Here is a 46,082-nt window from a genome sequence, read left to right on the forward strand (position 1 = left end):
GCCGGGTCGAAACGAGCGCCGGCGATCTCCATTGCAGTCCAGCCGCCGAGTGAATGGCCCACTACAGCAATTTGACGCTTTGTGACCACGCCAAATTTTTCAGGTTGAGTGGTGACCGCCTCAATGGCCCGATGCAGGTCAATGGGCCGCTGCCATAACTGCGCCGCCGCTTGCGGGCTTCGATCATGGGTCGTGGTGCCGGGGTGGTTGACCGCTGCGACAATGTAACCCTTATGGGCCAATGCACTCGCCAACCAGTTTTGATTATTCCAATTGCCTCTGAATCCATGGGAGAGCACCACCAATGGGTGCTCGCCAGCAGAGGGTGGCGCGTTGCGAACCGCAGAAGCACCGACAAACACCACATCGTCACCGATCAACTGTGGGGTGACGGTCGTTGTACTGGGATACCAGACGACCATCTCCAGCGGACGCTCATTGTATGGGTCCGGCAGGGTGTAGGATTGGAAGCCGACAGAGTTGACGTCAGCGAGAGCGCTGGTCGTCAGACAGGTTAAAAGCAGGGCGCCGAGAGCTGTTTTCAATGGGTTGTCTTCCTTGATTTAGATAGGGTTCAGAACCTGGAACCCACCGATAGCGTGCATCACATCTCGCAAATTATAGAAATCCTGCGCCGTGAGCAGGTGAATCTGCACCGACATTAAAGCCGATACTCCGACTGACATGCATAGTTTTCGTTATCTGCATTGACCGGTCAGCAGCCGGGCTTTCGGGGCAAGTCCGAAGGGCCGCTATCGGCTGTTTTCTGCCTGTCGCGAAGGGCCACAACCGACCACTAGCTGCCAGTCATTTGTGTCTAAAGAATCAGAGACAATTCATAATGCCGTCCACCTCCACTAACTCCTCCAAGATCGACATCCATGCCTGAAGAGTTCGAAGTCCCCAGCCCACACGAGCAACATATTGAGCACACCACCCATCATGCGCATGCACAAGGCGACAGCTTTGCCAGCAAGATTGCGGTGATGACAGCCATCATGGCGACCGTCGGCGCCCTGATGAGCTATCAGGCCGGCTCAACGGAGAATGAGGCGGCCATGGACAAAAACAACGCCGCCATCCAGAAAACCGAAGCCGCCAACGAGTGGAATTACTACCAGGCCAAGTCCAGCCGGCAGAACCTGTCGGATCTGGCAAGCCATCTCCCAGGGCTGGATTCCGCCCATTATGTTGCTGAGGCGCGGCGGTACGGGGAACAGAAGGAGGAGGCGCGCAAGAAGGCTGAAGCATTCGAACAAGGGGCAAGAGAGTGGGACGAGAAGTCAGAGCAGGTGCTGCATCAGCATCACCGCTGGGCCCAGGCAATGACAGCGATTCAAATAGCAATTTCACTGGCGGCCATTACCTTGCTGACGCGTAAGGAATGGCTCAAGCGGATCTCGTTTGGGGCAGCGGGTGTTGGCGTCATGTTGGGTTCGCTGGCTTGGCTGCATATCTAAGCGAGGCGCTCAGAAGTTCACCTGTTGAATACGACCACTAATGGCCGATTGTGTTGAAAAAGTCGGCCATGGTTTGCGCATCAGGAAAGTACGCGTCCGAGATTGAAATCTTTACTTTTAGCAGAGGCATCCGGACTCGTATTTCACGTAGCAGCGTGCAAAAAAGGCATTTACACCAGTCAATGATCAGGCAGTTTTGGTAGACCGACTTTTCCAACAGCATCGGCCGATTACTGCCCTTGACGAGGGGCAAAAACGGCCAATACCGGCCAGTTGGTGACCGGCAGAGTCGACAGAAGGACGAGCCACCAAGACCTGCGGTGACTACGCCCGATCTATTCGCCCGGAGTAGCACCCCTGCTTGGCATTGTGAACGTGAATGTAACTAACCTCTGGATTGGCAAACATCCGAGTGACTACAGGTTCTATTGCTATTCCATCAGCTACGTCGGCGTCGAGCATCATCCCATCATCAGTGAAGGCGCGAAGTGATAGTAGGCGGATTCGCATAGACTCAGGTACCTGATCGACTGCGTCGTAAGCTTGCGTGGCCCACTCCCGTATGAAGATCGCGTGTGAGGCACGGTATGGCGTCTTGGCTGGCTGACAGACATGGTTGAGTAAAAGCACGCTCTGACCTAGCTCCGCATCTTTCATTTCGATACGGTCAGGAAAGCCTGGGCTGCTGTCGACGATGTAACGCTTCATCCCAAGAGATGCCAGCTCTTGGTCGGGCAATCCAAACAGTGACTGGAATGGCTCGGGGGAAAGGCCAGTTATACGGAACGCCATGGTCGAACTCCTATTGGTTTGGAGTCCTATCAGACTGGAACTCGTACAGTACTTACTATCCGATTCTTGCTGCTTTATTCAAGCTGCCGCGACCGGCTGCTTTGGGTCCAGGCTGTGTGAAAACGTCCAGGATAGGGCAATGAGTTGATCCAGACTAAGCCAAAGGTTGGTGACTGGTCACACAGTGGATGCCGCCACCACCTGCGGAGATTCACTGTCCCGAAAACGGCCGTGTCGATTTTTGGAAAAGGTCGAGTGGTTGGGGACTTCATCTTCAAGGCTCAACCGGCAGAACCAGCGATACGCCAGGTTCAAATGGGCCTCTTCGCACAACCGCCGTTCGGAGCGGATGCCATAGCAGTAGCCGACGATCAGCATGCGGATCGTCAGTTCAGGATCAATCGACGGACGCCCAATCGGGCAATAGAAATCGGCGAGGTAATGGCGCAGGTCGCTCAGATCAAGACACCGATCAATGCTGCGCAGAAGGTGATTGGCTGGAATGTGATCTTCAAGGTTGAACGAGTAAAACAGTCGTTCCTGCCCACTCGATAACTGTCCCATCATGCTGCGTGCTTCCCTGCTGGCCAATGCAGAGATATTGCCGCAGGCCAGACAGGGGAGCTACTTTTTCAACAGAATCGACCCATAGCTGTTTGTCAGGCTCTCACATGCATTTACGACTAGAGTTTCACTGCCAACTATTCTGAAGCAACGTCAGAACTCAACCGTGTAACGTCAGGTCTCGAGGTTATTTCGGCCTCAGGGAAACCGGTATGAAAAATCCGCAAGATAAAAACGAATCCGACGCGGATTTAGCTCAGATGGTGATAGGGCTAGGGCCCTGCACCTATCTGTTGGTGCTCTTACTGGGATTGATCCTCCTGTTTCCCTTTCTTGAGGAGGGTTTAATTGCTCGCATGTTGCTCGGCATTTTTTTTTCAACCGTGCTGCTCGTGGGCGCTTTCGCCACCAGGCAGACTCGGCGAGGGGGCATCCTCAAACTGTGCCTGGCGTTGCTAGGGATTGGCCTTCAATGGGCGGCGTTGTGGGCTGAAAGTATCGCGATTCTTGAGCTTGCCGGGATATCTTATGCGGCGTCTCTGGCAGTCTCGTTTAGCGGAGTGCTTCGCTATATTCTCAAGCGCGGGCCAATTACAGCGGACAAGCTGCATGGTGCGCTTGCGGGTTACATCATGCTGGGCTTCGTTTGGTCGTTCGTATATGCCCTGGTCGAGATATCCAGCGCTGGCTCATTCGGCCCTGGCCACTTCGACTTCATACAGCCCGGCAATTTCTTCAAGTTGATCTATTTTAGCCTCACGACGCTCACAACCACCGGTTACGGTGATGTTATCCCGTTGACCAACCACGCCCGCTCGCTGGTGATGGTTGAAGAATTTTCAGGCGTCTTTTACGTGGGTGTTGTGATAGCGCGGCTTGCCGGTCTTTATCCATCGAATCAGATTAAGTGACTCTCGATTCTCCTAAGCCACCTCCGGGCATTAGTGAGCACCAGCATCAGAAAAATGTCTCGCTAATGCATGAATGGAATGTAGCGTAAGCCCCACGTTTCAAAGCCCTCCGCCGAAGCGATATTGCCAGGCGATGCCAATGACATCGTATTCACTGCCCGTGCGAGTATGTCCGCCATAACTCGCATTCAGCTTCACCGAATGGTTCCGGTTCAACGGCAGCGTGAGGGTGCATCCATAACGTGTGTTTTCCTGAAAATCGTGGTTACCGACGCCATCGATTGAAGTACTCCCGCCAGCGAAGTAGGTCGTATCCAGCGCAACCCAAACGCCGTTGCTAAAGGCATAGATAAGATGCCCCTGTACCTGGTAAATCGGGTTCTGGGAAAATGTCTGGTCGCCGAGGAATTCGTCATTGTCGGTGTAAAAGGTTCCCGCGCCGGATAATTCCAAGGTCACTGGCCCCAGACGCTTGGAAATTCCAAGTTCGGGCTTGAATGACCAGCGGTTGTTGCCGAGATTTATCAGCTTGCTCGCGTCGTATTGGCCGAGTGGCGCTGTGATCGCCAGGCTGGCGCCGATAATCACATCCTGTTGATAGCTGGGGAATTCAGCCAAGGACATCGCCGGGGCGCCATATAAGTTGACCGAGAAGCGGAATCTTGGATCGATCAACCCCGTAACATTGCGCTCCTTGGGTTCACCGGCGAACAGGGCAGAGCCAGTCAATCTTGCCTCAGGCACGATGACATCGAACTTCCCGGAGCGACCCCAGACGTCCAGGGATCTGGCAAAGGCAAACACGACAGTCTTGATGTTGAGCTTGGCATCCTGGAGCGGGACTGAAGGGTTGGCCGTCACGTTGCCATGGAGATCGCTGTAGCCCATGAGCAGGAAATTCATGCCGACCGGCGTATTGGCGTAGGTCCTGGGTTCGAGATCCTCTGCGCCTGCACCGGGAGTTACGATGATGAGCGAAGCGGATGCGAACCGAACCAGCCTGACGATGCAGAGTTTGTGTTTCATCCACATTCGCTCGCTTCCTGTCAGGCCCCTGAAGTTCTATGTATTGTTGTAGCGCATCTGCATCCGTTTGGCACAAATAGCGGCAAACAGCACTGTGTGGCCGCACTGGCTGTTTGATCATTCAACCCATTGCAGGCATTGGGTGTTTAAGATTCATGGATCAGCTCTCGGGGGGAATGATCGGGTCCAGACCGGGTTCAGCGGCCAGTTTCAATCGGTCAGCTTTACTAACGTATTTAGACTTGCTTGGCGGTGCCAGTTTGGCACTGGCCTTTTTGGCGTGAGCCTTTAATAACTGCTTTATTTTTTTACGACGATTCATATTTCCTCACCATCAACCTGCACAAATCTTCTAAACGTTCTTTTCCATTGCACGGTAATTTAGTCGTCTGCACAGATCAATGCCGAACCATGACCTATGGAGCCTTCCGTGGATAGACGCAACTGGATTGAGCTGTCCCAGGACGCCGATACCGGGATTGAATCGATTCGTGCCCATTTTCAGGGGCATGCCTACGATCCGCACTGGCATGACAGTTTTCTGGTGGGGGTCACCGAGCAGGGGGTGCAGCAATTCAATTGCCGGCGCGTTCGCCACCTCAGTACGCCGGGCAAGGTATTCATGCTGGAGCCGGGGGAAATCCACGATGGGCATGCGCCGACGGAGGAGGGGTTTACCTATTCCATGCTCTACCTCGATCCGCACTGGCTGGAGCGGGAGTTGCACGCGTTGTTCGAACACGCGCCGACCAACAGTCAGCCGGGTTTTGCCGATACGCTGAGCCAGGATCCGGGCCTGGCCACTGCCATTTTTCAAGCTTTCCACGCGCTCCATGACGGCGACTTGCGCATTGTGCGCCAGAGCGCCATCGACACCTTGTTGGGTTCGCTGACTGGTCACCTTGATTGGCGCAAGCGTCAGGCCTTTGATCCGCGCCTGCCGTTGGTGGCCCAGGTTGCGCGTGATTACTTGCATGCCCATGTCTACGAAGACATCGGGCTGGATGATCTGGCTCAAGCCTGTGGTGTTGATCGCTTTCGTCTGACGCGGGCCTTCAAGGCAGCCTTTGGGTTGGCGCCTCATGCTTATTTGATCCAACTGCGCCTGGCCAAAGCGCGACAGTTGCTGGCGCGGGGGGAGTCGCCGGCGCAGGTGGCCAGTGCTCTCGGGTTCGCCGATCAAAGCCATATGGGGCGCTGGTTCCGCCGTGCCTACCAGCTCACACCCGCGGATTACCGCAAGCGCTGCTCAAACCTTCCAGACTGAATTCCGCTGACTCGCGACCATGGTTTCCTATTTGATCAAGGAGTCCATGCCATGTCTTTTTCGCTGTTGTTTTATATCCCTTCGATGCGACTTCAGGGAGTCTGAGCGATGGAATCGTTGCTGCCTTTCCTGTTGTTTGCATTCGTTGCCTCGATTACTCCGGGACCGACCAATATTCTGGTGTTGAGCCACAGTTCGCGGCGGGGGCTGGGGGCCACGCTGCCTATCATCTTTGGCGCATGCGTGACGGCGGCGCTGATTGTGTTTGCTGTCGGGCTCGGCGTGGGTGAAACACTGCTGCGGTTTCCGCGTGTGCAGCAGGCGATGGCCTGGGCCGGGGTGCTCTGGTTGAGTTGGCTGGCCTGGCAGATCTTTCAAAGCACGCCGCCGTCCCTGGACCCGACCACCGCGCGCGACGAGGGTCTCAGCGTGTTCGGCGCCGCCACCCTGCAATTGGTCAACCCCAAGGTCTGGATGATGGCGGTAGCGGTGGTGAGCGTATTTGTCGGTGGCGGCGACAAGACCCTGCGGCTGGTGGTGTTGTCGCTGATGTTTTTGTTGGTCTCCTTGCCGTGCATGACCCTGTGGGCGTTGCTTGGCGTAGGGAGTGCCCGGGCTTTTGGTTCGCCACAGGCATTCAAACGCATGAACACTGCGCTGGCTTTTTTGCTGCTGGTGTCAGCCTGGTTGACGGTGCTGATGTAGGTCGAACATTGCCTGGGCGGAGGCGACGTAAGTCACAGCTTGCTGTCACTCATCTAAATCAAAAGGCCAAACCGATACTCGTGCTCTGTCCCTTCTTGCCGGGATACAGGTTCGATCAAGAAGCCACACCGTTCGAGTACTTTTGCCGAGCCGACATTTTCTGCGTATACGTTGGCGACCAGTTGTTTGAGGTTCCACTGCAACTGCGCCTCCTGGATCAGATGCCTCACCGCCAGCGTTGCCAGTCCCCGTCCGCAAGCGCGTTGAGCAATTCGATAGCCAACTTCTGCCGACCGCTCGGACGTGTCGATGCCTTTCAGGTTCGCTCGACCCACTATTTTTCCGCCAGCCTCTTCGATGACAAATGGGTGCCAGGTTCCGGCGGCAAAGCCGGATAAATAAGCCGCAATGTGGTCGGCGACGCCCTGTGCGGAGTAAAAAGCGGCATCGCGCGCGTCAATGAAACGCTCGAACCACTCGCGATTGTCCAATTCAAATCTCAGCAACGCCTCAGCATCGGTACTTTGCAGGGTACGAATTCTGACGGGTTTCATAAGGTCGCTTCCCTGGTAGAACTACTTGGTCATTGTGCGGTGGAACAACTGTCCGCTCCTGGGCCAAAATCAGTCTATTTTATTGAACCAGCTGCCGGATCCCCAGAGACAAAATCAAACCGCCGCACAGTCGATCAATAGCTTTTTTCCTCCTTCGATACGCTGAAGCGATCTTAGGTTGCGAAAGAGCGATTGCGACCACTCCATACCAAGTCATCGAAACCACCACTACGACTGCCAGCATCGACAAAAACGTGCCTGGTGAAACGTGGGTAGGCGCTGCCGCTGAAAAAATAGCGGCATAGAACGCCATGGATTTTGGATTGCCAATGTTCGTAACGACCCCCTGAATGAATGACTGCCGAAAGTTTCCGACGACAGCATTGTTACAGGGAGCAAGCACGCTCTTCCCGGCCTTGAGCAGCAGTCGGCATCCAAACCACATCAGATAGGCTGCCCCCAGAACTTTTACGATCAGCGCCGCCCAAGGGAACGCAGCAAATACAACACCGATACCTGCGATTGCACAGGTGGCCCAGAACAAATTGACCAATACGATGCCTGCTACCAAGGCCAAAGCCTCTGACCGCGTAGCTGCCACCGCTTTGTGGACTACTGCAACGAAATTTGGCCCTGGAATAAGGACGCCGGCCAGGTAAACCAAAAAAACTGTCAAAACGGCGGGACCGTCGATCATGTGCATTCCTTGCGAGTATTGTGGCCAGGGACGGTCGTCAGTGAAGTCTTTCCACAACCCAAAGCCCGGACACCAGAGTCAGGTTTCGGATTGATGAGCCGCCCAGTGTTTCATCTCTTCGGCAATGAAGTGGTTCACCAGGTCGCTGTACATCTTCTCGATTGCATCCGGGCTCAGGCCCTCGGCCTCGGCCCACTCGCGACGTGTCGCCAGCATCGCCTTGAAACGTTCCGGCGCACGCACCGAAGTCGCCGAGGTCTTGAACTTCGAGGCCGCCAGCACGTAGTGAAAACGCTTGCCCAACAGCTTGATAACGGCCTGATCAAGGGCATCGATTTCGCGTCGGATATCCTCCATGCCTTCACATTCTGCGGGCTGCAACTGATTGATAACTTCCATGTAGGTGACTCCGTTTGCTGAAAAAAATCGTGGGCTTTCGAAAGAGGTATTGGTGGGTTAATCACTTTTTCGCTGATTTACCGCTGGTAGGGATGTGCAGGTACGACATCACGCTTTCAGTCAGTTCGGTTGCCAGTTTGACCGCTTCTTTATTGCGCGCCATCACGCCGGCGACCAAGCCTTCGATCAAGGCTAGCACGGCGATGTTGGAGCTGGTCAGCACCGGGTGATCGCAAGGCGCAAACAGCGTGTGCTCGGCAATGCCGGTGAGCGGCGAGGCGGGTGAGTCGGTAATGGCCAGCACCGATGCGCCACGTTCATTGGCGAAGCGTGCCAGTTGCAGGGTGTCGAGGGAGTAGCGCGGCAGGGAGATCGCCAGCAACACGTCCTGATCAGTGATCGCGGCCAGTCGGTACGCGGCATTTTCATTGCCACCCTCCATGCTGATGGCCGTGGCTTCGGCACAAAAAGGTATCAGGGTCGAGGCGGCGAGGCCGGCGAAGTAAACACTGTTGCCGAACCCCAGAATGTAGATTTTGCGTGCCGTGGTCAGGCGAGTGACGAACGCTTCAAAGGTGTCGGCGTAGTTGTTGGTCGCCGCCGTGGCCAGGTTGCTGCTGGCGCTCTGGAGTTGCTCATGCAGGCCAAACGCGCCGCCCGGGCGATGGGCAAGTTCGTTGCGCAGTTTGTCGACCGGCGACACCATCTGCTGCAACGTTGCGACCAGCTCGGCCTTCATGCCGCTGTAGCCACCGAGGTTCAGCGCTTTGGCCAAACGGTTGACGGCGGCGGGTGAAGTCAATGTTTCGTGAGCCATCTCCTCGATGGTCAGCGTCGCGGCTTTGAGCGGGTGACGCAGGATAAAGTCCGCCACCTTGCGCAGTGACGGCGGCAGTTCGGAAACGATTTCCGTCAGTTTGCGCATGACCGGCGCGGCATAGACAGTGGTGTCTTTCGATGGGGTTGGCATATCCAGCTCAACATTTCCTGAAGGTGAAAGAAGGGCTGTGCCTGATGCCCTGACAAGGTTGGCTGGAGTGTATCCGAAGCCAGCCTTCTCAGGGCAGCGCCGAGCAGTGGATGGGTGGGCGGCGCTCTTACTTCAAACTCCCGGACAGAAACTGCTGGAGGCGTTCGGACTGCGGGTTGACCAGCACCTCACGCGGGTCGCCGCGCTCTTCGACAACGCCCTTGTGCAGGAACACCAGTTGGTTCGAAACCTCGCGGGCAAAGCCCATTTCGTGAGTCACCACCACCATGGTGCGGCCTTCCTGCGCCAGATCCTGCATGACTTTAAGCACTTCGCCAACCAGTTCGGGGTCGAGCGCCGACGTCGGCTCATCAAACAGCATCACTTGCGGTTCCATCGCCAATGCGCGGGCAATTGCCACGCGCTGCTGCTCGCCGCCGGACATATGCGCCGGCCAGGCGTTCATGCGGTGGGCTACACCGACTTTTTCAAGGTAGTGCTCGGCCTTTTCCCGTGCCTCTTTCTTGCCCAGGCCCAGCACATGCACCGGGGCTTCCATGACATTGTCCAGAGCGCTCATGTGTGACCAGAGGTTGAAGTGTTGAAACACCATCGATAGCTGCGAACGCATGCGTTGCAACTGCTTGGGTTCGGCCGCCTTCAGCCCGCCAAGTTTGTTGGCCACCAGCTTGAGCGGCTCGCCATTGAGTACGATGTTGCCCGCATTGGGTTGCTCCAGCAGGTTGATGCAGCGCAGGAACGTACTTTTGCCAGAGCCGCTGGAACCGATGATGCTGGTCACGTCACCGGCTTGTGCTTGCAGGGACACGCCCTTGAGCACCTGATGCGCGCCGTAGCTCTTATGCAGGTCTTGAACTTCAAGTTTGTACATGGTTTGAACTCTCTGGAATCAGTCGCTGAGCAAGCGACCCTGGCGAATGGGGGTAGAACCGGCCACTTTGGCCAGCCACAATCCAGGCTGGGCATAGCGCAGCCGTTCGCGGGCATAGAGAATGCCGTCGGTGCTGGCGCTCACCACGCTATGGCGGTCGGTCAGCGGGTCGATGACCTCGAATAGCGGATCGCCGACCTTGACCTGCGCGCCCAGCGGTTGCAGAAAACTCACCACACCCGGATGGGGCGCACAGGCGTACTGCGCGCCAGCGAATGGCATGGCCTGGCAATGGCTCGGCGGCGCCGCTGGCCAGTCACCGCTGATCAGGCCTTGTTCGGCGAGATACCCGAGAATGGCTTGCGCACTGTCGACGCATTGCCCGCGCTCGGTGTCTGCCATGCCACGCAATTCGATGGTGGTGGCCGTGCACGCCAGGGGAATATTGGCTTCAGGAAACAGCTCGGCCAGGTGTAACCATGCAATGGCGCAGGCTTCGTCGAAGGCACTGCCGCCCGCATCTTCGGCCAATAACGTGACCCCTGCGCCGAGGCGAGCGGCCAGTGACTGCAAGCGCGGCCAATGTTGCGGCATCGCATACAACAACATGATCGATTCGAAATCGCAGTGCAGGTCCAGCACCACATCGGCGTCACAGGCATGTTGCAGCAACAAGCGACGCAGGCCGTCGAGTTCCGAGGTCGGTGCTGGCATGGCGGCGAGTGCATCGCCCATGGCGCGGCGGATGAGCGCGACGTTGGCGTCGGCATCGTCTCCCAATCGGCCTTCCAACAGTGGGGCAACGGCATCGACCAACTCCGGGAAGTCGCGATTGAAGTTCTTGCCGCTGGAGAACTCAAAGCGCCCCTGATGGGTGGCCTGGAACATCTGGGCGATACCGATCGGATTGGCCATTGGCACCAACTCGATCACCCCGGTCAGACGGCCTTGTGTTTCCAGTTCCAGAAGACGGCGCTTGAGCTCGACGGCGACGCGCATCCCCGGCAACTCGTCGGCATGCAATGACGCCTGGATGTACGCTTTGCGTGCTCCACTGCCAAAACGAAACAGTGTCAGCGTTCGTTCGGTGCCCGATGCACTCCACGGCAAGATGTATTGAATGTGCTCCATTGCAGCTCCTTAGTACTTGCGTGGTGCCAGATACGCCAGCCAACGGCGCTCGGCCAACTTGAACAGGCGCACCAGAATGAAGGTCAGGACGAGGTAGATGAGACCGGCGGTGATAAACGCCTCGAATGGTAGATAGAACCGTGAGCTGACAGTCCGCGCGGCCCCGGTGATGTCGACGAGGGTGACGATGGAGGCCAGGCTGGTGGTTTGCAGCATCATCAGCACTTCGTTGCTGTACTGCGGCAATGCCCGGCGCAAGGCCGACGGCATGAGAATGCGGCGATACAGGGTCAGGCGTGACATGCCCATGGCCTTGGCGGCTTCGATCTCGCCATGGGGGGTGGATTTCAAACTGCCGGCCAGCAACTCCGCGCTATAGGCACTGGTGTTGATCGCGAAGGCCAGGCAGGCGCAAAAGGTGGCGCTGGAGAGGTAAGGCCAGAGCACGCTTTGGCGCACGGCTTCGAACTGCGCCAGGCCGTAATAGATCAGGAACAGTTGCACCAGCATCGGCGTGCCGCGAATCACGTAGGTATAGAGCCAGGCCGGGAAGTTGATCAGCGCCGATCGCGACACGCGCATCAGCGCCAGTGGAATCGCCAATACCAGACCCAGGGCCAGGGAAATGAGCAGGACTTTTAGGGTCAACAAGGCGCCATTGAAGTACAGCGGCAGGTTTTCCCAAATCAGGTTGTAGTCGAGAATCATGGGCGGTTCCCCTCACAATTCGGCGGCTTTGATGCCGACTGAGTAGTGTTTTTCCAGAGCGCGCAGCACCAGCAAGGACAGGCTGGTGAGCATCAGATACAGCGCCGCTACGGCGAGGAAAAACGTGAATGGCTCGTGTGTGGCATCCGCTGCGTTCTTGGCTTTGAACATCATGTCCTGCAAGCCGATCACCGAGATCAGTGCGGTGGATTTGGTCAGTACCAACCAGTTGTTGGTGAACCCGGGAATGGCGAAACGAATCATCTGCGGTACCAGAATTCGCCAGAACACCTGCGCACCGCCCATGCCATAGGCCACGCCGGCCTCGGCCTGACCTTTGGGGATCGCCATGAAGGCGCCGCGAAAGGTTTCCGAGAGGTAGGCGCCAAAAATGAAGCCCATGGTGCAGACGCCGGCGATAAAGGGGTTGATGTCGATATAGCGGGTGTAACCGAGTGCCAGGGCAATGCGGTTCACCAGATCCTGGCCACCGTAGAAGATCAGCAGGATCAGCACCAGGTCTGGAATACCGCGAATCAGGGTGGTGTAACTTTCCCCGAGCATGGCCAGCCATTTGAGTGGTGACAATCGCAATGCCGCGCCGATCAGACCCAGGGCAATCGCCAGGGACATGGAAGTCAGGGCCAGATTTATGGTCAGCCAGGCGCCATCGAGAATGCTCGATCCGTAGCCGTGGAGCATGATGAAGTTCCTCAAGCGAGCGCCGCGAGGCGCGCAAGACAAGCCCCAGGGACGCCTGCAATGGGCCGTCGCCGGGTCTTGGGTCAGGGGGCAGGGGTAAGGCTTACTCGCCGTAGATATCGAACGCGAAGTACTTGGCCATCACTTGCTGGTACTTGCCATTGGCGCGAATGGCGTCAATCGCGGCACTCAGGCGCGCAACGTTGGCACTGTCGCCTTTGCGCACGGCGATCCCGGCGCCCCGGCCAAAATACTTCGGGTCGTTGATGTCGGGTCCTGTCAGTGCGAAGCCCTGGCCAGCCGGTGTTTTGATGAAGCTCTCATCGGTGTTGACGATGTCGGCGAGGGTGGCGTCCAGACGACCCGAGGCGAGATCGAGGAAGGCTTCATTTTGTGAGGAGTAGCGCACCACGACGACGCCGGCTTTTTCCAGTTGCTCGGTGGCAAAACGATCGTAAGTCGAGGAGCGCTGCACGCCGACTTTCTTACCCTTGAGGTCCACCAAAGGGTCATTGATCAGGTTGCCGGCCTTCATCGCGAACTTGCCCGGTGTGTGATAGTACTTTTTGCTGAAGTCCACGGACTTCATCCGGTCTTCTGTGATTGACATCGACGACAGCACGGCATCGATCTTGCGCACTTTGAGCGACGGGATCATGCCGTCGAACTCCTGAATGACCCACTCGCATTTGATCTTCATTTCTTCGCACAAGGCGTTGCCGATGTCGTAATCGAACCCGCTGACGTTGCCCTCTGGTGTCTTGAAGGAGAAGGGAGGGTAGGCGGCTTCGATACCGATACGCAGGCTGTCTTCGTTGGCATGTGCCAGGAAGCTGAAAGCGCATAGCGCCAGAGCACCTAGAAGTTCTGTCTTGTTCATATTGTTGACTCCTTGGAGGGCATTTGGGGGATACGGGTGCCCGCCATCCGGGTTGGCGCGGTGGATCAGTCCTGTGATCGGCGAAGCTATAAATGACACAATAAAAATCAATATGCAATGCATATGAAAAAAAACATATCAGTTCATGGCGTGGCAAAGCGCGACAGTTCCCGGTTGGTGCCGACTCTGTTGACCGGTTCTGCGGGGGACTATTGAACCGGGAATTCATCTCGTCCAAATATCCCGCTACCTTCAAAGCATTTTTTCGTTCCGTCGACTCGAGCGACCACAGCGGTCTCGCCTTGGGTGTGGCGGATTGCCGTCAAGCTCGATCAAATGGAAGAGGGCGGTCCGTGAGTTAAAGGACCAAAACCTTGGTTGTGGCTATGCGCTGGGTTGTTACTCGATCTGATCGGCTGCTTCTGGCCGATGGCTGCTGGTGGCGACCGATCGGAATTGATTGTTGCCTATCGTCAAGGATGAACCGTTTGTCAGACATACAAGCCGTACCCTGCCGCGATGATCAGCGGAGAAACCAGCAGCGTTGCCCAGAACCCCGATTTTGGAACAGCAATGACGCAAATGATCGAGATCATAAGCACATAGATGCCAACAATTTTAAGTAGCGCGAGATCGCCAACAGCTACGGCGTGAATCGATGTCTGCCCTGCGAGCATAAAAAGCGGCCCCAGCATGGTAAACCAGAGGGCAGTCCGCCGATCTTCATGCGCTTTGAATTGGTCAACGAAGCCAGAGTCTACAGCGGCGGCGAATGCTGTTTTGAACTTGATAATACCGAATGGAATATGGAAAACCCCTAGGGCGAACAGGGTCCATGCGACGATGTTTGACATGTCTTATATGCTCCGTAACGGTAAGGTTGTCTGAGAAGTGTGGTCACGGCAAATGCGACATTGCTCAGGGAGAAACGCAGCATGGGTGACGGCAAGGACTGCTGCCGGCTAATGAAGCTACCCATTTGCCATCAGCGTGTCCACCGCCCACTTTTGGCCGATTGACGCCCTGTCGCGAAGGGCAGAAGTCGGCCGATTTCTGCCCTTGGTGACCGGCAGCAATGGGTCGACTGCTGCCCCTGGGCAAAGGCAGACACCGACCCAAAACGGTCGGTCGCGGAATTGCGACCATAAGTAGATATCGTGGTACAAACAGTGCCGAGCAGAGATGGACAGCCATCCCACTGCTTAAGGGATGTTACCAACGACAAGGAGTCCGTTTATGAAGATGAACACATTAGTCCCAGAGATGATTGTCTCTGACTTAAAACGAAGCTTAGATTTTTACTGCCTGATTCTGGGCTTCCAAATTGAATACGAAAGGCCTGAAGACAAATTCACTTTCCTGTCCTTTCAAGGGAGCCAATTGATGCTGGAGCAGGATGACTTGGAAGAGTCTCCATGGCGTGTTGGCCCTCTATTATCACCCTATGGCCGAGGGATGAATCTTTCGATTCAGTGCTCTAATACCAAAGCTTTGGCTAGGGCCATCGAAGACGCTGGTATTGAATTGCGCAGACCCATTGAAGAGTGCTGGTACCGAGATAAAGAGCGCCTGCACGGAGAGCTTAATTTTTTGGTGCTTGATCCAGATGGCTATCTGTTGCGGTTCACTCAGAGCTTAGGTTTCAGAGCAGTCGAGCATCAAGCAATAGCCTGAACAAGTGATGTTGCATAGCGCGATTCTGAGCATTTCAACGACCGCTTCTGGCCGATTGCTGCCTGTCGCGAAGGGCTGTAATCGATCCAAAGAAACCATTTTCACACGCTAACCAGCGATTAACTGTGTTCAGGTTTTCCTGCACTTTTAATCCAGGTATCAAGCTCTGTAACCATTTTATTGACTTCACTGTCTTCCCGTTCCGAGGGGCGAATGATTGCGTTCCAGGCGATATCCAAACCGTCATTCAGGGCCGCCCACGCAAGTTCTCCGCGCTCAAGGCTGGGGGTCACCAAATCCCGTTGCAAGATGCTGATTCCGTAGCCTGAGCGCACCAACTCGACGATGGCTTCGATCAACTCCACCGTGATCATACGGCGCGGCAAGATGCTGGCCGGGGCGAAGAAACGGTCATATTCCCAGCCGCTGGCGCGATCGGTCGAATACGTCACCAGGTTGTAGGTCTTGAAGTCTTGCGCGTAGATATTTTTCCTTCCCGCAAGGGGATGATCGGTTGCCATGATCGCAATCAAGTCGTCCCGAAAAAGCGGCAACCTGGCGACACCGCTAGGCACCATGCCGTCATCGATGATGGACACATCGAGTCTTCCTTGCATCAGGCTCGCGTAAACGTCATTACGGGGCACGGTCACCAGTGTGATTTCGATGTCTGGCCGCAGACTTGAGTAGTGCTTGATGAATTTTGGAATCCAGCGAAACGGGCCGTAGGAGGTGACACCCATGCGTACAAACGCTGTGACGCCACCGGCCATGGACCTGGCTTCAGATTCGGCTTCATTGAGTATTGCGATGATGTCTTTGGCTGCTCGTTCCAGGCGCGCGCCAGCAGGGCTGAGCCTGAGCTTTCCTCCAGATCTTTCCGTCAGGCTTACACCCAGCCGCCGCTCGGCTTCGCGTAGGCGGTGACTGACTGCCGAGGGCGTCAACCATAAACGCTCGGCAACGGCCGTTACCGAGTCGACCTCCGACAGGGTTTGCAACATCACAAGGTGATCCAGCGTGAGTCTCATGGCGAGCGACCTGAAAATAATTCACAAAATTGCGTAAAATTATGAGCGTGACTTGTTTTTTGTGCCGATGCAATCTGAATCCAGCAGAGCCACTGGAGACCAACAAAAATGACTACCCTGCCTTTCAAACCTGCACTAACTCTGGGCGATATCATCGATCTTGAGCGTTACCCCATTACTGACCGCACCAACCCCGCTTATCTGGAACTGGTGGCTCAAAGCCAGTTACTGCTGGGAGAGGAGGGTGTCGCGATCTTCCCGGGTTTTGTTCGTGATCCATCGGTTATCAAGATGGCAGATCAGACGCTCGCCCTGCATTCGCGCATGTTTCATTTTCGGGAAAACCACACGGTTTACTTCAAACCTCAAGATGAAAGTGTTGACCCGGCACACCCGCTACGACGGTTGATGAATACGGCAAAGGACACCGTTGCCTATGCCGATATTCCGGCCGAGCACTTGATCAGGCAGATCTATCAGTCGGACGACGTTCTTGCTTTCATCAAAGATGTATTGGCTCTGGACGCGCTCTATCGCCATGCCGATCCATTAGCCGCCCTTAACTTGCAGGGCTTCACCGCAGGGCAGGAATTGGGCTGGCATTTTGATCGTTCCGACTTCAGCGTCACGCTGTCCCTCCAGGCGGCGAGCGCCGGTGGGGATTTTGAGTACGTGCGCATGCTGCGCAATGAAAACGACGATTGTTATGACGCGGTCAGGCAATTCCTCGATGACCCGAAAACACAGCAGATTGAGGTTTTGCCTCAAGTGCCCGGCACCCTGACATTGTTCCGCGGCCGCTATTCATTGCACCGGGTGACGCCGGTGGAAGGGGACCGGCTGAGGCTCAATGCGGTGTTCGCGTACGTGGACCAGCCCAATGTTGAATTCAGTGCCTATGCCCGCCAGTTGTTCTACGGGCGCACCTCCGTAGATCCAGTTTAAGTTTCGCCAATAACAATAAAAGCAATTGATTCACGTCTTCGCTTCACGTGTATGCGCACATACTTGTCCATGCTGAATCTGATGGACTCGTTTGTTCCTGTGTCGCACACAACAGTTCGCTGCCCCCAATAATAATCATTCGGAGCGTCTGATCATGAAAAACAGGAAGAGTTTGCTGGCCTCGTTGCTCACCCTTGGCTTGCTCGTTGGTAGTGCTTCAAGCCAGGCTTCAGGATGGTGTGAGTCGGGCAAGCCGGTGAAATTTGCCGGCCTGAATTGGGAGAGCGGGATGCTCCTTACCGACATTATGATGATCGTACTCAAGGAAGGTTATGGCTGTGCCACGGATCAGTTGGTGGGCAATACCATCATTCTTGAGACCGCTCTGGCCGGCAACGACATTCAGGTGTTTGGCGAAGAATGGATGGAACGCAGCGAGGTCTGGAAAAAGGCCGCGGCAGCGGGAAAGGTCGTCGGGGTTGGCGCGCCTATTGTTGGTGCGACACAGGGCTGGTATGTACCGCGGTATGTCGTTGAAGGGGATGTTAAACGTAACCGGCCGGCGCAAGCACCAGGCCTCAAGACAGTCGCTGACTTGAGCAAGTACGCGAGCGTCTTTCACGATGCGGAGGAACCTTCCAAAGGCCGCTTCTACAACTGTCCCGCTGGTTGGATTTGTGAGCAGGACAATACCGAGATGTTGAAAGAGTACGGTCTTGAAAACACCTTCACGAATTTCCGTCCAGGCACTGGTGCGGCATTGGATGCGGCTGTCCTGTCCAGCTATAAGCGTGGTGAACCGGTACTGTTCTACTACTGGTCACCGACGCCGCTGATGGGCCAGATTGACGCGATTAGACTGGAAGAAAAGACTGGAGCCAACAAAGACGTTATCACCATGGTCGGACTCTCCAAGGCTTTTCATGAACAGGCTCCTGAACTGGTCGCGGTTCTGGAGAAGGTCAACATTCCCATCGATCTGTTGAATCAAAACCTGGCGAGGATGACCCGGGAACGCATCGAATCTCCGAAGCTGGCCAGAATGTTCCTCAAGGAACACCCGGAAGTCTGGCACGCCTGGGTAGATGAAGCCGTGGCAAAAAAGATCGAAGCTTCGCTCTAACCGGTCTTGAGGGCAAGGATGCCCGCCCTTTGTAACGGCCCTCTGAACACAATCTCACTACTGATTTTTACTGCTTCTACACAGAGGCGGCTCTTCTTCGCGTCCGGGAATTACGAACATGATCAAATCACGAGCGGCCGTCGCCTTCGCGGCGAACCAGCCACTGCAAATTGTGGAAATCGATGTGGCACCGCCGCAAACCGGTGAGGTGCTGGTACGCATTGTTGCGACAGGTGTCTGTCACACCGATGCGTTTACCTTGTCTGGTGCCGATCCCGAAGGGATCTTCCCCGTCATTCTTGGCCACGAAGGCGGTGGTATTGTCGAAGCGGTAGGTGAGGGGGTGACTTCCCTGGCGGTAGGCGACCATGTGATCCCGCTCTACACCCCGGAATGTGGCGAGTGCAAATTCTGCAAATCCGGGAAGACCAACCTCTGCCAGAAAATTCGTGCGACTCAGGGCAAGGGCCTGATGCCAGATGGCACCAGTCGCTTTTCCTACAAGGGTCAGCCCATATTCCACTACATGGGCACCTCGACCTTCTCCGAGTACACCGTGCTGCCGGAAATCTCGCTGGCCAAAATTCCGAAGGACGCTCCACTCGAAAAGGTCTGTCTACTCGGCTGCGGTGTAACGACCGGCATCGGCGCGGTGCTCAACACGGCCAAGGTGGAGGAGGGTGCCAGTGTGGCGATCTTCGGTCTTGGGGGCATCGGCCTGGCGGCCATCATCGGCGCGACGATGGCCAAGGCCGGACGGATCATCGCAATCGACATCAACCCGGCCAAGTTCGACATCGCCAGGCAACTGGGCGCTACCGATTTCATCAATCCGAAGGATCATGACACGCCCATCCAGGACGTGGTTGTCGAGATGACTGAGGGGGGCGTGGATTACTCCTTCGAATGCATCGGCAACGTCAATCTCATGCGCGCAGCCCTGGAGTGCTGCCATAAAGGGTGGGGCGAGTCGGTGATTATCGGCGTCGCCGGCGCCGGTCAGGTAATCAGTACTCGACCGTTCCAGCTCGTGACCGGTCGCGTCTGGCGCGGCTCCGCTTTCGGCGGTGTAAAAGGCCGCAGCGAATTGCCCACTTATGTCGAGAAGGCCCAGACCGGCGAAATCCCGCTCAACACCTTCATCACCCACACCATGGGGCTCGAAGACATTAACAAGGCCATCGAGTTGATGCATGAAGGCAAGAGCATTCGCACCGTTATCCATTTCGATCGCTGATTGAATCGTCCTGGCGTTGAGCGTTAGACGTTTCGCGCACGGGCAAACTGCAATGTCCATCCATCTTGTTTTTAAAAAGAGAGCATCAAAATGAGCATCTTCACTCACGTCACCGTCGGTACCAACGATCTGCAAAAGGCCCGCAGTTTTTACGACAATGTGCTCGGCGCACTAGGCCAGAAACGCATCGCTGATCTGGAAGACAATGGCTCGATCTGGGGTGAGAATGCCCCGTCCTTCTTCGTGCTGAAACCGGCAAACGGCGCTCCTGCCAGCGTCGGCAACGGTGTCACGGTCAGCTTTGAAGCACCGAATCGCGCCGCAATCGACGCCTTCCACGCGGCAGCTCTGGCCTGTGGCGGCACCGACGAGGGCGCCCCCGGGCCACGGGGCTGGGCACCTGATGCTTATGCCGCCTATGCCCGGGATCTGGATGGTAACAAACTGGCTGCGTACTGTTTCAAGCCTGCCTGAGCTTTATTGGAGCTACGCATTCACTCCCACGAGCCGGTCAATCCCACATTAGGTTGTGGTCATTTCTAGAAGTTGCCAGTGACTATGTTTTAGGACTCGTGTGACAGCGGCCGGTCGTTAGCTTTTCGCCACGATCGGCCGATATTGGCCGATTTCTGGAGAGGGGCATGACCACCACGCAAAACTGACTCAAGCAACGCTATGTGCAATGTCAGATCAAAGGTTATGGGTTGTCATGAAATGAAAAATCGCTGTCGCCAAATGAAAGGCTGGCGCACGCCACGTCTATAAACTCCTCCTCAAGCTTGCGCAGCAAGCCCAGCTATTCGAACGAGACTGCGCAGAACGGAAGTTATAGTAAATCCGCGTGATCAAGCATATCTACGCATGCCTCGTCAGCTAATTGAGGGGGGCGAATAGAGAAAACGGAAATTTTCGTACGCTAAGCGCTCTGTCTGTCAGGTGAGGTCGAAGAGGTGGACGCCCGTAGCGTCAGAAAATGCAGAAATAGACCCTACTCTGACGGGAGGCGTGTAATCGACCTGACGCCTGATTGAGGTGTACTTCAACCGGACGCAGGCTAAGCCCCTTGCAGCTAACAGCCGTCTCGCTGGGCTTAACGTACAAAAATCTCCGTTTCTGCGTCCTCCCCTACTGGTGTGCTGTCGGTTGGACGGCACATTGTTACGAAAATAGCAGTAGACTGTTACATGTCATAAGCTAGCTATCTATTAGTCTGCTAGGTATATTTGAAAATTATTCATCAACTTTTAATCTGGATAATTAAGAGTTCTAACAAGCTAACAATGCTATAAGCGTTTAATATCTAACTTGCAAATATATTGCTATAAATCAATAGCGCTGACTGCGCAGTCGTCCTAATAAAGCTTGCGTTTAAAAATGCGTTCCTAAACCACATTGCTGAAGATAAAAATAAGTAATAGTTTTTGCGATTTGTTTTTTGTTATATCCATGAATCTTACAATCAAAAACCATGACTAACTTTGCAAAGATATCGCTTCAATGCCCTCAATGCTGGAAGCTCGATATAAATAATCGAATCCTGTTTGACGGCCCCAATCAAATACACTTAACAAATATTGAGAGCATAATTGTAAGGAGCATGCTCCTCAAGGAGGAGCGCGTAATCAGTAGAGCAGAGCTAATTAGTAGTATTGGGAGAGAGCCTGGCCTCTATCGTGGCCTGGAGATGAGTTTGAGTAGACTGCAAGTAAAGTTCAAGAAAAGCGCTGGAGGTAGATGTCTCTTTCGCGCAGTCAGAAATCGTGGCTACTGCCTCACTCAAACCATACATATTAATGGGGGGGCGTCGCATAGCTTCTGAGTTATGCGACGACTAATTCGGCCGTGAAACTGTCGCGCGTACTCAATTATCTGCGACATGAGATGCACAGATGTGGCATTGAGAAAGAAGGGAGGTAAATCCGATACGCTCGGTTCCCGCTCAGGACAAAAATCTGGAGTCGCAGCGAAGCACGCTGACGAGTTTAGCCTGTCACAACTGACCGAACATGGCCGCTTCTGGCCGTTATCTACCCGATGCAAAAGCGAGTTATCCCTTGGCAACGCAGCCAGCCCGATGCGCTCGGTTATCGGTCCAGCAGGGGGGCCAGCAGTGCACACATGCTGCGCCAGTGCGAACCCTCCCAGTAAACCCGTTGGCAGGCGTCGCAGCGCAGGAAGTGCGAATAGAGGGCGCCAATGCGTGGCGGCACCTGCAGCCGGGCCAGTTCCGGGCTGATCTCGTGCAGTGGCAGGTTGCAATGAAGGCACAGGCTGAATGGCCGCGCGCTACGCGCCAGGTCGAGGCGCTCATACAATTCGCGCAGCTGCAGCGAGGGTTTCAGGGCATGCACGTAACAGCCGTGGCTGATGATCCGTCGCTTGAGCAGTTCGCGGTCGCGAGTTAGTACGATGCGTCCTTGCTGCGCAGCGATCTCGGCGATTTCGCCATCCTCGAAGCCATTGTCATAGAGGGTATCGAAGCCGCTCATGCGCAGCAGGTTGGCCAGCCCGCCAAGGTGCGCATCAGCGACGAAGCGCAGCACCCGTAAAGGTTGCGCACGAACCTTTAGCAGCGGGCTGATGTCCAGCGCTTCGAACTTGGGATACACCGCCAGCCGGTCACCGTCGAAGATCACGCGCTCGAAGCCCACCGACTCGCCGTTGAGCAGCACCAGCTCGACCTCCGTGTGCGGTATCCCGAGCGCCTCGATCATGTGCTTGACCGTCGCCCCTCGCGCGCACTCGCAGGTAAAGGACTGCCGCCGACGTTCGGCCGGCAGGAAATCGTTGAGCTCCTCGTAGAAGCGGAAGGTTGCACGGGTCATGCTGAACAGTATGGCAGGGCTGCAGGATGAGCGAGTCCAGTCCGGTCATCTTCTCCGGCAGGCCCCAAACTGCGATCGTCAGAAGGGTACCTGCGTTTTTACACAATCTGGACCCAAAGCGGCCAATACCGCGTCGTCGACAGGCGACAAGGCTACGGCGGTTCGTTGTTGTCGATAGACACTCCCCCATCCGCCAGATAGCGCGTCAGCGCTACCCAGCGTTTAAGGCTGTAATTCAAGGCTTTGGCGGTTGCCGATCCGTTGGGCACAAGATCACGCTTGGCCGATATCCGGTCATGCCGAGTTTCAATGACGCAGTATCAAGGCTCGATCTGGCCATGATTGGCGCACAAAGAGCCCAGCCCGAGCAGCAGGGCCGAATGCTTGGGTTTCAGGTACGACTCGATCCGCGTCAGGGTGCAAGGCGCCAAGGCTTGCAATGCTGCAGGAAGCGGTTCCCGGACAAACAGCAGGCCCGGCGAATCGGCTACGCTGCTGACCTTCGACGCGGTGATCGAGCTGACGGGCCGACCCATGTAATAGACCAGGCGAATGTCCGCAGTTCCCAAGCTATAGGCCGGGACGTCCGGGTACGCGTCGGTGGCGGCTTTTATCTGCGCAAATCCGTCGATCCGATGGGCGAACACCCGCCCTTCAAAACCCAAGTAGAACAGCGTGTAGCCCGCCAGTACCACGGCCGGAACAACGCGCAGACTCCAGCGTAGCCAAGGGTGCCGGGCCTGGGTCAGCAGTTGGTTCCAGCGCCAGGCCAACAGCAGGGCGATGGCCGGGTAGATAGGCAACAGGTACTTGGCGTGCTTTTCGGTGAACAGCGAGAACAGCAGCAGCGGCACCAGAATGCAGCACAGCAACAGGGTCAGCTGTGGGCTCAGGCGGATGGCGTGCCAGAGTTGCCGCGGCCGCACCAGTAATATCAGCCAGAAGGGAAAGAAATCCCCACTCAGATACAACAGATAGGCGTACCAGGCTTCTGCCCCCTGGCCATGGATTTTCTTGACGATGTCTTCGTTGAAGATGGCCGACCAGACGCCCCAACCCTCCTGCATGGACACCGCCAGATACCAGGAAATCCCGATCAGCACCGCAAGCATCCAGCCCCAGCCGTCACACAGAAAAGCTCGGGCCAGACGATCGCGGCTGATCAACGCATAGACCAGTATCGGCGCGGTCACCCACAACAGGCAGACCGGCCCCTTGGTCAGCAAGGCACAGCCAAGCAGCCCGTAACTGAGCCAGACCCAGCTGCGACCGCCTTGCGCGAACAGAAAGCGCCATGCGCAAAACAGCGCCAGCAGACACAGGCCGGTCAAAGGCATTTCTATTTCTGCCCGGCGGGCAAACAGGCTGAACCCGGCATTCGCCGTCAGGAACACCACAGCCAGCAGCGCCACTTGTCGCCCGGCGAATGCACAAGCCTGGCGATACAAGGTCAGGCAACACGCTGTCGCAAACAGCGCCGAAGGCAGGCGCACGCTCCATTCGGAGAGGCTGCCCACCAGTGACGTGCTGACCAGGGCCAGCCAATAGAACAGCGGCGGTTTGGACAAGTACAGCTCGCCGTTCATGTACGGCAACAGCCATTGGCCAGCCTCATGCATTTCCCGTGTCGTAACGGCGCGCCGGGCTTCATTGACGCTCATGAACGGCAAATCTCCCAGTCCCCAGTAAAACAGCAGCAGGAGCAACACCGCCACGCCCAGGGTTGGCCAGTCCAGCTCGCGCCGCGTGACTTGCATCGGTCGGAAAACCTCTCCTTGTGTTCCCATACACTCCTGACTCCTTTCTCAATATTCACCAAACGATTTTTGTCCAGGCAGTAGCGTCGGCGAAGCCCAAGGTCGCAAGGTGTGATTAGCGTACGCTGGTGTACGGATCCTGCCCGCTGAGCCGTGCCGACTGGATCAAACTCATGATCGCCGCCGTCCATTTACCACTGCGCAACGAGCCTGCCAAGAGCCCGTTCTTGACCGGTGACTGGATCAACGTTTCGCAGCCATCACAGACCCACTCGCCACGGACATGACGTTCAACGGTAAAGACACCGGGCGTGTGGGGATCAGCGTGCGTGGAAACTCTGCCAGCAAGGTGATGCGCTTGGGCTTTTGCAGCCTGCGTTGCTAGCGTGAGGTTTTGACCGTCATGACTTCGGTGTAAATGGCGTTGATCGTCTGACCAACCTGGAGCTTCTTCATTCGGGTCTGGAGTTGGGGGTCCTCGACCTTCAGGACAGTCACTTTTCCTTCTGGAGGAAGCAGGGTCACTTCATGCTTTTTCAAGTCAATGTGAGTGATCTTCGAAGTGACCTTGACCCGGCGAACCGCCTCACCGCCCGGATTAGGATTGTCCTTGGTGGCGCGGATGGTCATTGATTCGTTGCTGACGCCTGGCGCGCCGTCGACATTGGTGTCAAGCACGTAGGCGATTGAGCGAATAACGTGGATATCGACCTTGTCGCCGACTTTCAGGTTGTGCAGGGCCTTGGCTTTGTCCGTGAGTTGGATGGGCACCGGGTTTTTGTTGGCGTCTTCTACGGTGACCTGATAGTTCGCCGGATCGACGGCCAGCACCCGCGTAATGATGTGACCTTCCATGGCATCGCTACCCAACGGCACATCGGCGGCATGGGCCGTAAAGGCGGCACTGGACATGATTGAGGCAAGGGCAACAACGTAGGCAAGGGAGCGGATCGGTTTCATAAGCCTGCTTTCCATATGATGGCTGAGAGAACAGTGCGATGGCTCTCGGGTCAGAGCGCTTTTGCGCATACGGCAAAGCATAGCCATTGATTGCCGATATGCCCGATCACAGTGTCAGTTGACGTGGCTCGGGTCTTGCCTCAGGTCTGTTTCGATCCGCAGGGAGCTGTAAATGCTGGCCCCATCGCTGTTCGGCGTGGGGCCAAGCCATTGCGGTTCAACCACTGGGGGATCGATGCCCATGAATCGCGTAGAATTTCCAAAATGCCAGTCCCCACCCGAGACGGAAACTCAATGCAAACCCCCACCCGATCCCGCCGCCTCTGGCAAACCTACCTCCTGTTTCTTGCCCCCATGGTCCTCTCCAACTTCCTCCAATCCATGTCGGGCACGATCAACAGCATCTACATCGGCCAAATGCTCGGCACTCAAGCCTTGGCCGCCGTATCAGGCATGTTCCCCGTGGTGTTTTTCTTCATCGCCCTGGTCATCGGCCTCGGCGCGGGCGCCGGGGTGTTGATCGGTCAAGCCTGGGGCGCTCGCGAGCCGCATTTGGTGAAGGCCATTGCCGGTTCGACGTTGCTGTTGGGGGCGATGATCGGGTTGGTGGCGGCGGTGTTGGGCAGTGTGTTTGCCCGGTCGGCGTTGCAGGGTTTGGGCACACCCGTGGATGTGCTGGACGATGCGGTGGCGTATGCGCATGTGATGATGTGGATCTTGCCGTCGCTGTTGGTGTTTGTGTTGTTCACGCAGTTACTGCGTGGGGTGAGCGATACGGTGTCGCCGTTGTTGGCGCTGGTGGTGTCGATGTGTGTCGGGCTGACGCTGACACCGGCGTTGATTCTCGGGTGGTTGGGGTTGCCGCCGATGGGGATTCAGAGTGCGGCGTGGGCGGGGTTGGCGGGTAACTTGTCGGCGATGGGGTGGCTGGCGTGGCGATTGATTCGCAAGGGGCATCCGTTGGCGCCGGATCGGGAGATGTTTGCGGCGATGCGGCTGGATCTGGAGATCCTCGGCAAGGTGTTGCGCATCGGGCTGCCGACCGGGTTGCAGATGGTGGTGCTGTCGTTGTCGGAGCTGGTCATTCTGGCGCTGGTGAACCAGCACGGTTCCCAGGCGACGGCGGCATACGGGGCGGTGACGCAGATCGTCAATTACGTGCAGTTCCCGGCGCTGTCGATTGCGATCACGGCGTCGATCCTCGGCGCGCAGGCGATCGGGGCCGGGCGCATCGAGCGCATGGGGCCGATTCTGCGCACGGGGTTGTTGATCAACGTGTGCCTGACCGGTGGCCTGGTGGTGTTGGGTTACCTGCTGTCGCACTGGTTGCTGGGGTTGTTCCTCACGGATGATTCCACACGGGCGATGGCTGAACACCTGTTGCACATCATGCTCTGGAGCCTGTTGGTGTTTGGCTTTCAGGCGATTGTCGGCGGCATCATGCGCGCCAGCGGCACGGTGTTGGTGCCGGTGGCGGTTTCGATCGTTTGCGTGGTCGGGGTGCAGTTGCCGGTGGCGTATCTGCTGGATGCGCGCTTCGGGCTGCAAGGGGTGTGGATGGCGTTCCCGGTGGCATACCTGGGCATGCTGATGCTGCAGACGCTGTATTACAAAATGGTCTGGCAGCATCAGAAGATTGAGCGGTTGGTGTAGGGCCTCGTTTGAGTATCAAGCGCTGCTCTTGAGCCAGATTTCGAAGCGCGTCGGCCCGATGATGGGGTGCTCTCCCGGCGTGAGCGAATGATCATCGATCGGTGCCCCAAAGTAGGGGACGGTGTCGTCCGGTTGGGCCTGACGCGGGTCGTTGGTGTGTTGCAAAAACAAGCGCACGAACTCCACCAGCGGCCAGCGCTCAGGCCCGGCCACTTCCAGGGTCTGATTGCTCGGCGCTTGCACGGCGACTTTCGCCAGTGCCGTCGCGACATCGGCTGCGGCAATCGGTTGCAGCTCGGCGGAAGTCAAACGCACGGTGTCGCCTTCCTGCACGCCCGAGTGCGAAATCGCCCCGATGAATTCGAAGAACTGCGTGGCCCGCAGGATGGTGTAGGGGATGTCCGAGCTCTTGATGAGGGTTTCCTGCGCCATTTTTGCCCGGAAGTAACCGCTGTCGAGCATGCGCTCGGTGCCCACCACTGACAGGGCGACATGGTGTTTGATGCCGGCGGTTTTCTCGGCGGCGAGCAGGTTGCGCCCACTGGTTTCGAAGAAGTCGAGCACGGCAGCGTCTTCGAAGGAGGGCGAGTTGGTCACGTCGACCACCACGTCGGCGCCTTGCAAGGCGGTTTGCAATCCTTCGCCGGTGAGGGCGTTGACGCCGGTGCTCGGTGATGCGGCCAGGGTTTCATGCCCCAGGTCTTGCAGGTTTTTGCAGAGCTGCCTGCCGATCAGCCCGGTACCGCCAATAACGACGATTTTCATGACCCGTCTCCCGATGCGTGCGCAGTGGCGTTGCGAGGTGTCAGCCCTGCTGGAGTGTCGTGTTTCTGGATGGGGTCAGGGGCTGGCGTGGAATCCTGGAACTATTAAAGACCTGGAATGTGCTCAATGGCGGGAGGAGGGGGAGCTTGTCCGATAGGTGGTCGCAACCGCCGTTTACACGACGGTTCATTGGGGGGCAGCTCAATCATCACCCGTCAAAATCCCCGTCGCACCTGTCAACGGCAGGTCTGATTCGGTGTGATTTAACCGCAAATGTGAGGGTGTTCTTGCGGGCCTCTTCGCGAGCAAGCCCGCTCCCACATTTGATCTGCGGCTATCGCAAAAAATGGATGCACAACAGATCCCCTGTGGGAGCGAGCCTGCTCGCGATGAGGCCGGCCCATCTAATGCTTCGGTTGACTCACCGCCACAGCGGCCCCCGATTTAGTGAACCGGTAGAACAGATTGGGCTCGCTCACGATGTAAAGCTCGCCGGCGGTGTCCATGGTCATGCCTTCGGCTTGCGGTATGGATTTTTCGAGGTCATCCGTCAGGCTGAGCAGCGAGCGGATGCTGACGAAATTGCCGTCCTGGTCAAGTTCGGTCAGGTTGTCGGACTGCTCGCTCAGCACCAGCAAGTGACCGGTCCGTGGATCGTAGTAACCCTCGGAAAGGTCCATGCCGAAGACGCTGCGGTCGATCCAGTTCGTCAAGTCCTTGATGCGGACCTGCAACGAGCCGTCGATGGAAGCCAGCATGCCCGTGACCGAATACAGTTGCCGCGGATCGCGTTCCTTGATCGCGAAGACACGATCATTGACCGGATCATATGTCACGCCTTCAAACCCCTTGTTGTGTTCGCTCAGGTTGATCTCGATGGCGAGAAACGGCGCATTTTCCACATTGATAGGGCCAGGGGTACTCGGCAATGTGACGACGTACAGTCGCTGCAACGTTTCATCGGCGATCACCACGCGCCCGTTGCCCATGTAAGCGATGCCTTCGGTGTCCTGGAAGCCGATCAGCGGGTAACGTTCAAGCAGATCGCCGTCACGGCTCATTGTCACAATCTGCATGGGAGCCGCATTGGTGATCCCCAGCAGACGATCGTGGTCCGGGTCATAGGCGATGCCGGACAAATTAGTGAGGTCCGCGACGGGCTTGGCCTGGATCACGGCTTTATAGTCCGGCAGCCAGATATTTTTGTCCGGTGCCTGATTGCCATACCAGCGGTTATGCCAGTGCGCATACAGCTGCGAGTGAACGAAAAAATGTGCAGAGAGCGCGTAGGCGACGCCCAGTAGTGCAACAACAACCGGTATCCCCAGTTTCCATTTCTTGCTCATGACTTGTCCTTGTCCCAGCTGAAGCGATAGACCTTGGAGGGTGGTCCGGCATGGCATTGGCCGTTATCGGCATCGGCGCCCACGATCGACCACTGCGCGCGCGACGTTTCTCCCAGTTCATGAGCAGCTTGGGGATTGAAACACTGGCTCAGCACTTCATCGGGGACCAGAGCATAGGCGTCACGGTGTTCGCGCAGCCACTGTGCCGCTTGTTCGACCGAAGAGTTGCTCATGCCGAAATGCACGATCGGCTGCCGGGCGAATAGCCAGTGGCCTTCGCGCCAGTTGACCAACACCAGATCAGCACCGTGGGTCATGGTCGCTGCCTGCGCCATGATCGCTTCATGGGGGTTGGGACCTTCCTTGATCGGCTCGATGAACCCGCGGGCGAACCACAGAACAAACCAGCTCACGACCAACGCCTGGAATACTCGCCGACCGCGCGGGCGTTTACCGAACCAGCGCTTGAGCAGCCAGGGAATCAGCGGTGCTGCCACCAAAACCAGACCTGGCAGCGCCGGATAAATGTACAACTTGCGCTTGCCAGTGCTCAGGCAGAAAAACAGCACCACCAGCACGACCCAGCCCAACAGCACCAACACTCGACCATCGTGTTTGCGCAGTTGCCGATACCAGGCCGGCACCAGCCATGGCAGGGCCAGCACCAACGGCAGCCAGTATTGCGGGATGACGTTGACGAAGAAATACCAGAACGGCTCGCGATGGTCCCATGCGGCGGCATAGCGTGCCGCTGTCTGGCGCAGCAGGATTTCTCGGACGTAGGCGATATCCTCCGCGGTGCCATTGAGCACAATGGACAGTGCCAGGGGCAGCAACCAGATGGCGATGGCGCCGAGTGCGACCAAAAAGCCCAGGAACCACTTGCGCTTCTCGCCGGGCATGGCTACCACACCGGACCAGCCTTTGCGTACCGCGTAGGCGTAGGGAATCAGCATCAAGACCGGGACGAAGCCGACCCCTTTGGTGATCACGCCAATGCCCATGGCGGCGCAGCCCACATAGAACCAGCGCCAGGCCGGCCCGAGCAGCAGGTGCCGCGCCAGCCCGTACAGACCCAGGGACGTGAACAGAATCAACAGGCTGTCGATCTGACCGGTTCGCAGGATGCTGTAGGTCTGATAAGTCGCCAGATATAACAGCGCCGCTATCCGACCGATGCGCTGATTCCATAGCCTGCGACCCAGATCGTAGACCACCGCCGTGACCGTCGCGGCAGACAAAAGCCCAGGAACATAAAGGGCGAGGGCGGGCAGGCCGGTAAGCCATGCGAAGAACGCCACCGTCCACATAAAGATCGGCGGTTTATCGCCGTATATCTCCGCGGCGCGGTGAGGGATGAACCACGCGCCGTTGTGCAGCATTTCCAGTGCCACGCCGAGGAAGCGTTCCTCGTCCACATTCTGCGGTTGACGCAGCCCCAATCCGGCGCCGATCAATAGCAAGGCAAGCAGCATCAAGCCCAGGCATTCGATGCCAGGCGACAGGGTTTTGCGCATGACTCAATCCTTTAGGTGTTTGCTGCGGGCGATCAATTGCAAGTTGCGAAAATAGACGATGGAGCCAAAGGCCTGGCCAGCAATGAACACCGGGTCCTGCCGGTAAATGGCATAAGCCAGCAGCAGAGTGCTGCCGACGATGCTCAAGTACCAGAAGCTCACAGGGATCACGCTGCGTTTCCTGTACTCGCTGTACAGCCATTGCAAGACGAAGCGACCGGTAAAGGCGATCTGGCCAACAAAGCCGATCACCAGCCACAGGGTTTCGCGGGACATGCTCATCCTTCGATCTCCTGTGCGTTAGTGTTCAACCGCGTGCGCTTGATCAGCCACCAAACACCGAACAGATCGAGAATGCCCACCAGGGCACGATCGATGTTGCCGTATTTGGACACCCCGGCCGTGCGGGGCCGGTGGTTGACCGGGTGAACGATCATTCGGCCGTTGTGACGCTGGATCAAGGCCGGAATATACCGATGCATATGGTCGAAGTACGGCAAGCGCAGAAACGCCGCGCGCTCGATCAGCTTCAGCCCGCAGCCGGTGTCTGGGGTGGAGTCGTTGAGCAGGCGGCTGCGCAGCCCGTTGGCGAAACGCGAGGCCCAGCGTTTGCTGGCGGTATCGCGTCGGTTGACCCGGTGCCCGGCCACCAACTGAACGTCGACCAGACCCTGTTCACCGCGTACCAGCGCCAACATCCCGGGGATATCCGCGGGGTCGTTTTGACCGTCGCCATCGAGGGTGGCCAGCCATTGCCCCCGGGCGGCGAGCGCCGCATGGTAGAGCGAGGTACTTTGCCCCAGCGAACGCTCGTGGCGCAGGATGCGCAATGCACTCAGGCCGCTGCTTTTCATCTGCCGCAGTTCATGCAAAGTGGCATCGGTACTGCCATCGTCCACGACAATGATTTCGTACGCCTCACCGGCCATTGCGGTGCGAACTTCCTCAAGTAAGGGCTTGAGGTTGTTTGCTTCGTTTTTTGCTGGAATCAATACAGATACAAAAATGTCTTGGCTCATAGAGTCCTCCCCCTTGCTCCCCTGGCTTTTATTATCAAGGGCTTACGTTTCATACCTGATAGAAGTGGCGATACCACTTCACAAATTCCGCGACGCCTGTTTCAACGGTCACCTGAGGACTGAAGCCGACCCAGTCGGCCAGTGCCGAAACATCGGCCCAGGTCTTGACCACATCACCCGCTTGTAGCGGCATATAGTTGCGCTGGGCTTTGATGCCCAAGGCCGCTTCCAGGCAATCGACGAATTCCAGCAGCGGCACGGGTTCACCGCGGCCTATGTTGAAGATTCGGTTTGCGCCATTACCGGGCTCGTTCGGTACCGGTGGTTTTGAACGCAGGCGGGCGATGCTTTCGACGATATCGTCGATGTAAGTGAAATCGCGCGACATCTGGCCATGGTTATAGATGTCGATCGGCAAGCCTTTGATGATCGCCTCGGTAAACTTGAACAGCGCCATGTCGGGGCGCCCCCAAGGTCCGTAAACGGTAAAAAAGCGCAAACCGCTGGCCTTCATGCCATAGAGGTGGCAGTAGCTGTGCGCCAACAGTTCATTGGCTCGTTTAGTGGCGGCATACAGCGAAATGGGATGATCGACGCTGTCTTCGACGCAGAACGGCATTTTGCTGTTGGTGCCGTACACCGAGCTGCTCGAGGCATAGATCAGATGCGCGGGGCGATGGTGTCGGCAGGCTTCCAGAATATTCAGGAAACCCACCAGATTCGACTGCGCATAGACGTCCGGGTTGTCCAGCGAATAGCGAACGCCCGCCTGGGCCGCCAAGTGCACAACCTCGGTGAAGGCATGGTCTTTGAACAGCGCCATCAAGGCCGGTTTGTCGACGATGTCCAGCTGCTGGAAACGAAAGCCCGGCAAGGATTCCAACTCCTTGAGCCGTGCCTGTTTGAGTTCCACGCTGTAGTAGTCGTTGAGATTGTCGATACCGACCACTTCAAGGCCTTCCCGACACAAACGTTTAACGGTGTGATACCCGATGAAACCGGCGGCGCCCGTGACCAGAACCGTCATGAGGCATGCGCCTGTACGCGACAAATTCCCGCCCTGTGCAAAGGAGACCCTTGCATGACAATCACCCCTGAATGTGTGTTGATCAGCATATTAAATTGGGTTGATACCACTGAAGGCTCCATGCCTTGCTCCATTGTTAATCTAAAGCCTGTGCGGATGGATCATGAGCCGCAGCGCCCGCAACGGTATACCGTGCCTGCTCATGTGTAAAAAAAATGTTAAGCGGTGATGGCGATTTTGTGACCGTTTCTTGATGCATCAGTCGCCCTGCGGGCTCTTACAACGCGGCACCCAGCAGTTTTAAGTATTGGGGGCTCTCGGATATCGAATTGTGGCCCGTACCCGGTATGACCTGCAACAGGGCCACGCCTTTGGCGAAATGGGCGTAGAGCCGCTCTGTGCTTGAGCGCGGTACGACTTCGTCGTGTTCGGCCGCCATCAACAGCGTTGGGACCGTGATGTGAGAGGCGTATTTCCAGGATTCGAACTTGTCGCGAAGCAGCCACTTTACCGGGAACCCGCGGAACTGGCGTGCGGCAAGGTCTTCCAGGCTGTTGTAGGGCGTGATCAGAATCAGGCGCGAGGCCGGGCGCTGGCTGGCGAGGCGCACGGCGACGCCCGAACCGAGGCTGCGCCCGACCACGGCGATCTGGGGATGGGTGTCGTAGACCTTGTCGAACAATGTCATGGCATCGCGCGAAATCGCCTCCTCGGAGGGCGACCCGGAACTGCCACCGAAACCTCGGTAATGCAGCAAATAGATCGCATGATCGGCAAAAGCCTGGGAAAACCCGGGCAGGTTGCGGGAAACATCCTCGGCATTGCCGCCGAAGTAGATCAACGCCTTCGGGCCGTCGTGCGGCCTGACGGTCACCAGCACCTGCACATCGGCGACTTGCAGCGTCAGCGTTTCGGGGGCGTCGATGGCGCGTGGTTGCGGGTAGTAGATGAGGGCGCGTTGAAACACGAACAGCGCGGCGCAGAGCATCAGGTACAAGGCCGCAACGAATACGAAGAGAAATACCAGGGTTCGCGACATTCGGCTAAGTTTAGTGAACGACATTGACTGCTTCGGGCCTTGAGACAGCTATTGCTGGAACGCCGCCAGAGTGTAGCTCAGCGTTCCCGGCTGTACAGGAGAGTTGCCCAATACCATTCAATTAAGTGCAAGCCCTGTGGGAGCGGGCTTGCTCGCGAAAGCGCTGTGTCAGTCGACATCAATGTTGACTGTGCTGCCGTCTTCGCGAGCAAGCCCGCTCCCACAGGTTCCGTCCCTTGAATGACTGGCATGAGTCCATGGTTGTTTTTACGCGCAGAGAAATACTCACGTTGGCTGCCGGTGTTTCGGCGGTCTTCACCTTCGATTCTGCCTTTGCTGCATCGGCGCCGTCGACGGAAACAGGAGGCAAGAACATGCTGACCCGAGCCATTCCTTCCAGCAACGAGCCGTTACCCATGGTCGGGTTGGGCACTTATCGCGGTTTTGATGTCGAGCCCTCCGACGCCGCTTACAAACAACTGCCCGCCGTGCTCATTGCGTTGTTCGAGAAGGGCGGCACGGTGATCGACAGCTCGCCCATGTACGGTCGTGCCGAGCAGACGACCGGTGAACTGCTGTCGATCCATCGGCCTCGTTCGCCAGCATTTCTGGCCACCAAAGTCTGGACCCGTGGCCGTGAGGAAGGCATTGCGCAGATGGAACAGTCCTTCAAGCTGTTGCGGACCGACCGTATCGATCTGATGCAGATTCACAACCTGCTGGACTGGAAAACCCACCTGCCCACCTTGCGCCAATGGAAGGCCGAAGGGCGTATTCGCTACATTGGCATCAGCCATTACACGGCGTCGGCGTATGACGAAGTGGAAGCCGTGTTGAAAACCGAGCCGATGGACTTTTTACAGATCAACTATGCCTTGGACGACCGCGGCGTCGAGAAGCGAATCCTGCCACTGTGTCGCGAACGCGGCGTGGCGGTGATCTGCAATCGGCCTTTCGGTGGTGGCGGCTTGCTCGCTCGATTGAAAGGCAAACCGCTGCCTGGATGGGCTGCGCAAGTGGGGATCAGCAGCTGGGCGCAACTGGCGCTCAAGTTCCTGCTGGCTCATCCGGCGGTGACCTGTGTCATCCCCGGCACCGGCAACCCGCGCTACATGGCGGAAAATGCCGGTGCCGGTTTCGGCCCGATGCTCACGGATGCGCAGCGCCAGCAGCTGATTGCCTTGGTGGGGTAGTCGGGTTGGCAAAGTAACCGGGTTACTAATGTCAAATGCGGAACCTGTGGGAGCGAGCCTGCTCGCGAAGAGGGAGTATCAGTCGACATTTATGTTGCCTGACACACCACATTCGCGAGCAGGCTCGCTCCCACATGGATTGCATTTAATTGACGGGTATTGGCGGGGCGACCTCACTGCAGGGCCGCAGCTGCCGGCAATGCATGCGCCGTCTCCAGCGGGATTTCCAGGGTGAAGAGGGCGCCATGACCAGGTCCATCGCTATGGACGCGAAGGTGCCCGTTCATCTCTACCGCTGCGAGCGCGCAACTGTGCAGGCCAAAACCATGGCCTTCCTTGCGGGTGGTGAAACCGTGATTGAAGATGCGGGTCATGTTCTCGGCAGCGATGCCTTCGCCCTGATCCTCTACGCTGAGGCGCAGCGTTGCGTTATCGACAATCTTGATGCCCAGTATCATGTGGCGCTGACGGTCGCTGACCTTGGTCATCGCATACTTGGCATTGCTGATCAGGTTGATCAGGATCAACAGCAGTCGGTGTTTGTCGCCGATGATGGTTGGCGTGTCCTGGTAGTCCTTGGTGACCGTGACATGGTGTCGACTCAAGGCGCCGGAATTCATGCGTAACGCATCTTCGAACAGATCGACGACGTTCAACGGCTCGACCAGCCTGGCGGCGCCGGCATAGGCCTGTTGGGTGGACACAATGTCCTTGATGTGATCGATGCTTTTGGTGAGTTGCGACAGTTCGTCAACGATGCTCGATTGCTCGGCGGCGATGGAGTCGACCAGTTGATTGAGGTAAAGGGGAAGCAGCTTGCCTTTTTCATCGTGCGTCATGAACTGCCCCAGGTCTTCGGCATGCTCGTTCATCATCTTTACCGCTTTACCCAGCCCAAGTGTTTTGCTGGCCGCCAGTTTGCGGGTGATCAAGTCTGCCGAGATGTTAACGCTGTTCAGCACATTGCCAACGTTGTGCAGCACATTGGTCGCGATCTCCGCCATACCGGCCATCCGCGCGGCATCGACCAGTTCGCGCTCGGCTTCCAGCAGTTCGTGGGTGCGTTCTTCGACGCGTTGTTCCAGACGCTCGTTTGCCGTTTGCAACTCGTTGTTCATCTTGTTGATCACGGCATAACTGCGAATCAGACGGACGGCCAGGTACAACAACAGCAGCGCCATGATGGCGGCGCATACCCCCAGGTACAGGTGATATTGGCGGTCTGTCGCGCTGGTGCGCCGTTGTGTTTCGTTCAATAACTCGTTGATGCTGTCCAGTTGCTGTGCGACCGGAATCACACTGATGCGATCAACCAGGTCATTGACGATGGGCTGCTCTCGAACAATGGCATTCACAGCGTCTACCAAGGCCGTGAAAGGCGGGCGCCGTTCAGGTGGCAGTTGATTGATGTATTCATTCAGGTACTTCAGATGTCCGTCGATTTCCTCAGCCCTGTCGCTGGAGACATAGAGGGCGTACTCAAGGGTGTCCAACGTCAGATTGAACACCACTGAGCCCGCCGCAGTATCCACCGACGAGCGTTTGTCGTTGGAGTCTTCCAGTAACCTGCGAATGTCATCTTCCAGCTCAGGCAGGGCCGCGAATGATATTCGCAAGGCCGTGTTGTGCTGTTTGAATTGCTCAACCAGCCGTGTTTTGTTTTCTACCGCATCCAGATAACCCTGCCGTCGAGTTTGCCAAAGGGCCGAGAGGGGACCGGCCGAATTAAGGTTGTCGAGCTGTGCCCATCGCTGCTCTGCAGCTGCAGGTGCTCCCAAAAACAAGTTGTTGTTCAGGCCGACTTTGGCTCTCAGAATCTTCACGTTCCAATTGGCATCGAACTGCTTGAGTTGGCGCACGAAGTCGCGCGACTCGAAGTAGGTCGATGTGTCGTAGGAATAGGATTTGATCAGCAAAAATATCAGTACGCTGGAGAGCGTCAGCGCGATTGCGGCCAAGACTGGCCATTTGTAACGATTAGAAAGCTTCATTGCGGCATCCCTCTCTCATACTGACCGTCCCAAGAGAGAGAGGCTGCCAACGGTTGATTAATTCCATTTATGCGCTCCCTGCACGATGGCGAGCGATCGGCCATGTTGTGCGTAAGCCTAGCGCTGTTGGCAAACAGTGTCGGAAAAAACACCGAACGGCTGGCTAGTGCCACAGGGGCAGCAGAGGGGCCTTGACGCGTGCGGTTGACCGCACGCGCTGCACATGAGGTGTGCAAACAGGGGATTGCGACAGGTTCAAATCACTCAGCCAGTTCCTCGGGCGAGATCACCCACAGGCTGCTCGGCATTTTGTACAACAGCTGTTCCACCGTACTGCCGATCAACCGTTTTATGCCGCGATGGCCGACCCTGCCCATGACAATCACATCGATGTTGTAGGCATCGGCGTAACTTGTCAGAACTTTGGCCGGGTTGCCCATGATCATGTGTCGTTGCTCAGGCGGGATGCCGTTGCGCTCGGCCAGTGCGTTGAACGCCTCGCCCTGGGCGTCGAAGAGCCTTTTGGCAATGTCTGAAGAAAAGAAGGCAGAACCTCTGCCCATGACCCATTCATCTGAACTGATGGCTGAAAGGTCATAGGCATAGACCACCTCGACCTCGGCATTGCAGGACGTCGCCAGTTTCACCGCCTCGCGCAGGATCCGGTCATTGAAGCCTTCGTACTGACCCTCGCGGTGGAACGGATCGACCGCCGCGACAATCTTGCGGGGCAAGGCGTGCTGCACATGGCCGACAAGGTGCAACGGCACCGGGCATTCGCGCAGCAAATGGATATCCAGGGGCGTGAACATCAGGCGCGACAGCACCGATTCATGCTCCAGCGCTTTGATCAGTGCGGCCATGGGCTGTTCTTTGAGGTGAATGAGGATTTCCTCCAAGGGCCTTCGGACCCAGACCACTTCAGTGGTGACGTGCACACCCAGCTTGCGCAAGGGCCGGGCTTGCGTTTCAAGCCACTGGCGGTGACGCTCGACGTACCCCAGGCGCATCTGCTCCAGGGCCTTTTCATTGACTAGGCCGGCCGTCGCCAGGCCTTCCAGGTAATCGAAGGCCACGATGTGCAGCGCCGCGTCTTCAGCCTTGGCCAGCGCGGCGGCCCGGTCGAAGGCGGGGCTGTGCTCCATCAGGGGCGAGGCGACCAGCATGAAACGTGATTGTTCAGACATGACAATTCTCCTTGGGTGACTGCACAAACGCGGCGGCTCGATGACGGCGATGCGTCGTTTGGCCATGAAGCCTTGTTCTGATAGTGCCGCTGGCCGCAGCTCCGGGTTTGATCTGTATCAAACAGGCGAAAAACGGCGATGCTGGCCGATGTGCGGTCGTGCGTTATCGCTGACAAAGATCAAGTCGTCTGCCCCTGAAGCGCTCAATCTGAAGCTCTGATCACCCCATATAAATGGCCGCGTGCCGAGGTGCTTTATGTCGCAGACTCAGCGTTTACTGTTAATCGCCCCTCCCTCCATGGCCCGCACCCCGGCGTTCGACCGGGCCACGGCCTTGGCCAAGGCGATGCAATTGCCATTGCATATCGTGGCGTTCGACTACCTCCAGGCGTTGGCCGTGGCAGGCTTGTTCGCCCCCGAACAAATCAGCCAGGCCCGGGACGGCTACCTGCAAAGCCATCAGCAATGGCTCGAGCAGCAAGCCGGGCTGGCGCGCAAGCATGGGGTCGAAGCCACCTGCGAAGTGGTGTGGGTGCAGCACCCTTATGAAGAAATCCTGCACTTCGTCAAAGAAATGCCCTTGGCCCTGATCATCAAGGACGCTCAGGAAGAGTCCGCGTTGAAGCGGGTCTTTTTCACGCCGCTGGATTGGCAGCTGCTACGCGACTGTCCGACGCCGGTGCATCTGGTGACCAATGTGCTCAATCCACGACCCCACAACGTGCTGGCCATCGTCGATGTGTTGCGCAGCGAAGAACAGGACCTGATTTTCAATGATCAGATCATCAAGGCCGCCGTGAAACTGGCTGAACAGTGCGACGCCCAGCTTGAACTGGTGCACGTGTATGACTGGGCGGCGGTGTACGCCACGGATATGGGGGTGGGGGCCTTGCCGCTGGCCACCGGTATCTACGAAGCCTTGGGTGTGACGCAACATGAAGTGTTTGCCTCCCTGGCCGAGCGCCATGGCGTGCCCCCTGAACGTCGTCATTTCATCGAGGGTGCGCCATTGTCGAGCATCTGCGATTTTGCGACCGACCACCACACGGACGTGATTGTCATGGGGACGGTGCAGCACAACGGGTTGAATAAACTCTTGGGGACCACCGCCGAACAGCTCTTGCATCGGGCGCCTTGCAGTGTGCTGGCGATCAAGCCAAGCCCACTGTTGCCGTCCTGAGCGGTGAAACGCCCCTCGGAGGTTCAATGACGCCGAGGGGTGTTTTTTCACAGATCGAGATGGTGAATGACCTGGCGGCTGTCATCAGGATCGTGGCGGGTCTCGAAGCCCAGGGCTTTGGCCAGATCGCGCATGGGACTATTGCTGGCGGCATCGACGGAATACATCTGACGAAAACCGTTCCTGCGCGCGGCCTTGATCAAGTGCTCCATCAGCGTCGTGCCCAGGCCCAGGTGCTGGTACTCATCGGCAACCGTCACGGCGCATTCACATTCCTGGTCGGCGGTGGCGGCATAGCGGCTGACACCGATCTCGACCAGTTTGCCGTTGTCGTGGATCAGGGCGATGTAGGCCATCCGCTTTTTGTCGTCGACATCCATCAACTGGTCGAGCATGGCGGTGCCGGGCTCATTGACTTGCGCCAGAAAACGCATGTGCCGCGACTCTGGGGACAGGCGCTTGATAAAGTCATATTCACGTTCGCGGTCTTTTTCCGCCAGCGGTCGGATCAGCACATGGCGCCCGTCCCTGAGTGCTTCAATCCAGTACTGTCCGGTGACAGCGGCGTAGGCGGCAGCGGCTCTGTCGTTATGGTCTTTCACGGTAAGCATGGTGCAGTTCTCCATTCGGATTGAAAGGCTCGCGCGTCGCAACCAACCACGCGGTTCATATCCTTTTTTACGCCGCTGGCAGCGCGTGAATCTGATCTGGATCAGACACTCGTGACAGGCAGGCTTTAAACGCTCGAATCTGATGTAAATCAACCTGGGGCAGGGGGCAACGGGTGCAGTCTGGGAACAGGCCGGCGCTGTGGACCGGCACCGAATCGAGGTGTGTGATGGGTCAATATCAACGTTTGTTGCTGATCGCCGACCGAACCCTGTACCAGTCCCCGGCCTTGCAGCGCGCCGTTGCCCTCGCCAAGGCCAGCGGGGCGGTGCTGGATGTGCGGGCGTTTATCGAGCCGGCTCCGATCATCCATTTATGGGAGGAAAAAACCGATGAGGCGAAGTACCAGCGCTATCTGCGCCGCTATCGCCGCTGGATGGTGGAAGAAATCCAGCGCCTCAGCGGTGAGGGATTGAACGTGAGCGTGGAAGTGGTTTTTACCACTCATCCATTGCTGGACATTTTGCGCTGCGTCGAAGAGCTCAAGCCCGACATGCTGATCAAGGACGTCACGCTGGAGCCGCTGCTCAAGCGCGTGTTCATCACCCCTCTGGATTGTCACCTGCTGCGCGAATGCACGGTGCCGGTGCATCTGGTCAACCAGGCCCGTTACGGTTTACCGCACCGGATCGTGGCGGCAGTGGACCCGTTCGACCCCTCGACGCAAATCACTGGCCTCAACGACACCATCATTCAATCGGCGAATGCGCTGGCCCTGCAATGTGACGCACCGCTGCATCTGCTGTACGCCTATGACTTGTCGCCGGCCTTCAACGGTGATGCAGCCCTGGTGAGTGGCGGGTGGAATGTGGACTTCATGGAGGAGCTGCGGCAATCCCTGCACCAGGCGTTTGTCACCCTGGCCGATCGCTATGGTGTGCCGCCAGAGCGTCGGCATTTCATCATGGGCTTGCCGGCACCGGTGCTGAGTGAGTTTGTCGAGGAGTATCTGGTCGATGTCGTGGTAATGGGCACCGTGCACCGGGTGGGGTTCGATCGATTGATCGGCAGCAACACGGAACGGGCGCTGTATTCGGTGCCGGGCAGTATTCTGGCGGTCAAGCAGCCGGGACCGATCGTCAGGGGATGAGCACGATTGCGCCTTTGACCTGACCGGCCCGCAGGCTTGCCAGCGCCTGATTGGCATCGTCCAGGGCGAAACAGGTAACGTCACTGTGCACGGGCGTATGCCGCAGCTCTGCAAAAAACGCGGTGCCATCTTCGCGGGTCAGGTTCGCCACCGAACGGACGCTGCGTTCGCCCCACAGCAGTCGATAAGGGAAGCTGGGGATGTCGCTCATGTGGATGCCCGCGCAAATCACACAGCCGCCCTTGACGGTGGCCGCCAGCGCCAACGGCACCAGCGCGCCGACCGGGGCGAAGATCAGGCTGGCGTCGAGCGGGTGCGGCGGCGGTTGATCCGAGGGGCCTGCCCACTCGGCGCCGAGGGTCCGGGCATAGGCCTGGCCTTCATTGTCGCCCGGTCGGGTGAAGGCATACACCTGCTGCCCCCGGCCCCGCGCCACCTGAATCGCCAGATGCGCCGCCGCGCCGAAGCCATAAAGCCCCAGATGACGCGCCCCTTTGGCCATTTGCAATGCGCGAAAACCGATCAGCCCGGCACACAGCAGCGGTGCGGCTTCGGTGGCCGAGAGCGCGTCTGGAATGGGGAAACAGAAATGGGCGTCGGCAACGGTGTAGTCGGCATAACCGCCATCCAGGTGACAGCCGGTGAACCGGGCGCGATCGCAGAGGTTTTCCCGGCCCGAGCAGCAGAATGTGCATTCCCCGCACGTCCAGCCGAGCCAGGGAACGCCGACGCGCTTGCCGACCCAGTCGGGCGCCACATCGGCACCCACTGCCGTCACTTCACCGACGATTTCATGGCCCGGCACGCGCGGCAGCACCGCTTGCGGCAATTCACCGTCCACCAGATGCAAATCGGTGCGGCACACGCCACAGGCCAGGACTTTGATTAACAGTTGATGCGCGTCGGGAGTCGGGATGGCACGCTCTTCCGGTCGCAACGGCTGGCCGGGGGCATGCAGAACCATGGCGCGCATGACGATTCTCCAAAAGCCTGTGCACCGTGAGGCGTTAGAGGGTCGACTGCCGGTGACAGCCGGCGACCAGTTGTTTGAGCCCGTCCAGATCCAGGACTTTGACGTTACGCCCGGCAATCTCGACCAATCCCAGATCCCGCAGATGGGCGATGCCCCGGCAGATGGTTTCCAGGCGCAGGCCCAGATACGAACCGATTTCTTCACGGCGCATCTTCAGCACAAAGTCTCTGGACGAGTACCCCCGAATGCTCAGCCGTTGCGACAGGTTCAGCAGGAAGGCCGCCAGGCGTTCATCGGAGTTCATGTTGCCCATCATCATGAGCATGCTGTGATCACGCACGATCTCCCGGCTCAGGAGCTTGTTCATGTTGTGCTGCAATGAGGGCAGCTCCTGGGCGAGTTTCTCCAGTTGTGCGTAATGCAGGGGGCAGACTTCGCTGTCCTCAAGGGCAAAGGCACTGCAGGCGTGCCGATCGTCGCTGATGGCGTCCAGGCCGAGCATTTCGCCGGGTATCTGAAAACCGGTCACCTGCTCGCGGCCATCGACCGACAGCATGCTGGTCTTGAATGAGCCGATGCGTACCGCGTACAGCGAGCGCAATGGGTCACCGGCCCGGTACAGGGCTGCACCTTTTTTAACCTTTACCCGCTGAACGATCAGGGTATCCAGCCGCTCTACCTCCTGGCCGGTCAAGCCAATCGGCAGGCATAACTCCAGAACACTGCAGTTGGAGCACGCTGCCTTCAGATAGTGATGTTGGTATGGACGTGTTTCCGGCATCGCACATAGCCCCTTTGTAGTGGGGTAAAGCATAGTTCGGATCATCGTTTCAATCGGGCGTTTAGGAGGGCAGTCGACGAGCGGGAAAAGGCTTGTCCTCGTTGAACCGGGGGTGTGCGGCGAAAACTTGATGTAAATCAAGTCTTGCGCGTTGCAGACACCCAGAATCGACGCATGTCTATCGGTACACCGAGCCCCTTGCGGAGAACTTCATGAGCGATTTTTTGAGTGCCGAGCAACTGGAAGGGCTGGATGCCTACTGGCGGGCATCCAATTATCTGGCGGTCGGGCAGATCTACCTCAAAGACAACCCGCTGATGAAGGCGCCGCTGACGCTGGCGCATGTAAAACCACGGTTACTGGGGCACTGGGGCACAACGCCGGGGTTGAACCTGATCTATACGCACCTCAACCACCTGATCACGACCTACGACCTGAACATGATCTTCATTGCCGGCCCCGGGCATGGCGGCCCGGCGGTCGTGGCCCAGACCTATCTGGAGGGGACGTACACCGAGTTCAACCCGTCGGTGGGGCGCAATACCAACGGTCTGACCCGACTGTTTCGGCAGTTTTCCTGGCCCTATGGTATTTCCAGCCATGTTTCGGCGCAGATTCCGGGGTCGATCCATGAAGGGGGCGAGTTAGGCTACAGCCTCGCCCACGCCTACGGCGCTGCGTTCGATAACCCGGACCTGATTGTCGCGTGCGTCATTGGCGACGGCGAGGCCGAAACCGGGACGTTGGCGGCCAGTTGGCACTCCAACAAGTTCCTCAACCCGGCGCGTGACGGGGCGGTGCTGCCGATTCTGCATCTGAACGGGTACAAAATCGCCAACCCCACAGTGCTTTCCAGCATCAGTGAGGAGGAGTTGTCGGCCTTGATGTATGGCTATGGCTACGATCCGTATTTCGTCGAAGGCGATGACCCGGCGGAGGTTCATCAAGCCCTTGCCAGAACGCTGGACACCATGGTGCTGCAGATTCGTGAGATTCAGCGGGTCGCGCGTCAACAGCCGCAAACCCGGCCACCGGAGCGGCCCCTGTGGCCGATGCTGGTATTACGCACGCCCAAGGGCTGGACGGGACCGATATTCGTCGATGGCCGTCGGGTCGAAGGCACCTGGCGCGCGCATCAAGTCCCCCTGGCCGATTTCCAGCAACCCATGCACTTGCGGCAATTGGAGGAATGGCTCAACAGCTACCGCCCCGACGAATTGTTTGACGCCAATGGCACCTTGCGGCCCGAAATCGCCGCTCTGGCGCCGACCGGCCACCGGCGAATGAGCGCCAATCCCCACGCCAACGGTGGGCTGCTGTTGCGGCCACTGGAGCTGCCGCGGTTCACCGATTATGCGGTGAACATCGAGGTGCCCGGGAGCTTGCGGGCTGAAGCCACGCGGGTGCTGGGGACGTTTTTGCGGGACGTGATGAAAGACAATCTGACGGCGAGCAACTTTCGCCTGTTCGGCCCGGACGAAACCGCCTCGAACCGGCTGGATGCGGTGTATGAAGTCAGCGCCAAGGCATGGATGGAGCCGCTGGGCCCCGACGACGTCAATCTGGCGGTCGATGGCCGGGTGATGGAGATTCTGAGTGAACAGGTGTGCGAAGGCTGGCTCGAAGGCTATTTGTTGACGGGGCGGCATGGCTTGTTTTCCTGTTACGAGGCGTTCATCCACATCGTCGACTCGATGTTCAATCAGCATGCCAAATGGCTGAAAACCGCCGCCGACGTGCCATGGCGCAGACCCATTGCCTCACTCAACTATTTGCTCACGTCCCACGTCTGGCGCCAGGACCATAACGGTTTCTCCCACCAGGACCCGGGGTTCATTGATCTGGTGGCGAACAAGACCGCGGACGTGGTCCGGATCTATCTGCCGCCCGACGCCAATTGCTTGTTGTCGGTGGCCGATCATTGCCTCAGAAGCCGCAATTACGTCAACGTGATCGTGGCCGGCAAGCAACCGGAGTGGCAATGGCTGAATATCGATGCGGCCATCCGTCACTGCCAGGTGGGCATCGGTCGGTGGGGTTGGGCCTGCCGGGATGATAGCGATCCGGATGTGGTGATGGCCTGCGCTGGCGATGTTCCGACCCTGGAAACCCTAGCTGCGGTCACCTTGCTGCGCGAGTACGTGCCGGATTTGCGGGTGCGGGTGGTCAACGTCGTCGACCTGATGGTTCTGCAGCCGTCGTACCACCATCCCCATGGTTTGCCAGACATCGCATTCGATGAGCTGTTCACCGTTGACCGGCCCGTGATCTTCGCCTTCCACGGCTATCCCGCGCTGATCCACCGACTGCTGTACAAGCGCACCAATCACGACAACTTCCACGTTCGCGGCTTCAAGGACGAGGGCGCGACCACCACACCGTTCGACATGGCGGTGCTCAATAATCTGGATCGGTATCAGCTGGCGCTGGATGTCATCGAGCGCGTGCCCCGGCTGCACGATCAGCTCCAGACCGCCCGGTCGCGCTACTGGGCGACGATGGAAAAGCACAAGCTTTACCTCATCGAACACGGGCAAGACATGCCCGAGGTGATGCAGTGGCAATGGACACCCGCGCCGGATAACCGGGCTTGATGGGTATCACAGTTTTGGTAAGGCCGGGGCTGGCTTGAGCGGCAGCAGAGGCGGGAACTCCTCGGGCGTGAGGGTTTCCTTTTCCAGCAACAGGCGGGCCCCCTCATCGAGGTCGGCCCGGCGACTCTCCAGTAATGCCTTGGCCCGTTGGTAGGCTTCATCGAGCAGGGCGCGGATACCCAGGTCGATTTCCCGGGCGGTCTGTTCCGAATAATCCTTCTCGCCCACCGTGGCCATGCGGTCTCCCAGGTACGTTGCGTTTTGCCGCTCCAGCACCGATTGTCCGAGCTCGGCGCTCATGCCGAACCGGGTGATCAGTTGGCGGGCGATATCGGTCGCGCGGCCCAGATCATCGGCGGCCCCGGTGGAAATCTGGCCATAGACCAGGTCCTCGGCGGCGCGCCCGGCCATCAGCACGACAATCCGGTCTTTGAGGGTCTGGCAACTGATCAGGAAGTGATCTTCGGTCGGTCGCTGCAGGGTATAGCCGAGCGAGCCGATGGCGCGGGGCACGATCGACACTTTATGCACCGGGTCCATCGCCGGCAGCGTGCTGGCGGCCAAGGCATGCCCCATCTCGTGATAGGCCACCACCCGGCGCTCGTCGGGATCGAGCAGGCTGCTCTTGCGTTCGAGCCCCGCGATGAGGCGCTCTACCGCCGCGGTGAAATCGTTCAGGCTGACCGCTTCGGCGCCGCGCCGGGTGGCGACGATGGCCGCCTCGTTAACCAGGTTGGCCAGGTCGGCGCCGGTGAAACCGGTGGTGATCTCGGCGATACGCACGCCATCGAGCCCTGGCTCCACGGTGATTTTCTTGAGATGAACCTTGAGGATGGCCTCGCGCCCTT

Annotated in this window: 44 protein-coding genes and 3 pseudogenes (1 of these 47 only partly in view); 14 read left to right on the plus strand and 33 right to left on the minus strand. The window is 57.6% G+C overall.

What is annotated here, in order from left to right; all coding sequences use genetic code 11:
- Positions 1-545: the 5' portion of an alpha/beta hydrolase family protein gene (locus KGB14_RS26265; RefSeq protein WP_223490085.1), read on the minus strand. Its footprint begins 508 nt before the window's first position; the window shows 545 of its 1,053 coding nt (coding positions 1-545); the start codon lies at positions 543-545; the stop codon falls past the left edge of the window.
- A 336-nt stretch (positions 546-881) separates the two neighbouring features.
- Between KGB14_RS26265 and KGB14_RS26270 the strand changes: the two genes are divergently transcribed.
- Complete coding sequence (locus KGB14_RS26270) at positions 882-1,460, plus strand: DUF4337 domain-containing protein (RefSeq protein WP_223490088.1); 579 nt, start codon at positions 882-884, stop codon at positions 1,458-1,460.
- Between the two features lie 324 nt (positions 1,461-1,784).
- Here KGB14_RS26270 and KGB14_RS26275 read toward each other — a convergent pair whose 3' ends face one another.
- Positions 1,785-2,252, minus strand: a complete 468-nt coding sequence (locus KGB14_RS26275) for a DUF1203 domain-containing protein (RefSeq protein WP_223490090.1) — start codon at positions 2,250-2,252, stop codon at positions 1,785-1,787.
- A gap of 210 nt (positions 2,253-2,462) precedes the next feature.
- A pseudogene (locus tag KGB14_RS26280) lies at positions 2,463-2,819 on the minus strand (transposase); the annotation flags it as partial.
- A 209-nt stretch (positions 2,820-3,028) separates the two neighbouring features.
- On the opposite strand from KGB14_RS26280, the gene KGB14_RS26285 reads away from it, so the two are divergent.
- Positions 3,029-3,727, plus strand: coding sequence for an ion channel (locus KGB14_RS26285; protein ID WP_223490092.1), 699 nt, complete (start codon positions 3,029-3,031; stop codon positions 3,725-3,727).
- A 99-nt stretch (positions 3,728-3,826) separates the two neighbouring features.
- On the opposite strand, the gene KGB14_RS26290 is transcribed toward KGB14_RS26285, so the two are convergent.
- Complete coding sequence (locus tag KGB14_RS26290; protein ID WP_223490094.1) at positions 3,827-4,753, minus strand: transporter; 927 nt, start codon at positions 4,751-4,753, stop codon at positions 3,827-3,829.
- A gap of 160 nt (positions 4,754-4,913) precedes the next feature.
- Positions 4,914-5,075, minus strand: a complete 162-nt coding sequence (locus tag KGB14_RS26295; protein WP_223490096.1) for a DUF2986 domain-containing protein — start codon at positions 5,073-5,075, stop codon at positions 4,914-4,916.
- 108 nt (positions 5,076-5,183) lie between these two features.
- Between KGB14_RS26295 and KGB14_RS26300 the strand changes: the two genes are divergently transcribed.
- The gene (locus KGB14_RS26300) at positions 5,184-6,020 is read left to right on the plus strand and encodes an AraC family transcriptional regulator (RefSeq protein WP_223490098.1); all 837 of its coding nucleotides are present in this window, start codon (positions 5,184-5,186) and stop codon (positions 6,018-6,020) included.
- Positions 6,021-6,128: 108 nt separating this feature from the next.
- Positions 6,129-6,725, plus strand: a complete 597-nt coding sequence (locus tag KGB14_RS26305) for a LysE family translocator (protein ID WP_223490100.1) — start codon at positions 6,129-6,131, stop codon at positions 6,723-6,725.
- A gap of 53 nt (positions 6,726-6,778) precedes the next feature.
- Here KGB14_RS26305 and KGB14_RS26310 read toward each other — a convergent pair whose 3' ends face one another.
- From KGB14_RS26310 to KGB14_RS26355, 10 genes are all read right to left on the minus strand, one after another.
- Positions 6,779-7,279: a GNAT family N-acetyltransferase gene (locus KGB14_RS26310; protein WP_223490102.1), complete on the minus strand. Its 501-nt coding sequence runs from the start codon at positions 7,277-7,279 to the stop codon at positions 6,779-6,781.
- Between the two features lie 79 nt (positions 7,280-7,358).
- The gene (locus tag KGB14_RS26315; RefSeq protein ID WP_223490104.1) at positions 7,359-7,976 is read right to left on the minus strand and encodes a LysE family translocator; all 618 of its coding nucleotides are present in this window, start codon (positions 7,974-7,976) and stop codon (positions 7,359-7,361) included.
- Positions 7,977-8,054: 78 nt separating this feature from the next.
- The gene (locus tag KGB14_RS26320; protein ID WP_223490106.1) at positions 8,055-8,375 is read right to left on the minus strand and encodes an isochorismate lyase; all 321 of its coding nucleotides are present in this window, start codon (positions 8,373-8,375) and stop codon (positions 8,055-8,057) included.
- Positions 8,376-8,436: 61 nt separating this feature from the next.
- Positions 8,437-9,345, minus strand: a complete 909-nt coding sequence (locus KGB14_RS26325; RefSeq protein ID WP_223490108.1) for a MurR/RpiR family transcriptional regulator — start codon at positions 9,343-9,345, stop codon at positions 8,437-8,439.
- Between the two features lie 127 nt (positions 9,346-9,472).
- Entirely contained in the window at positions 9,473-10,237 is a 765-nt protein-coding gene (locus KGB14_RS26330; protein ID WP_223490110.1) for an ABC transporter ATP-binding protein, read from the minus strand.
- 18 nt (positions 10,238-10,255) lie between these two features.
- Complete coding sequence (locus KGB14_RS26335) at positions 10,256-11,368, minus strand: succinylglutamate desuccinylase/aspartoacylase family protein (RefSeq protein WP_223490112.1); 1,113 nt, start codon at positions 11,366-11,368, stop codon at positions 10,256-10,258.
- A gap of 9 nt (positions 11,369-11,377) precedes the next feature.
- Entirely contained in the window at positions 11,378-12,076 is a 699-nt protein-coding gene (locus tag KGB14_RS26340) for an ABC transporter permease (RefSeq protein WP_223490114.1), read from the minus strand.
- 12 nt (positions 12,077-12,088) lie between these two features.
- On the minus strand, positions 12,089-12,778 hold the full coding sequence (locus KGB14_RS26345) for an ABC transporter permease (protein WP_223490116.1): 690 nt from the start codon (positions 12,776-12,778) through the stop codon (positions 12,089-12,091).
- 103 nt (positions 12,779-12,881) lie between these two features.
- On the minus strand, positions 12,882-13,658 hold the full coding sequence (locus KGB14_RS26350) for an ABC transporter substrate-binding protein (protein ID WP_223490118.1): 777 nt from the start codon (positions 13,656-13,658) through the stop codon (positions 12,882-12,884).
- 491 nt (positions 13,659-14,149) lie between these two features.
- The gene (locus tag KGB14_RS26355; RefSeq protein ID WP_223488756.1) at positions 14,150-14,512 is read right to left on the minus strand and encodes a DUF6463 family protein; all 363 of its coding nucleotides are present in this window, start codon (positions 14,510-14,512) and stop codon (positions 14,150-14,152) included.
- A gap of 382 nt (positions 14,513-14,894) precedes the next feature.
- Between KGB14_RS26355 and KGB14_RS26360 the strand changes: the two genes are divergently transcribed.
- A complete protein-coding gene (locus KGB14_RS26360) occupies positions 14,895-15,332 on the plus strand; it encodes a bleomycin resistance protein (protein ID WP_223490120.1) in 438 nt (145 codons plus the stop codon).
- A 119-nt stretch (positions 15,333-15,451) separates the two neighbouring features.
- Here the strand turns inward: KGB14_RS26360 and KGB14_RS26365 are convergent, their stop codons facing one another.
- On the minus strand, positions 15,452-16,363 hold the full coding sequence (locus tag KGB14_RS26365; RefSeq protein ID WP_223490122.1) for a LysR family transcriptional regulator: 912 nt from the start codon (positions 16,361-16,363) through the stop codon (positions 15,452-15,454).
- 108 nt (positions 16,364-16,471) lie between these two features.
- Here KGB14_RS26365 and KGB14_RS26370 point away from each other — a divergent pair, with 108 nt between their 5' ends.
- From KGB14_RS26370 to KGB14_RS26385, 4 genes are all read left to right on the plus strand, one after another.
- Entirely contained in the window at positions 16,472-17,308 is an 837-nt protein-coding gene (locus KGB14_RS26370; protein ID WP_223490124.1) for a hypothetical protein, read from the plus strand.
- Positions 17,309-17,462: 154 nt separating this feature from the next.
- A complete protein-coding gene (locus KGB14_RS26375; protein ID WP_223490127.1) occupies positions 17,463-18,431 on the plus strand; it encodes an ABC transporter substrate-binding protein in 969 nt (322 codons plus the stop codon).
- Positions 18,432-18,549: 118 nt separating this feature from the next.
- Entirely contained in the window at positions 18,550-19,668 is a 1,119-nt protein-coding gene (locus KGB14_RS26380; protein ID WP_223490129.1) for an S-(hydroxymethyl)glutathione dehydrogenase/class III alcohol dehydrogenase, read from the plus strand.
- A 90-nt stretch (positions 19,669-19,758) separates the two neighbouring features.
- Positions 19,759-20,142: a VOC family protein gene (locus tag KGB14_RS26385; RefSeq protein ID WP_223490132.1), complete on the plus strand. Its 384-nt coding sequence runs from the start codon at positions 19,759-19,761 to the stop codon at positions 20,140-20,142.
- Between the two features lie 1,610 nt (positions 20,143-21,752).
- On the opposite strand, the gene KGB14_RS26395 is transcribed toward KGB14_RS26385, so the two are convergent.
- From KGB14_RS26395 to KGB14_RS26410, 4 genes and pseudogenes are all read right to left on the minus strand, one after another.
- Complete coding sequence (locus KGB14_RS26395; protein ID WP_223490134.1) at positions 21,753-22,493, minus strand: Mut7-C ubiquitin/RNAse domain-containing protein; 741 nt, start codon at positions 22,491-22,493, stop codon at positions 21,753-21,755.
- Positions 22,494-22,657: 164 nt separating this feature from the next.
- Positions 22,658-22,792, minus strand: a pseudogene (locus KGB14_RS26400) (IS66 family transposase); the annotation flags it as partial.
- Between the two features lie 21 nt (positions 22,793-22,813).
- Positions 22,814-24,280, minus strand: coding sequence for an ArnT family glycosyltransferase (locus tag KGB14_RS26405; RefSeq protein ID WP_223490136.1), 1,467 nt, complete (start codon positions 24,278-24,280; stop codon positions 22,814-22,816).
- Positions 24,281-24,631: 351 nt separating this feature from the next.
- Positions 24,632-25,210, minus strand: a complete 579-nt coding sequence (locus KGB14_RS26410) for a hypothetical protein (RefSeq protein ID WP_223490138.1) — start codon at positions 25,208-25,210, stop codon at positions 24,632-24,634.
- A gap of 294 nt (positions 25,211-25,504) precedes the next feature.
- Between KGB14_RS26410 and KGB14_RS26415 the strand changes: the two genes are divergently transcribed.
- A complete protein-coding gene (locus KGB14_RS26415) occupies positions 25,505-26,863 on the plus strand; it encodes an MATE family efflux transporter (protein ID WP_223490141.1) in 1,359 nt (452 codons plus the stop codon).
- Positions 26,864-26,878: 15 nt separating this feature from the next.
- Here the strand turns inward: KGB14_RS26415 and KGB14_RS26420 are convergent, their stop codons facing one another.
- From KGB14_RS26420 to KGB14_RS26450, 7 genes are all read right to left on the minus strand, one after another.
- Entirely contained in the window at positions 26,879-27,628 is a 750-nt protein-coding gene (locus KGB14_RS26420; protein WP_223490144.1) for an SDR family oxidoreductase, read from the minus strand.
- A gap of 404 nt (positions 27,629-28,032) precedes the next feature.
- Complete coding sequence (locus KGB14_RS26425; protein ID WP_223490146.1) at positions 28,033-28,974, minus strand: SdiA-regulated domain-containing protein; 942 nt, start codon at positions 28,972-28,974, stop codon at positions 28,033-28,035.
- A complete protein-coding gene (locus KGB14_RS26430; RefSeq protein ID WP_223490148.1) occupies positions 28,971-30,491 on the minus strand; it encodes an ArnT family glycosyltransferase in 1,521 nt (506 codons plus the stop codon). Before KGB14_RS26430 ends, KGB14_RS26425 begins: the two co-directional genes overlap by 4 nt.
- 3 nt (positions 30,492-30,494) lie before the next feature.
- Complete coding sequence (locus KGB14_RS26435) at positions 30,495-30,773, minus strand: lipid-A-disaccharide synthase N-terminal domain-containing protein (protein WP_223490151.1); 279 nt, start codon at positions 30,771-30,773, stop codon at positions 30,495-30,497.
- The gene (locus tag KGB14_RS26440; RefSeq protein ID WP_223490154.1) at positions 30,770-31,510 is read right to left on the minus strand and encodes a glycosyltransferase family 2 protein; all 741 of its coding nucleotides are present in this window, start codon (positions 31,508-31,510) and stop codon (positions 30,770-30,772) included. Before KGB14_RS26440 ends, KGB14_RS26435 begins: the two co-directional genes overlap by 4 nt.
- Before the next feature lie 49 nt (positions 31,511-31,559).
- A complete protein-coding gene (locus KGB14_RS26445; protein ID WP_223490156.1) occupies positions 31,560-32,537 on the minus strand; it encodes an NAD-dependent epimerase in 978 nt (325 codons plus the stop codon).
- A gap of 277 nt (positions 32,538-32,814) precedes the next feature.
- Positions 32,815-33,576: an alpha/beta hydrolase gene (locus KGB14_RS26450; RefSeq protein ID WP_411740810.1), complete on the minus strand. Its 762-nt coding sequence runs from the start codon at positions 33,574-33,576 to the stop codon at positions 32,815-32,817.
- Positions 33,577-33,950: 374 nt separating this feature from the next.
- On the opposite strand from KGB14_RS26450, the gene KGB14_RS26455 reads away from it, so the two are divergent.
- Positions 33,951-34,769 (plus strand): aldo/keto reductase, encoded by an 819-nt coding sequence (locus tag KGB14_RS26455; RefSeq protein WP_223490160.1) that lies wholly within the window; start codon positions 33,951-33,953, stop codon positions 34,767-34,769.
- Between the two features lie 173 nt (positions 34,770-34,942).
- Here the strand turns inward: KGB14_RS26455 and KGB14_RS26460 are convergent, their stop codons facing one another.
- Positions 34,943-36,760: a DAHL domain-containing protein gene (locus KGB14_RS26460; RefSeq protein WP_223490162.1), complete on the minus strand. Its 1,818-nt coding sequence runs from the start codon at positions 36,758-36,760 to the stop codon at positions 34,943-34,945.
- A gap of 260 nt (positions 36,761-37,020) precedes the next feature.
- On the minus strand, positions 37,021-37,947 hold the full coding sequence (locus KGB14_RS26465) for a universal stress protein (protein WP_223490172.1): 927 nt from the start codon (positions 37,945-37,947) through the stop codon (positions 37,021-37,023).
- Between the two features lie 256 nt (positions 37,948-38,203).
- Here KGB14_RS26465 and KGB14_RS26470 point away from each other — a divergent pair, with 256 nt between their 5' ends.
- Positions 38,204-39,127, plus strand: coding sequence for a universal stress protein (locus KGB14_RS26470; protein WP_223490174.1), 924 nt, complete (start codon positions 38,204-38,206; stop codon positions 39,125-39,127).
- A gap of 47 nt (positions 39,128-39,174) precedes the next feature.
- Here the strand turns inward: KGB14_RS26470 and KGB14_RS26475 are convergent, their stop codons facing one another.
- Positions 39,175-39,738: a GNAT family N-acetyltransferase gene (locus tag KGB14_RS26475; RefSeq protein ID WP_223490177.1), complete on the minus strand. Its 564-nt coding sequence runs from the start codon at positions 39,736-39,738 to the stop codon at positions 39,175-39,177.
- Between the two features lie 227 nt (positions 39,739-39,965).
- Here KGB14_RS26475 and KGB14_RS26480 point away from each other — a divergent pair, with 227 nt between their 5' ends.
- The gene (locus KGB14_RS26480) at positions 39,966-40,886 is read left to right on the plus strand and encodes a universal stress protein (RefSeq protein WP_223490185.1); all 921 of its coding nucleotides are present in this window, start codon (positions 39,966-39,968) and stop codon (positions 40,884-40,886) included.
- Here KGB14_RS26480 and KGB14_RS26485 read toward each other — a convergent pair.
- A complete protein-coding gene (locus KGB14_RS26485; protein ID WP_223490187.1) occupies positions 40,876-41,859 on the minus strand; it encodes a zinc-dependent alcohol dehydrogenase family protein in 984 nt (327 codons plus the stop codon). The two genes, KGB14_RS26480 and KGB14_RS26485, sit on opposite strands and share 11 nt — an antisense overlap.
- 34 nt (positions 41,860-41,893) lie before the next feature.
- The gene (gene fnr, locus KGB14_RS26490) at positions 41,894-42,640 is read right to left on the minus strand and encodes a fumarate/nitrate reduction transcriptional regulator Fnr (RefSeq protein ID WP_223490189.1); all 747 of its coding nucleotides are present in this window, start codon (positions 42,638-42,640) and stop codon (positions 41,894-41,896) included.
- A gap of 212 nt (positions 42,641-42,852) precedes the next feature.
- Between fnr and KGB14_RS26495 the strand changes: the two genes are divergently transcribed.
- The gene (locus KGB14_RS26495) at positions 42,853-45,234 is read left to right on the plus strand and encodes a phosphoketolase (RefSeq protein ID WP_223490191.1); all 2,382 of its coding nucleotides are present in this window, start codon (positions 42,853-42,855) and stop codon (positions 45,232-45,234) included.
- Between the two features lie 6 nt (positions 45,235-45,240).
- Here the strand turns inward: KGB14_RS26495 and KGB14_RS26500 are convergent.
- A pseudogene (locus tag KGB14_RS26500) lies at positions 45,241-46,082 on the minus strand (ATP-dependent metallopeptidase FtsH/Yme1/Tma family protein); the annotation flags it as partial.

It is taken from the genome of Pseudomonas sp. A-RE-19 (assembly GCF_019956555.1).
In the GTDB taxonomy this organism is placed as follows: Bacteria; Pseudomonadota; Gammaproteobacteria; order Pseudomonadales; family Pseudomonadaceae; genus Aquipseudomonas.

Bases quoted from the DNA above. Each gene is read 5' to 3' on its own strand.
- KGB14_RS26370 (WP_223490124.1), top strand. From the start codon at position 16,472: ATGACTACCCTGCCTTTCAAACCTGCACTAACTCTGGGCGATATCATC.
- KGB14_RS26375 (WP_223490127.1), top strand. From the start codon at position 17,463: ATGAAAAACAGGAAGAGTTTGCTGGCCTCGTTGCTCACCCTTGGCTTG.
- KGB14_RS26335 (WP_223490112.1), bottom strand. From the start codon at position 11,368: ATGGAGCACATTCAATACATCTTGCCGTGGAGTGCATCGGGCACCGAA.
- KGB14_RS26430 (WP_223490148.1), bottom strand. From the start codon at position 30,491: ATGCGCAAAACCCTGTCGCCTGGCATCGAATGCCTGGGCTTGATGCTG.
- KGB14_RS26470 (WP_223490174.1), top strand. From the start codon at position 38,204: ATGTCGCAGACTCAGCGTTTACTGTTAATCGCCCCTCCCTCCATGGCC.
- KGB14_RS26435 (WP_223490151.1), bottom strand. From the start codon at position 30,773: ATGAGCATGTCCCGCGAAACCCTGTGGCTGGTGATCGGCTTTGTTGGC.
- KGB14_RS26325 (WP_223490108.1), bottom strand. From the start codon at position 9,345: ATGCCAACCCCATCGAAAGACACCACTGTCTATGCCGCGCCGGTCATG.
- KGB14_RS26420 (WP_223490144.1), bottom strand. From the start codon at position 27,628: ATGAAAATCGTCGTTATTGGCGGTACCGGGCTGATCGGCAGGCAGCTC.
- KGB14_RS26455 (WP_223490160.1), top strand. From the start codon at position 33,951: ATGCTGACCCGAGCCATTCCTTCCAGCAACGAGCCGTTACCCATGGTC.
- KGB14_RS26485 (WP_223490187.1), bottom strand. From the start codon at position 41,859: ATGCGCGCCATGGTTCTGCATGCCCCCGGCCAGCCGTTGCGACCGGAA.
- KGB14_RS26355 (WP_223488756.1), bottom strand. From the start codon at position 14,512: ATGTCAAACATCGTCGCATGGACCCTGTTCGCCCTAGGGGTTTTCCAT.
- KGB14_RS26385 (WP_223490132.1), top strand. From the start codon at position 19,759: ATGAGCATCTTCACTCACGTCACCGTCGGTACCAACGATCTGCAAAAG.
- KGB14_RS26460 (WP_223490162.1), bottom strand. From the start codon at position 36,760: ATGAAGCTTTCTAATCGTTACAAATGGCCAGTCTTGGCCGCAATCGCG.
- KGB14_RS26440 (WP_223490154.1), bottom strand. From the start codon at position 31,510: ATGAGCCAAGACATTTTTGTATCTGTATTGATTCCAGCAAAAAACGAA.
- KGB14_RS26330 (WP_223490110.1), bottom strand. From the start codon at position 10,237: ATGTACAAACTTGAAGTTCAAGACCTGCATAAGAGCTACGGCGCGCAT.
- KGB14_RS26310 (WP_223490102.1), bottom strand. From the start codon at position 7,279: ATGAAACCCGTCAGAATTCGTACCCTGCAAAGTACCGATGCTGAGGCG.
- KGB14_RS26350 (WP_223490118.1), bottom strand. From the start codon at position 13,658: ATGAACAAGACAGAACTTCTAGGTGCTCTGGCGCTATGCGCTTTCAGC.
- KGB14_RS26365 (WP_223490122.1), bottom strand. From the start codon at position 16,363: ATGAGACTCACGCTGGATCACCTTGTGATGTTGCAAACCCTGTCGGAG.
- KGB14_RS26340 (WP_223490114.1), bottom strand. From the start codon at position 12,076: ATGATTCTCGACTACAACCTGATTTGGGAAAACCTGCCGCTGTACTTC.
- KGB14_RS26345 (WP_223490116.1), bottom strand. From the start codon at position 12,778: ATGCTCCACGGCTACGGATCGAGCATTCTCGATGGCGCCTGGCTGACC.
- KGB14_RS26465 (WP_223490172.1), bottom strand. From the start codon at position 37,947: ATGTCTGAACAATCACGTTTCATGCTGGTCGCCTCGCCCCTGATGGAG.
- KGB14_RS26410 (WP_223490138.1), bottom strand. From the start codon at position 25,210: ATGAAACCGATCCGCTCCCTTGCCTACGTTGTTGCCCTTGCCTCAATC.
- KGB14_RS26285 (WP_223490092.1), top strand. From the start codon at position 3,029: ATGAAAAATCCGCAAGATAAAAACGAATCCGACGCGGATTTAGCTCAG.
- KGB14_RS26315 (WP_223490104.1), bottom strand. From the start codon at position 7,976: ATGATCGACGGTCCCGCCGTTTTGACAGTTTTTTTGGTTTACCTGGCC.
- KGB14_RS26380 (WP_223490129.1), top strand. From the start codon at position 18,550: ATGATCAAATCACGAGCGGCCGTCGCCTTCGCGGCGAACCAGCCACTG.
- KGB14_RS26425 (WP_223490146.1), bottom strand. From the start codon at position 28,974: ATGAGCAAGAAATGGAAACTGGGGATACCGGTTGTTGTTGCACTACTG.
- KGB14_RS26445 (WP_223490156.1), bottom strand. From the start codon at position 32,537: ATGACGGTTCTGGTCACGGGCGCCGCCGGTTTCATCGGGTATCACACC.
- KGB14_RS26275 (WP_223490090.1), bottom strand. From the start codon at position 2,252: ATGGCGTTCCGTATAACTGGCCTTTCCCCCGAGCCATTCCAGTCACTG.
- KGB14_RS26270 (WP_223490088.1), top strand. From the start codon at position 882: ATGCCTGAAGAGTTCGAAGTCCCCAGCCCACACGAGCAACATATTGAG.
- fnr (WP_223490189.1), bottom strand. From the start codon at position 42,640: ATGCCGGAAACACGTCCATACCAACATCACTATCTGAAGGCAGCGTGC.
- KGB14_RS26320 (WP_223490106.1), bottom strand. From the start codon at position 8,375: ATGGAAGTTATCAATCAGTTGCAGCCCGCAGAATGTGAAGGCATGGAG.
- KGB14_RS26290 (WP_223490094.1), bottom strand. From the start codon at position 4,753: ATGAAACACAAACTCTGCATCGTCAGGCTGGTTCGGTTCGCATCCGCT.
- KGB14_RS26450 (WP_411740810.1), bottom strand. From the start codon at position 33,576: ATGTCGCGAACCCTGGTATTTCTCTTCGTATTCGTTGCGGCCTTGTAC.
- KGB14_RS26360 (WP_223490120.1), top strand. From the start codon at position 14,895: ATGAAGATGAACACATTAGTCCCAGAGATGATTGTCTCTGACTTAAAA.
- KGB14_RS26305 (WP_223490100.1), top strand. From the start codon at position 6,129: ATGGAATCGTTGCTGCCTTTCCTGTTGTTTGCATTCGTTGCCTCGATT.
- KGB14_RS26480 (WP_223490185.1), top strand. From the start codon at position 39,966: ATGGGTCAATATCAACGTTTGTTGCTGATCGCCGACCGAACCCTGTAC.
- KGB14_RS26475 (WP_223490177.1), bottom strand. From the start codon at position 39,738: ATGCTTACCGTGAAAGACCATAACGACAGAGCCGCTGCCGCCTACGCC.
- KGB14_RS26495 (WP_223490191.1), top strand. From the start codon at position 42,853: ATGAGCGATTTTTTGAGTGCCGAGCAACTGGAAGGGCTGGATGCCTAC.
- KGB14_RS26405 (WP_223490136.1), bottom strand. From the start codon at position 24,280: ATGGGAACACAAGGAGAGGTTTTCCGACCGATGCAAGTCACGCGGCGC.
- KGB14_RS26395 (WP_223490134.1), bottom strand. From the start codon at position 22,493: ATGACCCGTGCAACCTTCCGCTTCTACGAGGAGCTCAACGATTTCCTG.
- KGB14_RS26415 (WP_223490141.1), top strand. From the start codon at position 25,505: ATGCAAACCCCCACCCGATCCCGCCGCCTCTGGCAAACCTACCTCCTG.
- KGB14_RS26295 (WP_223490096.1), bottom strand. From the start codon at position 5,075: ATGAATCGTCGTAAAAAAATAAAGCAGTTATTAAAGGCTCACGCCAAA.